At 75.0% G+C, this 56,475-nt stretch carries 50 protein-coding genes (2 of these 50 cut by a window edge); 12 read left to right on the top strand and 38 right to left on the bottom strand.

Annotated elements, in window-relative coordinates; all coding sequences use genetic code 11:
• The 3 genes from thrS to AB0R04_RS20870 all read right to left on the bottom strand — a co-directional run.
• A protein-coding gene (thrS, locus tag AB0R04_RS20880) for a threonine--tRNA ligase (protein ID WP_363373177.1) crosses the window boundary here: on the bottom strand, positions 1–1,051 show its 5' portion. It extends 230 nt beyond the left edge of the window; the window shows 1,051 of its 1,281 coding nt (coding positions 1–1,051); it begins with the start codon at positions 1,049–1,051; the stop codon falls past the left edge of the window.
• A gap of 199 nt (positions 1,052–1,250) precedes the next feature.
• Positions 1,251–1,982: a leucine-rich repeat domain-containing protein gene (locus AB0R04_RS20875; RefSeq protein ID WP_363373176.1), complete on the bottom strand. Its 732-nt coding sequence runs from the start codon at positions 1,980–1,982 to the stop codon at positions 1,251–1,253.
• Between the two features lie 111 nt (positions 1,983–2,093).
• Positions 2,094–2,963 (bottom strand): helix-turn-helix transcriptional regulator, encoded by an 870-nt coding sequence (locus AB0R04_RS20870; protein WP_363373174.1) that lies wholly within the window; start codon positions 2,961–2,963, stop codon positions 2,094–2,096.
• A 114-nt stretch (positions 2,964–3,077) separates the two neighbouring features.
• On the opposite strand from AB0R04_RS20870, the gene AB0R04_RS20865 reads away from it, so the two are divergent.
• Positions 3,078–4,664, top strand: a complete 1,587-nt coding sequence (locus AB0R04_RS20865) for an MFS transporter (RefSeq protein WP_363373171.1) — start codon at positions 3,078–3,080, stop codon at positions 4,662–4,664.
• A 150-nt stretch (positions 4,665–4,814) separates the two neighbouring features.
• Here AB0R04_RS20865 and lpdA read toward each other — a convergent pair whose 3' ends face one another.
• Both lpdA and AB0R04_RS20855 read right to left on the bottom strand, forming a co-directional pair.
• Positions 4,815–6,221, bottom strand: coding sequence for a dihydrolipoyl dehydrogenase (gene lpdA / locus AB0R04_RS20860; protein WP_363373169.1), 1,407 nt, complete (start codon positions 6,219–6,221; stop codon positions 4,815–4,817).
• A gap of 315 nt (positions 6,222–6,536) precedes the next feature.
• On the bottom strand, positions 6,537–8,036 hold the full coding sequence (locus AB0R04_RS20855) for a M28 family peptidase (RefSeq protein ID WP_363373203.1): 1,500 nt from the start codon (positions 8,034–8,036) through the stop codon (positions 6,537–6,539).
• 285 nt (positions 8,037–8,321) lie between these two features.
• Here AB0R04_RS20855 and AB0R04_RS20850 point away from each other — a divergent pair, with 285 nt between their 5' ends.
• Positions 8,322–8,501, top strand: a complete 180-nt coding sequence (locus AB0R04_RS20850; protein ID WP_363373168.1) for an antitoxin — start codon at positions 8,322–8,324, stop codon at positions 8,499–8,501.
• A gap of 132 nt (positions 8,502–8,633) precedes the next feature.
• On the opposite strand, the gene AB0R04_RS20845 is transcribed toward AB0R04_RS20850, so the two are convergent.
• On the bottom strand, positions 8,634–8,819 hold the full coding sequence (locus AB0R04_RS20845) for a hypothetical protein (RefSeq protein WP_363373165.1): 186 nt from the start codon (positions 8,817–8,819) through the stop codon (positions 8,634–8,636).
• A gap of 74 nt (positions 8,820–8,893) precedes the next feature.
• On the opposite strand from AB0R04_RS20845, the gene AB0R04_RS20840 reads away from it, so the two are divergent.
• Positions 8,894–9,514: a TetR/AcrR family transcriptional regulator gene (locus tag AB0R04_RS20840; RefSeq protein ID WP_363373162.1), complete on the top strand. Its 621-nt coding sequence runs from the start codon at positions 8,894–8,896 to the stop codon at positions 9,512–9,514.
• Here the strand turns inward: AB0R04_RS20840 and AB0R04_RS20835 are convergent.
• Positions 9,501–10,028 (bottom strand): DinB family protein, encoded by a 528-nt coding sequence (locus tag AB0R04_RS20835; protein ID WP_363373160.1) that lies wholly within the window; start codon positions 10,026–10,028, stop codon positions 9,501–9,503. The two genes, AB0R04_RS20840 and AB0R04_RS20835, sit on opposite strands and share 14 nt — an antisense overlap.
• Complete coding sequence (locus AB0R04_RS20830; RefSeq protein ID WP_363373157.1) at positions 10,012–10,296, bottom strand: hypothetical protein; 285 nt, start codon at positions 10,294–10,296, stop codon at positions 10,012–10,014. Before AB0R04_RS20830 ends, AB0R04_RS20835 begins: the two co-directional genes overlap by 17 nt.
• An 88-nt stretch (positions 10,297–10,384) precedes the next feature.
• Here AB0R04_RS20830 and AB0R04_RS20825 point away from each other — a divergent pair, with 88 nt between their 5' ends.
• The 5 genes from AB0R04_RS20825 to AB0R04_RS20805 all read left to right on the top strand — a co-directional run bounded on the left by AB0R04_RS20825 (position 10,385) and on the right by AB0R04_RS20805 (position 14,543).
• Positions 10,385–10,921 (top strand): PadR family transcriptional regulator, encoded by a 537-nt coding sequence (locus tag AB0R04_RS20825; protein WP_363373155.1) that lies wholly within the window; start codon positions 10,385–10,387, stop codon positions 10,919–10,921.
• Between the two features lie 187 nt (positions 10,922–11,108).
• A complete protein-coding gene (locus tag AB0R04_RS20820; RefSeq protein WP_363373154.1) occupies positions 11,109–11,978 on the top strand; it encodes a class I SAM-dependent methyltransferase in 870 nt (289 codons plus the stop codon).
• Positions 11,979–12,292: 314 nt separating this feature from the next.
• Entirely contained in the window at positions 12,293–13,177 is an 885-nt protein-coding gene (locus AB0R04_RS20815; protein ID WP_363373151.1) for an isocitrate lyase/PEP mutase family protein, read from the top strand.
• The gene (locus AB0R04_RS20810) at positions 13,177–13,476 is read left to right on the top strand and encodes a hypothetical protein (RefSeq protein ID WP_208869031.1); all 300 of its coding nucleotides are present in this window, start codon (positions 13,177–13,179) and stop codon (positions 13,474–13,476) included. Before AB0R04_RS20815 ends, AB0R04_RS20810 begins: the two co-directional genes overlap by 1 nt.
• The gene (locus AB0R04_RS20805; protein ID WP_363373149.1) at positions 13,473–14,543 is read left to right on the top strand and encodes a bile acid:sodium symporter family protein; all 1,071 of its coding nucleotides are present in this window, start codon (positions 13,473–13,475) and stop codon (positions 14,541–14,543) included. Before AB0R04_RS20810 ends, AB0R04_RS20805 begins: the two co-directional genes overlap by 4 nt.
• Positions 14,544–14,666: 123 nt before the next feature.
• Here AB0R04_RS20805 and AB0R04_RS20800 read toward each other — a convergent pair whose 3' ends face one another.
• From AB0R04_RS20800 to AB0R04_RS20695, 22 genes are all read right to left on the bottom strand, one after another.
• A complete protein-coding gene (locus AB0R04_RS20800; RefSeq protein ID WP_363373202.1) occupies positions 14,667–17,432 on the bottom strand; it encodes a BTAD domain-containing putative transcriptional regulator in 2,766 nt (921 codons plus the stop codon).
• 226 nt (positions 17,433–17,658) lie between these two features.
• Complete coding sequence (locus AB0R04_RS20795; protein WP_363373147.1) at positions 17,659–18,501, bottom strand: hypothetical protein; 843 nt, start codon at positions 18,499–18,501, stop codon at positions 17,659–17,661.
• A complete protein-coding gene (locus AB0R04_RS20790) occupies positions 18,498–20,312 on the bottom strand; it encodes a GMC family oxidoreductase (protein WP_363373145.1) in 1,815 nt (604 codons plus the stop codon). Before AB0R04_RS20790 ends, AB0R04_RS20795 begins: the two co-directional genes overlap by 4 nt.
• Positions 20,309–20,674 (bottom strand): hypothetical protein, encoded by a 366-nt coding sequence (locus tag AB0R04_RS20785; RefSeq protein WP_159398306.1) that lies wholly within the window; start codon positions 20,672–20,674, stop codon positions 20,309–20,311. Before AB0R04_RS20785 ends, AB0R04_RS20790 begins: the two co-directional genes overlap by 4 nt.
• A 256-nt stretch (positions 20,675–20,930) precedes the next feature.
• Entirely contained in the window at positions 20,931–21,977 is a 1,047-nt protein-coding gene (locus AB0R04_RS20780; protein ID WP_363373142.1) for a TIGR03617 family F420-dependent LLM class oxidoreductase, read from the bottom strand.
• Between the two features lie 82 nt (positions 21,978–22,059).
• On the bottom strand, positions 22,060–23,247 hold the full coding sequence (locus AB0R04_RS20775) for a zinc-ribbon domain-containing protein (protein WP_363373141.1): 1,188 nt from the start codon (positions 23,245–23,247) through the stop codon (positions 22,060–22,062).
• Between the two features lie 3 nt (positions 23,248–23,250).
• On the bottom strand, positions 23,251–23,886 hold the full coding sequence (locus AB0R04_RS20770; protein ID WP_363373139.1) for a phage tail protein: 636 nt from the start codon (positions 23,884–23,886) through the stop codon (positions 23,251–23,253).
• Positions 23,883–25,844, bottom strand: coding sequence for a putative baseplate assembly protein (locus AB0R04_RS20765; protein WP_363373137.1), 1,962 nt, complete (start codon positions 25,842–25,844; stop codon positions 23,883–23,885). Before AB0R04_RS20765 ends, AB0R04_RS20770 begins: the two co-directional genes overlap by 4 nt.
• Entirely contained in the window at positions 25,844–26,299 is a 456-nt protein-coding gene (locus tag AB0R04_RS20760) for a GPW/gp25 family protein (protein ID WP_350881814.1), read from the bottom strand. Before AB0R04_RS20760 ends, AB0R04_RS20765 begins: the two co-directional genes overlap by 1 nt.
• Positions 26,296–26,607, bottom strand: a complete 312-nt coding sequence (locus AB0R04_RS20755) for a PAAR domain-containing protein (protein ID WP_363373135.1) — start codon at positions 26,605–26,607, stop codon at positions 26,296–26,298. The genes AB0R04_RS20760 and AB0R04_RS20755 overlap by 4 nt, the downstream gene beginning before the upstream one ends.
• 75 nt (positions 26,608–26,682) lie before the next feature.
• Positions 26,683–28,464: a VgrG-related protein gene (locus AB0R04_RS20750; RefSeq protein WP_363373133.1), complete on the bottom strand. Its 1,782-nt coding sequence runs from the start codon at positions 28,462–28,464 to the stop codon at positions 26,683–26,685.
• Positions 28,461–29,180: a LysM peptidoglycan-binding domain-containing protein gene (locus tag AB0R04_RS20745; RefSeq protein ID WP_063346009.1), complete on the bottom strand. Its 720-nt coding sequence runs from the start codon at positions 29,178–29,180 to the stop codon at positions 28,461–28,463. The genes AB0R04_RS20750 and AB0R04_RS20745 overlap by 4 nt, the downstream gene beginning before the upstream one ends.
• Before the next feature lie 58 nt (positions 29,181–29,238).
• Complete coding sequence (locus tag AB0R04_RS20740; RefSeq protein WP_363373130.1) at positions 29,239–29,667, bottom strand: phage tail protein; 429 nt, start codon at positions 29,665–29,667, stop codon at positions 29,239–29,241.
• Between the two features lie 74 nt (positions 29,668–29,741).
• Positions 29,742–30,302 carry a hypothetical protein gene (locus tag AB0R04_RS20735; protein WP_363373127.1) on the bottom strand — a complete coding sequence of 187 codons (561 nt, stop codon included), beginning with the start codon at positions 30,300–30,302 and terminating at the stop codon, positions 29,742–29,744.
• A gap of 3,205 nt (positions 30,303–33,507) precedes the next feature.
• On the bottom strand, positions 33,508–33,666 hold the full coding sequence (locus tag AB0R04_RS20730; protein ID WP_347878560.1) for a DUF6760 family protein: 159 nt from the start codon (positions 33,664–33,666) through the stop codon (positions 33,508–33,510).
• Positions 33,663–34,157, bottom strand: coding sequence for a hypothetical protein (locus tag AB0R04_RS20725; protein WP_063346011.1), 495 nt, complete (start codon positions 34,155–34,157; stop codon positions 33,663–33,665). The genes AB0R04_RS20730 and AB0R04_RS20725 overlap by 4 nt, the downstream gene beginning before the upstream one ends.
• Positions 34,154–34,594, bottom strand: a complete 441-nt coding sequence (locus tag AB0R04_RS20720; RefSeq protein ID WP_063346012.1) for a phage tail protein — start codon at positions 34,592–34,594, stop codon at positions 34,154–34,156. Before AB0R04_RS20720 ends, AB0R04_RS20725 begins: the two co-directional genes overlap by 4 nt.
• A 38-nt stretch (positions 34,595–34,632) precedes the next feature.
• Complete coding sequence (locus tag AB0R04_RS20715) at positions 34,633–36,180, bottom strand: phage tail sheath family protein (RefSeq protein ID WP_363373124.1); 1,548 nt, start codon at positions 36,178–36,180, stop codon at positions 34,633–34,635.
• A 166-nt stretch (positions 36,181–36,346) separates the two neighbouring features.
• Positions 36,347–38,509 (bottom strand): AAA family ATPase, encoded by a 2,163-nt coding sequence (locus AB0R04_RS20710; protein WP_363373121.1) that lies wholly within the window; start codon positions 38,507–38,509, stop codon positions 36,347–36,349.
• Entirely contained in the window at positions 38,506–39,267 is a 762-nt protein-coding gene (locus AB0R04_RS20705) for a DUF4255 domain-containing protein (RefSeq protein WP_363373119.1), read from the bottom strand. Before AB0R04_RS20705 ends, AB0R04_RS20710 begins: the two co-directional genes overlap by 4 nt.
• Complete coding sequence (locus AB0R04_RS20700) at positions 39,264–42,521, bottom strand: hypothetical protein (RefSeq protein ID WP_363373116.1); 3,258 nt, start codon at positions 42,519–42,521, stop codon at positions 39,264–39,266. Before AB0R04_RS20700 ends, AB0R04_RS20705 begins: the two co-directional genes overlap by 4 nt.
• Positions 42,522–42,664: 143 nt before the next feature.
• A complete protein-coding gene (locus AB0R04_RS20695; protein WP_079135335.1) occupies positions 42,665–43,396 on the bottom strand; it encodes a LuxR C-terminal-related transcriptional regulator in 732 nt (243 codons plus the stop codon).
• A 233-nt stretch (positions 43,397–43,629) separates the two neighbouring features.
• Here AB0R04_RS20695 and AB0R04_RS20690 point away from each other — a divergent pair, with 233 nt between their 5' ends.
• Entirely contained in the window at positions 43,630–44,925 is a 1,296-nt protein-coding gene (locus AB0R04_RS20690; protein WP_363373114.1) for a hydrolytic protein, read from the top strand.
• Between the two features lie 510 nt (positions 44,926–45,435).
• Here AB0R04_RS20690 and AB0R04_RS20685 read toward each other — a convergent pair.
• The 4 genes from AB0R04_RS20685 to AB0R04_RS20670 all read right to left on the bottom strand — a co-directional run bounded on the left by AB0R04_RS20685 (position 45,436) and on the right by AB0R04_RS20670 (position 49,602).
• The gene (locus AB0R04_RS20685) at positions 45,436–46,863 is read right to left on the bottom strand and encodes an RtcB family protein (RefSeq protein ID WP_363373111.1); all 1,428 of its coding nucleotides are present in this window, start codon (positions 46,861–46,863) and stop codon (positions 45,436–45,438) included.
• Between the two features lie 40 nt (positions 46,864–46,903).
• Positions 46,904–47,359 carry an archease gene (locus tag AB0R04_RS20680; RefSeq protein ID WP_363373109.1) on the bottom strand — a complete coding sequence of 152 codons (456 nt, stop codon included), beginning with the start codon at positions 47,357–47,359 and terminating at the stop codon, positions 46,904–46,906.
• 81 nt (positions 47,360–47,440) lie between these two features.
• Positions 47,441–48,745, bottom strand: coding sequence for a styrene monooxygenase/indole monooxygenase family protein (locus AB0R04_RS20675; protein WP_363373107.1), 1,305 nt, complete (start codon positions 48,743–48,745; stop codon positions 47,441–47,443).
• Positions 48,746–48,849: 104 nt separating this feature from the next.
• A complete protein-coding gene (locus AB0R04_RS20670; protein ID WP_363373104.1) occupies positions 48,850–49,602 on the bottom strand; it encodes an alpha/beta fold hydrolase in 753 nt (250 codons plus the stop codon).
• A 229-nt stretch (positions 49,603–49,831) separates the two neighbouring features.
• On the opposite strand from AB0R04_RS20670, the gene AB0R04_RS20665 reads away from it, so the two are divergent.
• Positions 49,832–50,782, top strand: coding sequence for an SDR family NAD(P)-dependent oxidoreductase (locus AB0R04_RS20665; RefSeq protein ID WP_363373102.1), 951 nt, complete (start codon positions 49,832–49,834; stop codon positions 50,780–50,782).
• Positions 50,783–50,828: 46 nt separating this feature from the next.
• Here the strand turns inward: AB0R04_RS20665 and AB0R04_RS20660 are convergent, their stop codons facing one another.
• A complete protein-coding gene (locus tag AB0R04_RS20660; RefSeq protein ID WP_363373099.1) occupies positions 50,829–52,019 on the bottom strand; it encodes a serpin family protein in 1,191 nt (396 codons plus the stop codon).
• A gap of 191 nt (positions 52,020–52,210) precedes the next feature.
• Entirely contained in the window at positions 52,211–52,909 is a 699-nt protein-coding gene (locus tag AB0R04_RS20655) for an AAA family ATPase (protein WP_363373098.1), read from the bottom strand.
• Between the two features lie 174 nt (positions 52,910–53,083).
• Between AB0R04_RS20655 and AB0R04_RS20650 the strand changes: the two genes are divergently transcribed.
• Together AB0R04_RS20650 and AB0R04_RS20645 are read left to right on the top strand one after the other, a co-directional pair.
• Positions 53,084–54,625 carry an AMP-binding protein gene (locus AB0R04_RS20650; protein ID WP_363373095.1) on the top strand — a complete coding sequence of 514 codons (1,542 nt, stop codon included), beginning with the start codon at positions 53,084–53,086 and terminating at the stop codon, positions 54,623–54,625.
• A gap of 151 nt (positions 54,626–54,776) precedes the next feature.
• Complete coding sequence (locus tag AB0R04_RS20645; RefSeq protein ID WP_363373094.1) at positions 54,777–54,956, top strand: hypothetical protein; 180 nt, start codon at positions 54,777–54,779, stop codon at positions 54,954–54,956.
• Between the two features lie 31 nt (positions 54,957–54,987).
• Here the strand turns inward: AB0R04_RS20645 and AB0R04_RS20640 are convergent, their stop codons facing one another.
• Together AB0R04_RS20640 and AB0R04_RS20635 are read right to left on the bottom strand one after the other, a co-directional pair.
• Positions 54,988–55,977: an ABC transporter ATP-binding protein gene (locus tag AB0R04_RS20640; protein WP_208869032.1), complete on the bottom strand. Its 990-nt coding sequence runs from the start codon at positions 55,975–55,977 to the stop codon at positions 54,988–54,990.
• A 151-nt stretch (positions 55,978–56,128) separates the two neighbouring features.
• On the bottom strand, positions 56,129–56,475 hold the final stretch of the coding sequence (locus AB0R04_RS20635; protein WP_363373091.1) for a hypothetical protein. It continues 2,476 nt past the right edge of the window; only the last 347 of its 2,823 coding nucleotides appear in the window; its start codon lies off the right edge, out of view — the gene reads right to left on this strand; the stop codon is at positions 56,129–56,131.

Below are 56,475 nucleotides of genomic sequence, written 5' to 3'. Positions count from 1 at the left end.
CGTGCTCGGGCCCGGCGACCTCGGCGCGCAGCCCGAGGTCGAGGCAGCGCTGCCGGAACCGCTCGGCCTGCGGCAGTTCGCCCTCGGAGACCGGCAGCAGCACCACCTGCGCCGGGGCCAGCCAGGCCGGGAACGCGCCGCCGTACAGCTCGATCAGGTGGGCGACCACCCGCTCCACGCTGCCGATCACGCTGCGGTGGACCATCACCGGCCGGTGCTTCACGCCGTCCGGGCCGATGTAGTGCAAGCCGAAGCGCTCGGGCTGGTGGAAGTCGATCTGCACGGTGGAGAGGGTGAACTCGCGCCCGGCGCCGTCGGCGATCTGCACGTCGATCTTCGGCCCGTAGAAGGCGGCCTCGCCCTCCGCCGCCTCGAACGGCACGCCGGAGCGTTCCAGCACGTCGGTGAGCAGCGCGGTGGCCCGTTCCCAGAGGGCCGGATCCGCCACGTACTTGCCGCCCGCGCCGGGCAGCGAGAGCCGGTAGCGGACCGGTTCGATGCCGAGCGCGCGGTGTGCCGCGCGGATCAGCTCCAGTGCGGCGACGGCTTCGTCGGCGGCCTGCTCCGGGGTGCAGAACACGTGCGCGTCGTTCAGCTGGATCGCCCGGACCCTGGTCAACCCACCCAGCACGCCGGACAGTTCGGAGCGGTACATGCCGCCCAACTCAGCCATGCGCAGAGGGAGTTCCCGGTAGCTGTGGGGCCGGGAGCGGTAGATCAGGGCGTGGTGCGGGCACAGGCTCGGCCGGAGCACCATCTCCTCCGAGCCCAGCTCCATGGGTGGGAACATGTCGTCGCGGTAGTGCGCCCAGTGGCCGGAGATCTCGTACAGCTCGCGCTTGCCGAGCACCGGCGAGTACACGTGGCGGTAGCCGGCCCGCCGCTCGCGCTCGCGGATGAACTCCTCCAGGGTGTACCGGATCGCGGCGCCGTCGGGCAGCCAGTAGGGCAGGCCGGAGCCCATCAGCGGGTCGGTGTCGAACAGGTCGAGTTCGCGGCCGAGCTTGCGGTGGTCGTGCGCGGCGCGGTCGTGCATGGCGCGGTTGTGCATGGGGTGGTCTCCACTCGGGTCGGCGGGCGAGTGGTCCGGAAACGGCGAAGCCCCGGGGCACTCGCCCCGGGGCTTCGGACTAGGTCAGCAGTCAGCGCACCGGGACTCTCTCCGGCGTCGTCGTGGCGAGTGCAGCGCGCTTCATGCGATCCACGATAACAGGGCACCGACCGCCGTGGTGATCTTTATCCGCGGCCGCTCAGAACAGGACGGCGCAGCCGCGCGCGTCGAGCGCGGCGAGCAGCCGCGGCGAGGGGCGCGCCTCGTTCCACCGCAGGTCCAGCTTCTCCAGCGCGGGCAGTTCGGCCAGCCAGTGCGGCAGTTCGGTGATCCGGTTGCCCCGCAGGTCGAGCCGGCGCAGCAGCGGCAGCCCGGCGAGCACCGGCGGGACCTCGGCGAGCGCGTTGTCCCGCAGTTCGAGTTCGCGCAGTGCGGTGAGGCCGCCGAAGGTGTCCGGCAGGGTGGTCAAGTCGTTCCCGCACAGCCAGAGTTCACGCAGGTCGGTCAGTTCGCCGAGGCGGTCGGGCAGCGCGGTGAGCCGGTTGCGCTGGGCGCGCAGCTCGACCAGGGCGGTCATCTCGCCGATGGCGGAGGGGAGTTCGGTGATCCGGTTGTCGCCGAGGTTGAGGTAGCGCAGCGCGGTGAGGTGGCCGAGCGCGGCCGGCAGTTCGGTCAGCGCGTTGTCGTGCAGGTAGAGGAAGTCGGCGAGCCCGGTCAGCTCGCCCAGTTCGGCGGGCACGCCGGTGAGCCGGTTGTGTCCGAGGTCAAGGGTGCGCAGCCGTCGCAACCTGCCCACCTCGGGCGGCAGTTCGGTCAGTCCGGTCTCGGCGAGGATGAGCACGGTCAGGTCGGTCCGGTCCCACACCTCGGCCGGCACCGCGCCGAGGGGCCGGCGCCAGAGGTTCAGCGTCACGTCTGTCACGCCCGCCATTGTCCCGTCCGCGCGCCCGTCCCCGTGCCCCTCGCCCTCCCCGCCCCGCTGGACCACCGGGCAGCGCCGCACCCCGGCCGGGAGGCGCTGCTGGTACCGGGCGGCCCCGGCTCACCTGCCCGGGGCGGCGGCCGTGAAGCCGCCGAGGAAGGCGAGCGCCTCCTCGGCCGGGCTCCCGGGGGCGGCCGTGTAGACGACCAGGAGGTGGCGCGCGGCGCCGGGCGCCTGGAAGGTCTCGTAGTCGAGCGTCACGTCGCCGACCACGGGGTGCCGCAGGCGCTTGGGGCCGTGGGTCTTCTCGTGCACGTGGTGGCCGGCCCACAACCGGCGGAAGTCGGCGCTGCCGAGTGCCAGTTCGCCGATCAGACGCACGAGTTCGGGGTCGTGCGGGTGCCGGCCGGAGGCCATCCGCAGGATGCCGACGGTGGTGCGCGCGGCGTCCTCCCAGTCGAGGTGGACGTCCGGCGCGCCCGGGTCGAGGAAGATCCGTCGGGCCAGGTTGCGTTCGCGCAGCGGGAGTTCGGGGAAGTCGGCGATCAGCGCGGCGGCCAGCCGGTTCCACGCCAGGACGTCGTTGCGGTCGTTCATGATCAGCGCGGGGGTGGTCGGCATCGCCTCCACGACCCGCCGCAGGGCGGGGCGCAGGGCGTCGCCGTCCCGTCCGGCGCCCGCCGTCCTGGCCGCCGAGCGGCGGGGCGGGCGGGCCAGGTCGTACAGGTGGGCGCGCTCGGCGGGGCCGAGCCGCAGGGCGCGGCCGAGCGCGTCGAGCACCTCGTCGGACGGGCGCTCGGCGCGGCCCTGTTCCAGCCGGACGTAGTAGTCGGTGCTGAGGCCGACCAGTTCGGCGACCTCCTCGCGCCGCAGGCCGGGCACCCGGCGGCGTCCGGTCGGCGGCAGCCCCGCCTCCGCGGGTGACACCAGCGCCCGCCGGGTGCGCAGGTAGTCGCCGAGGCTGGCGGCGAGCGTGATCGGTTCGGCCATGCGTTCCAGTATGGGGCGCCCGGCCGGGGGTGCGGGGGCCGGAGGGTGGCCCTGTCACACCCAGGGAACGGGGCTCTCTTCATCCGGCGGCGGCGACCGCGAACGATCGGGGCCATGACTGCTTCTCCCCGCCTCGACGACGCCCGTCCCGAAGGCGCCCGTCCCGAAGGCGCCCGCCGCGCCGCGCCGCCCCGGACCGAGCACCCGGCGGGCACGGCCGCTCCCCCACCGCGTACGGACGGCGGTCCGGGCGGCTACTGGGCGACCGTCACCGCGGTCGGCTGCGCCAGCATGATGCTGCCGTTCTCGGTGACCGGGGCCGCCGTGGCGCTGCCCAGCATGACCGCACAGCTGGGCTCCTCGGTGGGCGCCGCCCAGTGGATGCTGAACGCCTTCAACCTCACCTTCGCCGCGCTGCCGCTGGCGGCCGGCGGCCTCGCGGACCGGATCGGCCGGCGGCGCGTGCTGCTGTCGGGGATCGCGCTGGTCGGCGCGCTGTCCGCGGTGGTGGCGCTCGCGCCGTCGATGGCCGTGGCCGACGCCGCCCGGGCGGTGCAGGGGTGCGGGGCGGCCGCCGTGCTGGCGGCGGGCGCGGCGGTCCTGGCCCAGTCCACCTCCGGGCGGCGCCGACGGCTCGCCTTCGGGATCCTCGGCACCTCCTTCGGCACCGGCCTGGCGATCGGGCCGCCGGCCGCCGGCCTGCTGGTGGAGGCGGCCGGCTGGCGATCGGTCTTCCTGCTCGTCGCCGTCCTGGCCCTGCCCGCGTGGTTGTGCGCCACCCGGGCCCCGGAGTCCCGAAACCCGGACCACCCCGGGATCGACCTGCCCGGGGTGGTCTGCTTCACCGGCGGGCTCGCCGCGCTGTCGTACGCGCTCGTGCAGGCCGGCACCGCCGGCTGGACGGCGCCGGGCACGCTGCTGCCGCTGGCGGGCGCGGTGCTGCTGCTGGTCCTGTTCGCCGGGGTGGAGGTCCGCCGGGCCGGGCGCGCCATGGTCGACGTCCGGCTGTTCCGCAGACCCGAGTTCCTCGCCGTGGTGTGCCAGCCGTTCACCGTCACCCTGGGGTTCGTCGTGCTGCTGGTCTACCTCCCGGCCTACCTCCAGGGTGTGGGCGGCAGGAGCGTCCTGACCAGCGGTCTGCTCCTGCTGCCGATGACGGCGCCCGTCCTCCTGCTGCCGTTGGTGGCCGGGCGCCTCGCCGCCGCCGTCTCCGTCCGGGCGGTGCTGACCGCGGCCTCCGCGCTGATCGCGGCGGGCTCCCTGCTGCTGGTGACGGTGCGCGGCGACGGGTCGTGGCTCGCGCTGGCGGTGCCGCTGCTGCCGTTCGGGGCCGGGGTCGGGCTGGCCTTCGGGGTGATGGACGACGCGGCCGTCGGGACCGTCCCCGCCGAGCACGCCGGGGCCGCCGCGGGCGTCTTCAACACGATGCGGATCACCGGGGAGTCCGTGGCCGTCTCCGGGGCCGCCGCGCTGCTCAGCACGCTGACCGCCGCGCACCTGGTCGGCAGCGGCCTCGCCGCCGACGAGGCGGCGCAGCTCGCGGGGCAGGCCGTCCAGGGCAGGGTGGCCGCGGCGCACCAAGCCGCCCTGGCCGCCGGGTTCACCGACGCCCTGCATGTCCTCGGGCTGGTCCTCGCCGCCCTGTCCGCCCTCGGCGCGATGCTCACCTACCTCGCCCTGGCGCCGGACGGGTCGGCCTGATCCGCCGTCGGAGCCGGGGCGCGGGACAGCCTCCGCCGTCGGAGTCGGGGCCGGGGCCGGGGCCCGGGGCCGCCATCGGGGCCGGGGCCGCCGGAAAGCGGCAGGGCCCGCCCGGGAGGTCGGGCGGGCCCTGCCGTCATGCGGTGCGCGTCACATGTTGATCATGTGGCCGGCGAGGCCGTGGATGGCCTCCTTGACCGCCTCGCCGAGGGTGGGGTGGGCGTGCACGTTGCGGGCGACCTCGTGGACGGTGAGGTCCCACTGCTGGGCCAGGGTCAGCTCGGGCAGCAGCTCGGTGACCTCGGGGCCGATCAGGTGGGCGCCGAGCAGCTCGCCGTACTTGGCGTCGCTGATGACCTTGACGAAGCCGATCGGGTGGCCGAGGCCGTGCGCCTTGCCGTTGGCGGTGAACGGGAACTTGGCGACCTTGACGTCGTGGCTCAGCTCGCGGGCCTGCGCCTCGGTGTAGCCGAAGGAGGCGATCTGCGGCTGGCAGTAGGTGGCGCGCGGGATCATGGCGAAGTCGACCTCCATGGTCTCCGCCCCGCCGATGGTCTCGGCGGCGATCACGGCCATCGTCTCGGCGGCGTGCGCGAGCATCAGCTTGGCCGTCACGTCGCCGATCGCGAAGATGTGCTCGGCGCTGGTGCGGCCGCGGCCGTCCACCGCGATGGCGCCGCGGTCGGTCAGCTTGACGCCGGCGTTCTCCAGGCCGTAGCCGTTGACGCGCGGCGCGAAGCCGATCGCCTGGAGCACCTTGTCGGCCTCCAGCACCTGCTGCTGACCGTCCCTGGTGACGGTGACCTTGACCTTGGCGTTCGGGTCGCTGTCGTCGATCGACTCGACCCGGGTGGAGGTGAGCACCTCGATGCCGAGCTTGCGGTACTGCTTGGCCAGTTCGGTGGAGACCTCGACGTCCTCCAGCGGCACCACGCGGTCCAGGAACTCGACGATGGTGACCTTCACGCCGTAGTTGTGCAGCACGTACGCGAACTCGACGCCGATCGCGCCGGCGCCCGCGATGATGATGCTCTCCGGCAGCTGCTCGGTGAGGATCTGCTCCTCGTAGGTGACCACCCGGTCGCTCAGGCTGGTACCGGGCAGCAGCCGGGTGGTGGCACCGGCGGCGATGACGCAGTGGTCGAAGGTGACGACGTCGAACCCGCCGCCGCTGAGCGCGACCTGGAGGGTGTGGTCGTCGACGAAGGTGCCCCAGCCGTCGTACTCGGTGATGCCGTTCTTCTTCATCAGGTAGTGGACGCCCTTGACCCGGCCGTCGGCCACCGACCGGCTGCGGCGGAAGGCCTCGCCGAAGTCGAAGGTCACCTGGCCCTCGACCTTGATGCCGAAGGTCTTGGCCTCCTTGGTGAAGATGTGGGCGAGCTCGGCGTTGCGCAGCAGGGCCTTGGAGGGGATGCAGCCGACGTTCAGGCAGACGCCGCCCCAGTACTTGGCCTCGATGACGGCGGTCTTCAGGCCGAGCTGAGTGGAGCGGACGGCGGCGGTGTAGCCGCCGGGGCCGGCGCCGAGGACGACGACGTCGTAGTGCGTGCTCATGTTGCTGACTCCTCCGAGGGTGTCACGGTCTCGTGATCTCGGCCCCATGGTGTCAGGACCGGGTTCGACGCACCCACCGGGTCTCGGCGGATGCGCTCCGCGCGGCACCGTACCCGGCCCGGGGCCGAATTGTCAGTGCCCTCGGCTACGGTGCTCGCAACCTCGCCGGACAGGGGCGAGGCCCGGGGTGAGGTCCGGGGTGAGGTCCGGGGGTGCGAGCGGGAGGAGGGGCCGAATGGCGGACGAGCACGGCGGAGCCGGCGGGTGGGGCGGGTGGGCCCGCCGCCCGAGGACGGCAGCGGGCCCACCCGGGCGTCAGGCCGTCACCTCGTGGGCGTGGCCCCCGCTCATACCGCCGCCGCCACCCGCCTGGCCGGCGGGGTGCTGCGGCGGCACGGGCCGGTTCAGCGAGGAGAGGTCCCAGGCGTAGGTGCCGACGGCATGCGCGATCACATCGATGTTGACGTCGAAGGCGTCCATGTCGATGTTCTTCAAGCCGTCGCAGGCCTTGTGGTAGCAGGCGTCGAAGGCCACGCCCGCCGTGCCGCCGTAACGCTCCTCCTGCGCCGGCGACTTGACCACCTCGGCGCCGGTGTCGGTGCCGCCGGCCGGGATGCCCGCGTCGATGAACGGGCCGTAGTCGGAGCGGCCGTTGAAGGCGGTCGGCTCGTGCGGCAGGCCCCGGCCGTCCAGGTAGCCGGTGAGGTCCCGCTCGATCTGCGCCGAGCCCTCGGGGCCGGCGCCGCCGCCGGTGCTGCCCGAGCCGTCGTAGACGAACTGCGCGTAGTTGGGAGAGGCGATCATGTCGAAGTTGAGGTAGAGCCTGACCTTCTTCCGGTCCGCCTCGGAGAGCGACTTCACGTACGCCTCCGAGCCCTTGAGGCCGAACTCCTCGGCGGACCACCAGGCGAACCTGACCTTGTTCTTCACCGGGTGGACGGTCAGGTTGCGCGCGACCTCCAGGATGCCCGCCGCCCCGGAGCCGTTGTCGTTGATGCCGGGCCCGGCCGGGACGGAGTCCAGGTGCGCCCCGACCATCACGGTGTCGGCCGGGTCTCCGCCCCTGGTCTCGGCGATGACGTTCCAGGTCTTGCGCGGCTCCATGAAGGTACGGATGTCGAGGTTCAGCCGCACCTGGCCGGCGGCGGCCTTCGCGGCCAGCGCCTCCCCCGCGGCCCGGGTGATCCCGCCGACGGGGATCCTGCCGGCCGCAGGGTCCCCGAGGGTGCCGTTGAGGTCGCCCTCGGTGTTGTTGTAGATGATCGCGCCCACCGCGCCGGCCGTCGCGGCCGCGGCCTGCTTGACGGCGAAGCCGCAGCCGCCGCGCTGGATCAGCGCGATCCGGCCGGTGAACGCGCCGGCCGGGTAGTCGGTGGGCGCGCAGCCGGTCGCGGCGCTGACCGGGGCGACCGCCAGGTCGGCATTCAGGCCCGCGTCCGGGCCGCCGGGCGAGTACGTCATGGCGATCAGCGGGATGCTCTCGGCCTGCGGGGACAGCACCTGCAGCCGCTCCGAGCGGGCCTCGAAGAAGGTGTACTCGAACTCCTGCCGGGACACCTTCAGCCCGGCCCGGCGGGCCTGCTCGTAGACGTAGCGCGCGGACTCGTCGTGCCCCTTCGAACCGGCCACCCGGGTGCCGCCGTTGCGGTCGGCGATCCGTTGGAGTGCGGCCAGGGTGTCGTGGGCGCTCTCGGCGTCGGCGGCCTCGACCAGGCGCGCGGCGAGCCGCTCGCCTCTGCGCGCCGGGTCCGGGTCGGCGGCCGCGCCGCCGGCCCCGGCCAGCAGCAGCGGGGCGGCCAGGGCGGCGACGATCAGGGCGGCGCCCGCGCTCCGGACGGTGGCGGTGCGCAGGCGCTGGTCCCGGCGCTGCTGGTGCGGTATCGGGGTGGACTGGTCGAGCGGGCTGGTCGGGCGGAGGGGCAGGGAGATCGGGCGGCGGGCTCGTGGCTTCAAGGCGACTCCTTCCGGCGGTCCGTGAACTCCCGATTTGACATGACCGGCATCACGTTGCCAAGGCCGCCGCGCGGCCGCGGGATGCGGACGGCGGCGGAGGCGGTGATCCTGGAGGGGTGGGGCCGTCTCTTCCAGGAGCGTGACCAGATGTCCATGTTGGATAAGCTCAAGGGCCTGTTGAAGGGCCACGAGGACCAGGCCGACAGGGCCGTCGACAAGGCGGGGGACGCCGTCGACGAGCGCACCCAGGGCAAGTACAGCGGCCAGGTGGACGCCGCCCAGGAGCAGGCGAAGAACCAGTTCCGCGACCAGCCGCCGCAGCAGTAGCAGCCCGAACCCGCCGTACGCCTGCGGCCCCGGTCAGGCCCGCCCGGCCGCACCGGGGCCCAGCCGTTCCGGGCCGTTCCGGGCCGGGGTTCAGCCGTTCCGGGCCGGGGCCGAGCCGTCCTGGAGCTGCGGTCAGCCGTCCTGCTCCGGCGCGGCCTCGGCCTCGCCCTCGGCTGCGGGCTGCCGGGCCCCCGCCTCGCCGTCCGCGCTCCCGGCCCCGCAGTTCTCGCACGGTTGCGGCCCGGGCCGCTCGCGCAGGCGCCCGCACTCCGGGCACACCCGGTCCAGCCAGCAGGCCGCCTCTCCGCCTTCGTCCATGCCCCCGATTCTGCCCGGAGCGCCCGCGCCGACGCGAGTAGACACTGTCTACAGCGGCCTGGTAGACAAGGCCCATGACCGATCAGGAGAAGGACCTGCGCGCGCGCCTGGTGGCCGCTGGCGTCGAACTGGTGGCCAGGGAGGGCATCCACGCCCTCGGCCTGCGCGAGATCGCCCGGCAGGCGGGGGTCTCGCACGGAGCCCCCCGCCGCCACTTCCCCACCCACCGCGAACTGCTCGCCGCCATCGCGCGACACGGGTTTGGCAGGCTCACCGACACCCTGGCCGGCGCCGACGCGCTGGCCGCCACCACCGGCGCGGCCCCCCGCACCCGGCTCGACGCGCTCGCCCGCGCCTACCTCGGCTTCGCGGCGGCCAACCCCGGCATGTTCGAGCTGATGTTCCGTCACGACCTGCTGGAGGGCAGCGGAGCCGAGCTGCGGCACACCACCCTGCCGATGTTCCACACCGTCGCCCGCCTGGTCGGCGAGGCCCGCCCGGAGTCCACCGATCCCGGACCGGCGGCCGCCGCACTGTGGGCGAACCTGCACGGCCTGGCCCAACTGCGCGCCTGGGGCAGCCTGCGGCTCATCACCGGCGGCGAGGACGTCGAACCGCTGCTGCGCGCCGCCCTGGACGCCCACCTCGGTCCGGTTCCCGGGGCCCTCCCCCAGGGAGCCGTCACACGCCCGTGAGGCCGTCGATGCTCTCCCGGAGCAGGTCCGCGTGGCCGTTGTGGCGGGCGTACTCCTCGATCAGGTGCACCAGGATCCAGCGCAGCGAGACGGTCTCCGAGCCGAACACGGCCGCCGCCCGCTCGGAGAGGCGTCCGGCGTCCTCCAGCGCCGCTGCGGCGGTCAGTTCGCGGCCCTGCTCGACCTCCGCCCGCCAGTCGGCCAGCGCCTCGGGCATCCCCCGCTCCGGGGTGAGCGCGTAGCCGCCCTCGCCGTCCGCGCCGTACAGCGGCGGCGCCTCCCGGCCGGCCAGCACCCGCTGGTACCAGGTGCGTTCGACCTCGGCGAGGTGCTGGACCAGGCCGAGCAGCGTCATCGTCGACGGCGGGACGGCCGCCAGCCGGACCTGCTGGTCGTCGAGCCCGGCGACCTTCTGCACAAGAGTCGCCCGGTGGAACTCCAACCAGCCTTCCAGCATGGCGCGTTCGTCTGCGTGCGGGGACGGCAGCGGCCGCCCGTCAAGTGTCGGTCCCATGGCCTCCACTGTTCCACAGCCGGGCGAGCGGAGTCGAACATTCGACCGATTCCAGGGCCCGGCCGCCCTGCTCCGCCGGCGGCGCGGGCCACCGGGGCCCGCGCCGGGCCAGGAGCGGCAGCAGACCGAGCTGCACGGCCGCGCCCACCGCCGGCCCCGCCCACACCCCGGTCGCCCCGAGCGGCCCCGACAGGGCTGCGGAGGTGGCGAGTTGGGCGCCCAGGCCGAGCAGCACGGAGAGCACCAGCGGCCAGCCGGCGGGATACATCGAGTAGAGATACCTCTTATCGAGGCACCTCGACAAGAGGTAACATGGGGCGCGCCACAGGGCGCACTCCGACGAAAGGGCTTCGACCGTGCTGACCCTCGCGATCCTCGGATTCCTGTACGACCAGCCCCTGCACGGCTACCAGCTCAAGTCCCGGATCACCGGCCTCACCGGCCACGTCCGGCCGGTCAGCGACGGCGCGCTCTACCCCGCCATCGCCAGGCTGGAGAAGGCCGGGCTGCTGCGCCGCCGCGCCGAGCCGGGCAGCGGGGCCGCGCCGCGCCAGACGCTGGAGCTCACCGAGGAGGGCCGGACCGAACTGCGGCGCCGGCTGGCCGACCCGGAGCAGGCCGAGATCACGGACCAGATCCGCTTCTTCGCGCACGCCGCCTTCCTGCACCACCTCGCCGACCCGCCCGCGCAGGCGGCCGTACTTCGGCGCCGGCTGGCGTTCCTGGACGAGTCGAGCAGCTTCTTCCACGACGGCGAGGGCCGCGCGGTCACCGCCGAGCTGGAGCCGAACCCCTTCCGGCGCGGCATGCTGCTGGTCGCCCGGGCCTCCACGGCGGCCGAGCGGGCCTGGCTGATGGAGACCATCACCGAGCTGGACGGCCACGCGCACTGACCCGTGAGGCCGGGGATGCGACCCGGCGCGCGTCTTCGCACAGCAGCGCGAACGCGCGAAATCGTGCCGTTGCGAACCGGCTCCCAGTCGGCCTCCGCGTCGCTATGATGATCGGCCTCACGTCCACGGCATCCCCTCCGCGGCGTGAACCCGCCACCGCGCCCCGCCCGCCCTCCTGGAGGCCGCCGTGCCCACCGCCGAGACCACAGCCACCCGCCCCGCGCCACTGACCCGGGACGACATCCCCGGCTGGTTCTTCCGTCTCGACCGGGCGGCCTTCGGCCACCTGCTGGCGGCCCAGACCACGGCGGGCGCCACCGGCGACATCCTCGAACTCGGCAGCTACCTCGGCCGCAGCGCCGTCCTGCTCGGCGACCACCTCCAGACCGGCGAACGGCTGACCGTCTGCGACCTGTTCGACTCCGAGGCGGGCGACGCGGACAACGCCGCCGAGATGGCGATGTCCTACCGCAAGACCCTCACCCGGAGCGCCTTCGAGGCCAACTACCTCGCCTTCCACGGCGAGTTGCCGGAGATCGTGCAGGCGCCCACCTCGGTGCTGGCCGACGGCCGGATCCCGGCCGGGAGCTGCCGGTTCGTCCACGTCGACGCCTCCCACCTGTACGAGCACGTCGCCGGGGACATCGCGGTGACCAGGGCGGCGCTCGCCGACAACGGCGTCGTGGCGCTGGACGACTACCGCTCGGAGCACACCCCCGGTGTGTCGGCGGCGGTCTGGGAGGCGGTCTTCACCGGCGGCCTGCGGCCGGTGCTGCTCACCCCGATGAAGTTCTACGGCACCTGGGGCGACGCCGCGGCCGTCCGGCAGGTCCTGCTCGCCCGCGACTGGCAGGCCGAGGGCTACACGGTCGACGACGACACCATCGCCGGAGAGCCGGTGCTGCGGCTCAACTACCAGGTCAAGGCCCCCGTCCAGCAGTCCACCTCGCGCCGGCTGGCGCTGGACCTGCTGCCGCCGGTCGCCACCCGGGCGACCCGCCGGGTGCTCCGGACGCTGCGCGAGCGCCGCGCCGTCCGCCCCGTTCCGGCGTCCTGACGCACCGGCGCACCGGCGCGCCGACGCGCGCCCGCAACTCCCCCCGCCACGGCTACGGCTACGCGCCGCCCATCGCCGAGGGCGGGGGATTCTCCGGCGACCGGGCCGATCGGATCAGGGCGGTGGCGTGGATCTTCCACGCCACCGCCCTTTTCATATGTCTGACATATATTCAATTCCACGCCTCACTCGAATGAGTGAATCTCTCTTAAAGATTTGCCCACGGAATGTTAAAGGCCACATAGTGATGGCACCTCAGTTTGGTCTAGGGAAGACCAAGTTCGGGCAAAGCCACCGCGAGTGAGGAGAAGGTCATGTTCCACGGAACCACGGCGTCGGGCCACGGGCAGCGGCTCCGCGAGGAGATCGCGAGCCCGGGAGCCACGCCCCTCATCGGCGTCTACGACATGTACTCGGCCTCCATCGCGGCCGAGCACTACAACGGCATGTTCGTCTCCGGATTCGGCTTCGCCGCCTCCTACTACGGCCTGCCCGACATCGGATTCATCGCCTGGCCGGACATGGTCGGCTTCGTCGAACGGTTGCGCGGCGCCTTCCCCCGGCACCATCTCCTGGTCGACATCGACGACGGCTACGTCGATCCCGAGGTCGCCTGCCACGTCGTGCGCAGGCTCGAACGCATCGGCGCGTCCGGCGTCATCCTGGAGGACCAGAAACGGCCGCGCCGCTGCGGCCACGCCGACGGCAAACAGGTCCTCCCGCTGGAGGAGTACCTGGAGAAGCTGGACCTCGTCCTCGCCAACCGGACGGACCTCCTGGTGGTCGCCCGCACCGACGCCACCGAGGAGGAGGACATCCTGCGCCGCGCCCGGGCCCTCGCCGCCACCGACGCCGACGTGGTGCTGGTCGACGGGGTGCGCAGCGAGGACTGGATCCGGCGGATCCGGGGGGTCGTCGGCGACAAGCCGCTGCTGTTCAACCAGATCGCCGGCGGCAAGTCCCCCCGGCTGTCGCTCTCCGAGCTGACCGAGCTGGGGGTGGACGTCGCCATCTACAGCACGCCCTGCCTGTTCGCGGCCCACCGGGCGATGGACGAGGCGCTGGCCGGGCTGAAGGTGGCCGACGGGCGGCTGCCGGCCGGCGCCGGGGAGAGCCGGCAGATCGGCGTGCGGGAGTCCACCGAACTGCTGGAGCGGAACATCGCGCGCTCCCGCCCGTTCGCGGGGGTGACGGCGTGATGGCCGGGCTGCGCGGTCCCGCCCCGCCCCCGGCGGCCGCCGTCCTGCGGGCCACCGCGCTGGGGCTGGCCGGGGCGTGCGGCCTGCTCGCCGGCGCGGCGGCGCCCGCGGCGGCGGGCGGGGGGCTGATCACGCTCGTCGACAACTCCAACGCCGACTCCTGGGTGGAGATCGATCGCACCGCCAACGTCCAGAACGGCAGCGGCTCGGCGGGCAGCGACCACGACGGCGCCGGGTCCCTGGTGGGCGGCCTGCTCGGGTCCGGCCCGGGCGGGGCGGCGATCGGGGGTGGCCGATGACCGACGACACCACCCGCCGGGGCCGGTGGCGCGGGCTGTGGCCGCGCCGGCTCGACCCGTACCTGGCCGCGCTCGCCGGGGCGGTCGGCCTGGCCGCCCTGTTTCCGGCCACCGGGGGCTCGGCGCGGGCGGCGGCAGTGGCCTGCAACCTGGCGGTGGCGCTGCTGTTCTTCCTCTACGGCGCCCGGCTCTCCGCCCGCGAGACGCTGGCCGGGCTGCGCCACCTGCGGCTGCACGGGCTGGTGCTCGCCGCCACCTTCGGCCTCTTCCCACTGCTCGGGGCGGCCACCGCGCTGCTCACACCCGTCCCGCTCAGCGGACAGTTGCAGACCGGGGTGCTGTTCCTCTGCCTGCTCCCGTCGACGGTGCAGTCCTCGGTGGCACTGACCGGCGCCGCCGGGGGCGACGTCCCGGCGGCGATCTGCGCCGGGACGTACTCCAGCCTGGCCGGGCTGCTGCTGACCCCGCTGCTGGCGGCCTGGCTCCTGGACGTGCACACCGCGCTGTCGGCCGAGGGGCTGCTGCGGATCGGGGCCCAGTTGCTCGCGCCGTTCCTGCTCGGGCAGGTGCTGCGGCCGTGGATCGGCGCCTTCCTCACCCGGCACAGACGGGTGCTGACGCCGGTGGACCGGGGCTCGATCCTGCTCGTCGTCTACACCGCGTTCAGCGCGGCGACGGCCCAGGGCAGCTGGGGCCTGGCCACCCCGGGCGCCCTGCTCGGCCTGCTCGCGGTGCTGCTCGCCCTGCTGGCCACCTCGCTCGCGGTCACCGGGCTCGGTGCACGGCTGCTGGGGCTCGACCGGCCAGCCACCATCGCGGCGGTGCTGTGCGGCTCGCAGAAGAGCCTGGCGAGCGGCCTGCCGATGGCCACCGTGCTCTTCGGGCCCCAGGCCGGGCTGCTGGTCCTGCCGTTGATGGCGTATCACCAGCTCCAGCTGGTGGTCGGCACCGTGCTCGCCGGACGCTGGGCCCGCGCGCCGGATGCCACGCCCGCCGGGCAGGCCCCGCCCACCGATCGGGTACCGGCCGCGCTCACGGGGCCGGGCGGGCCGCCCGTTCCCGGGTGAGCCGGCGTCTGGGGCCCGGTGCCTGCGGCCCGGGCACCTGGGGCCGCCGTCTGGCCCCGGCATCTGGGGCCGGACGGCGGCACCCGGCCGCGGTGTCCAGCCGGGCACCGCGGCCGGCAGCCGCTACCCGTTCCCGCAGGTCCGTACCGCTGCGGCGCGCGCGTAGTAGTCGGCGGCGTCGGCGGTGAAGCCGTCCTGTTCCGCGAGGCGGCCCGCGCGGTCGAAGTGGTGCCACGCCTCGCCGTTGCGGTCCAGGGTGGACAGGGCCCTCCCGCAGATGTCCAGGAGCATCGCGCGGCGCGCCGCGACCTGGTCCTCCGGGGCGAGGTCGAGCGCGCACCGCGCGAGGGTGAGCGCCTTCGCCGGGCGCTCGTTCAGCAGGTGGTACCGGGCCAGGTAGTAGGTCGTGAGCATCTCGGTCTGCGGGCTGCCGGCCCTGCGGGCGAGCTGTGCGGCCCGCTCGTAGCCGAGGCCGGCCAGGTTCGTGTCGCCGAGTGCCTCCCGGGCCTGGGCCAGGTTGGCGGTGGCGATCGCCTCACCCTCGGTGTCGTCGGCGCGCCGGGCCAGGTCGGGTGCGCGCAGCAGGTGCGGCAAGGCCTCCTCGTACCGGCCGTTCTGCCCGAGGACCCAGCCGAGCAGGCTCCTGACGCGGGATTCCGCGTCGGCCTCGGCCAGTTCGACGGCGGAGCCGAGGGCGTGGCCGAGCGGAGCCTCCCAGTCGGCTCCGGGCTGCTGGACGACCAGGGGCCACAGCAGCAGGGCGAGTCGCCACGCCCGGTGGTGGTGCCGGCCGGCGGCGGCCGCCGCGGTGGCGGCGACGAGGTTGCGCCGTTCCCTGGCGTACCAGGCCATGGCCTCCTCCCGGTCGGCGAAGACGGGCGTCGACACCGGCGTCCGGAAGTCCTCCGGGAGCCGGCAGCAGGGTTGGCTGCCCGCCACCGCCGCGCTCGCGGCGGCCAGGGCGGCGTACAGGTAGTGGTCGAGGAGCGGAAGGAGGCGGTCGCCCCCGGGGGCGGGGCCGAGCGAGCGGGCGAACAGCCGGATGAGTCCGTGCAGGGCGTAGCGGTCGTGCCCCCGCTCCTCCACCAGGTTGGCGGCGACGAGGCGTTCCAGCACCGCGCGGCTGCCGGCCGGGCTGTCGTCCGCCAGCGCGGCGACCGCCGCCACGTCGATGTCGGGGCCGAAATGGTGGGCCAGCAGCCGGAGGACGGCGACCGCGTCCGGCGGGAGGTGGTCCACGCTGACGCGCAGGACGGAGGCGAAGTCGATGCCGTCCACCGCGAGGAAGGAGATCCGCCGCTGCCCGTCGCGGAGTTCCTCGACCGCGTCGCCGAGCGAGCGCTCGGGTCGCACCGCCAGCCGGGCCGCCGCCAGTCGCAGGGCCAGCGGCAGCCCGTCGCACAGCCGCACCAGGCGCCCGGCGGCGTCCGGTTCCGCTCCGACCCGGTCCGGGCCGAGGATGCGGGCGAACAGTGCCTCGCCCTCCCCCGGCCCGAGCCGGTCCAGCAGCAGGGGGCGGGCGCAGTCACCGGCGACCAGGCTCTCCAGCCGGTTGCGGCTGGTGACGACGGTGGCGCAGCCGTGGGCTCCGGGGAGCAGCGGGCGGACCTGGTCGTAGCTCAGCGCGTCGTCGAGGATGACCAGGAGGCGGCGGTTCCGGAGCAGCGAGCGGTAGAGCGCCTCGGCTGCGGCGGTGTTCTGCGGGATGTCGTCGGGCTGGATGCCGAGCGCGCCGAGGAAGTCCCGGATGACGAAGGCGGGGTCGGCGATCGGCGCGGTGTCGATGAAGCCGCCGAGCCGGGCGAAGAGCACGCCGTCCGGGAAGTCCGCCGCGGCCTGTTGGGCCCAGTGGGCCACCAGCGCGCTCTTGCCGATCCCGGCCGGCCCGGTGACCAGACAGATGGGCGAGTCGTGTGCGGTGTGCCGCACGGCCGCGTCGAGGGCGGCGAGTTCACGCTTGCGCCCGGTGAAGCCGGCCGGTCGGCGGGGCAGCAGGAGCGGTCGCCGCAGGTCGTTCGAGCCCGGCTGTCCCGCGTGTCCCGCGCCGCGGTGCGCGTCGGCCTGGCGGTGCGCATCCTCCTCTCGGTGCGCGCCCGCTTGGCTGCGGGTGTCGGCCTGGCGGTGCGCGGCCTCCTGCCCGTGGGGGTCCCCGGGCCGGTACGTGTCCTCCCGTCGGCGTGCGGCGCGTGGCGGGCTGAGGATCCGGTCGTAGGCCTCGACCATCGCGGGGCCCGGGTCGACGCCCAGTTCGTCACCGAGCAGTCGGGCCGTCCGGTGGTAGAGCTCGATGGCCTCGGCCTGCCGGTTCGTCGCCAGCAGGGCGTCGAGCAGGAGCGCCACCAGGGATTCGCGCAGCGGATGCCTGTCCGCCGGGCCCCGCAGCACCGTGACGGCCTCTTCGGCGCGCCGGCCCGCGGTCAGCGCCTGGCCGAGCTCCTCCACCGCGCCGAGCCGCGCCTCCTCCAGTTCCGCTGCTGCGGCGACGACCGGGGGTGTGCCGCAGAGTCCGGCGAGCGCCGGGCCGCGCCAGAGCGCGAGGGCCTTGCGCAGCGCCGGGATCCCGGCCGGTGCGCCGTCGCCGGTGCGCGCTTCGGCGACGGCGGCGCGGAACCGCTCGCCGTCGATGTGGTCGGACGGCGCCTGGAGGAGGTAGCCGTCACAGGCGGTGGCGATGGTGACCGTGCCCACGGGGTGCAGCAGCCGGCGGAGTTGGGAGACGTGCCCCTGGATCACGGTCTTGGCGTGTCTGGGCGGCTGCTCGCCCCACAGGGCGTCGGTGAGGCGGTCGTTCGTGACCAACGCGTCGTTGGCGAGGAGGAGCATCGCCAGCAAGGTCCGGCGTTTCGGTGGCCCGATCTCGACAGACTGCCCGTCGCACCGGACTTCCACTGGTCCGAGCAGCCGGAATTCCAACAAGGGTCCCTCCCCACTGCCGATCACCTGCGCAATGGGTAAGGCTACCCTTGTCAGTGGACACTCACGCGCACACCCCCAGCTGCGGAGGAGCGGTCAGGGGTGCACACGAGAACGGCGTCCACGGCGCCCGCGGTCCGCCGCCCGCCCACTCAGGTGGTGTCGTCGACCCTGACCGTAACCCGCCCTCGGCGGGCGGGCGTCACCGGACGTAGTAGGCGCGGTTGTGGGCGGCGACCGGCGGGGACTGGTAGGTCCAGACCCCGGCGGCCGGGGCGTCGGCGATCAGGTGGGCGAGGTCGCGGGCGGACTCCTCCGCGGGGTTGCCGAGGTCGAGCCGGACGCGGTCGGCGGTGCGGTCGTCCAGGGCGTAGTAGCGGTAGGGGTGGTAGACGTTGAGCGGGCCGGCGAGCAGCTTGCCCTCGTCGTCGGTGCCGTAGCCGGTGATCGGGGTGTTGTTGACGGATTCGGCGGTGAGGCCGATCAGGTTCACGTCGAGGGCGAGGAGTTGCTCGTCGTGGCGGCGCAGCCCGTCCTCCCCGAGGGTGGCCCGGCGGCAGGAGACGGACCAGCGCTCGCGCACGGCGGGGGCGTTGAGCGAGGGCAGCGCGGTCTCGAACCAGCCGGGGTGTTTGGGCTCGGCGTACAGGCGGCGCCCGGCGTCGATGGCGAGCGGGTTGTCGCACAGGACGTGCAGGCGGGCGATCCCGAGCAGCTTGGTCTGGTCGTAACCCCGGGCGTACTGGCCGTAGTTGAGGACCGGGAGGCGGTCCCCGGCGAACACCGGGTGGGCGACCAGGTTGATCTCCAGCTCCTCGGTGATGCCACCGCCGTTCGGGTACTGGGCGAAGTACAGCTGGTAGTTGAGGGACACGCAGGCCCCGCCGTCGAACACGGCGGCCGTCAGGCCGGGGTGGCGCTTGCCGAGCAGTTCACGCGCCCGCTCGGGCTCGACCAGGAAGTCGACGCCGATGTTGTGCAGCGCGCCGTAGTGGAAGGGCAGGTGGTACGGCTCCGGTACGGGCGGGAGCGGCAGGCCGGTCATGGTGTCTCCGGAGGGGCGGGCGAACGGGTGGCGGGCGAAGGAGCGACGGACGAAGGGGTACCGGCGACGGACACCGGGTGGTGCAGGGCCAGCAGGTCCTGGTGGATCCGGTCGGCGCTGCGCAGGGCGAGGGCGGCCATGGTGAGCGAGGGGTTGGAGGTGCCGAGCGAGGGCATCGAGCCGCACCCGACGGCGTACAGGTTGGGGTGGTCCCAGCAGCGCTGCCAGTGGTCGACGACGGAGGTGGCGGGCGAGTCGCCCATGACGTGGGTGCCGCCGGCGTGGCCCGCGCCCCGGTACCCGTAGGCGGTTCCCCGGTGTTCGAGGCGGCCCGGCCACTGCGGACCGGCCGGGTAGGCGGTGTGGTCCTCGGCGCCGAGCAGGGCGAACAGCTGGTCGGAGACGGCCCGGGCCGAGACCATGCCCGCGCGGACGTACTCGTCGAGGTCGTAGCGGACGGCCGGGCCGGGGAGGCCGAGCGGATCGCGCCGGTCCGGGTCGAGGGTGACCCGGTTGGCCGGGTCGGCGGGCTGCTCCAGCTCGAACTGGAGCGAGAACTGACGGCCGAGCCGGTCGCCGAGGCGTGCCCGCAGCTCCTTGCCGCGCAGTCCGGCGGCCAGCAGTGCGGCCGTCTCCGCCTCGGGGGAGCCACCGGCCCAGGACCAGCCCCAGTTGCCGATCTCGATCCGGAACGGGGCCCGGCGGGCGCGGGCCGGGCCGAAGCGGAAGGCCTCCAGGCCGCTGGTGGAGCCGGGCCCCCGGTAGGGGCCGACCTGGCCGGGCATGAGCCCCCAGGTGAGCAGCGCCGGGTGGTCCATCAGGTTGCGGCCCACCTGGTCGCTGCGGTTGGCCAGGCCGGACAGGAGCAGCAGCCGGGCGTTCTCGACGGCGTGCGCGGCGAGGACGACCAGGTCCGCGTCCACCCGGTGGGCCGCGCCGCCGGCCAGGTACTCCACCCCGGTGGCGCGCCCGGTCACCGGGTCGGCGAGCACCTTGGCCACCACGGCCCCGGTGCGCAGTTCGACGCAGGGCGCCCAGCGGGCCTGGGTGCGCAGCGGCGTGTACTTGGCGCCGGTCGGGCAGACCGGGACGCAGCTGGCGCTGCCCGCGCAGGGCGGGCCGAAGCTGTCGCCGGGCCGGGTGGGCAGGCCGTTGCGGGCGTGCGGGGTGCCGGTGACGGCGAGCCGGGCGGGGCCGGGCATGGCGGGGTCGCGGACGGTCCGGCCGTCGAGGGCGTGGGCGAGCCGGCGGTCGAGGTGGCTGGCCGGGATGGCCCGCATGGGGAAGGCGTAGTCGTCCGGGATCGGCAGTCCGACGGCGCGGCGCTGCTCCCCGGCGTCGGCGGCGACGCCGAGTTCGTGTTCGGCGGCGCGGTAGTACGGCTCCAGGTCGTCGTAACCGATCGGCCAGTTGCGGCCGCGGCCGAGGTCGCCGGTGCGGAAGTCCTCGGGGTGCATGCGCGGGGTGAGGCCGGTCCAGAGCAGTCCGGTGCCGCCGTTGGCGCGCAGGTAGCCGCTGGCGTAGGGCAGCGGGCCGTCCTGCCGGAGGTGTCCGGTGGCGGTGAAGCCGCCGCCGGGGAGCCCGGTGAGGTCGGTGACGTCGAGGGACGGGGCGTCGGGGTCGTGCGGGTAGGGCGAGGTGGGCGGGCCGCCGCCGGCCGCGCGGAAGGCGGCGGCGGTCTCGGGCCCGGAGGGCGCGGCCCGGCCGGCTTCGAGGACGAGGACCCGCCGGCCCTGCGCGCCGAGGCGGTGGGCGACCAGCGTTCCGGCGAAGCCGGCGCCGACCACGACGACGTCCCAGCGGGCGGTCACCGTTCCTCGCCCCCTCGGGGTGCCTCGGCCCAGCTGCCGTGGCCGGGGGCGGCGGCGCCGGGCGGGTCGGCGCGGAAGGTCCGCCAGGCCAGGCCCTGGTCGTAGGCGCGGGCGGAGCTGGGGGTCTCGCCCGGCCAGGCGCCGACGTACCAGAGGTGGACCAGGGCGTGGTCGTCGCGGACCCGGTGGGCCAGGGCGGTGCGGTGGTGCTCGTGCGCCATGCCGGTGGCGCGCAGCTCGGGCTCGTCGAAGCCGGTCAGTTCGGCGCAGACGCGCAGGAACTCGTCGAAGTCGGCGAGGTCGTCGGACGCCCCGAACTCGGCGAGGCAGTCAACGGCAGGACGGTCGTCTGGCACGGACAAGCGGGCACCCCCACGGTCGTCGACGGTGGCCAAGACATGACAGACCGTGGGGTGGGTGAAGTCGGCGGCCCGTCACGGTCTGCCAGCGCGATCCTGCCGCCCGCCGTCGCCACCGGGAACCCGTTGCCCGAATGTGCCCGGTCTTGGCCGTCTCCTGCCCGATCGGCCGCCCACCGCGTTCGGTCGGCGGCTGTTTCCGGTCGGGGAACGGGGGCGGGCGAGGGTACGGCGGGGGCGGGCGAAGGTCCGGCGGAGGTCAGCCGAGGGCGCGGACGGCCGCCAGGACGTCGAGGCCCAGCTCCGGGTCCGCCTCCTCCGGCAGGCTGACGGACAGCCGGTCGACCAGGCCCGCGTACCGGCGGGTCAGCTCGCGGGCGACGTCCTCGACCGGACCGGACACCGCGAAGGTGTCGAACACCTCGTCGTCGATCAGCGCGGCCATCTCCGCCCAGCGGCCGCGCACCGAGTGGGTGTGCAGTTCCTCCTGGAGCCCCTCCCACCCGTGCTGGGCCAGCACCGGGCGGTAGGCCGGGGTGGAGGCGTAGAACGCCAACCGCTCCCGCACCCCGGCCCGGTTGGCCGCCAGCTCCTCCTCCGTCCGGCCGGTGGCGGTCAACACGCTGCCGGCGACCTCGAACGGCCGCGCCGTCCACGGGGCGCCCTCGGCCTCGGCCTGCGCCCGGGCCCCGGTCAGACCGGGCAGCACCTGCTCGGCCAGGTAGGCGGGCGACGAGAACGGGTGGCTGAGGAACCCGTCGGCCACCGCCCCGGCCGTACGGGTCATCAGCGGCCCGACGCCGGCCAGCAGGATCCTCGGCACCCCGGCGGGGACGGGGTCGGGCGAGAAGACCGGCGTCATCATCGTGTGGGTGTAGAACTCGCCCCGGAAGCGCAGCCGTTCGCCGGTCTGCCAGCTGTGCCAGATCGCCCGCACCGCGTGCACGTACTCGCGCATCCGCGCGGCCGGCCGGTCCCAGGGCATCCCGAAACGCTTCTCGATGTGCGGCTTGACCTGCGAGCCCAGCCCGATGACGGCCCGTCCGCCGGAGGCCGCGTGCAGCCCCCAGGCCTGGTAGGCGAGCGTCATCGGGGTGCGGGCGAAGGCCACCGCGATGCCGGTGGCCAGCTCGATCCGCTCGGTCCGGTCGGCGGCGCGGGCCAGCTGGAGGAACGGGTCGTACGCGGTCTCGGCGACCACCAGGCGGTCCATGCCCCGGCGTTCGGCCCGCTCGGCGGCGTCGAGGATCCCCGCCGGGTGCCCGGAGGCGGTGGCGTCGAGACGGAAGGCGGGGGGTCGGTGCATGGCGGTGCTCCTGGGCGCGGGCTGCGGCGGTACCCGGGTAGCCTCCCACGCCCGCGCCCGGGCCCACCTCCGCAGCCTGCCCTCAGCGTTTGAAGAACTCCACCTCGGCCAGCGCGATGGGGATTCCGGGCCCCGTCCCGGCGGCGGCGCGGACGACCATCGTCACCTTCACGACGTCGCTGACGCCGGTCAGCACCGTCTGCGGGCCCGGCTTGTCGTTCAGCGTCACCTTCTGCTCGTGCACCTTGCCGTCCGAGGTCGTCATCCGCAGGTCCAGGGCGGTGGGCCGGGCCTGCTGCTGGAACTGCTGCGGCTCGGTGGAGGAGCCGGTGTGGATGATGACGTCCACCAGCCGGAACGGGCGGGCGAAGGGGAAGCTGATCGAGTCCCCGACGTTCGGCGCCCCCCAGTAGGTGTTGCTCAGCCCGTCGACGGTCAGTTTCGCGGGGTGGCCCTCGACCTCCGCGCTCGCCGCCGCCCCCGTGGGGGAGATCGCCGAGGCGTCGCGGAGCTTGTCCAGCACGTCCTCGTAGATGTTCCGCCCCGCCGGGTAGAACAGCACCCCCGCGACCACCAGCGCCGCCAGCACGAGCAGCGCGATCATCCGGCGCAGGGTGCGGCCGGAGCCACCTATGCGCACGCGGCGCCGGAACGGCCAGCGGGTGCGCCACCACGGCAGGGCCGCCACGAGTTCGGTGGGGGTCAGCGGCTCCGCGCACCGCCGGCAGAACTTCCGGTCGGGCCGGTTGGGCGTGCCGCACCGGGGGCAGGGTGGGCCGACCTGGGCCTCGTCGGCCGCGGCCGGGCGGACGGTCGGGCGGGGCGCCACGGGCTTGGCGGGCTGCACCGCCACCGGGTCCGCCGCCGCCGGCTGCCGGGCGGACGTGGGCTGCGGCGGCACCGCGCCGGGGCGGACCGGCGGCACCTCGGCGGCGGGTGCGGGCTTGGGCGTGGCTGCGGGCGCAGCAGCGGGCGCGGCGGCGGACGGCCTCGCCGGCTCGACGGGCCGGGCGGCAGGCGGTTCGGCGGGCGCCGCGGACGGCCGCACGGGCGGTTCCTCGCGGGCCGCGCCGGCGGGCGGAGCAGCGGGCGGGGCGGCAGCAGGCGGGGCGGCGGCGGGCGGAGCGGCGGCAGCAGGCGGCGCGGCGGCAGAGCCGGGAGCCGCCGAGGTGGCGGCAGCCGCCCCCGACCAGCCGAGGTAGGCACCGCAGTTGCCGCAGAAATCGTCCCCGTCCTCGTTGGCCACTCCGCACTCGGGACACGTACGCATTGCTCAGCTCTCTTCCCCACCGAGTGGACCGAGTGGACCGGATGAACCAGGTGAACCAGGTGGACCAGGTGGACCAGGTGGACCGGACGGACCAGGAGGCCCGGGCAGGACCTCCACCCGGCAGGTCAGGTGCACCGGGCAGGACGCCCGGACGACCGCCAGCACCTGCTCCTCGTCCACCGCCGGGGTGCGCTCGGGCCAGACCCGCACCAGCAGTTCCCCGGAGGGCGCGGGCGGCAACTCCGCGCCCGCGGTGGTGGACCAGGCCACGCCGCCGCCGTCCACGATCTGCGCGCCGACGCCGAGGATCAGCCGCAGCCGTTCCCGGAGCCCGCGCCGGGTGCCCCGCCACCGGTGCAGTTCGACCGCGCGGCCGACCACGGCCCGGCGGACCTCCTCCGGCCAGGCCGGGTCGGTCTCGACGGCGACCCAGTCCGCCAGCCACTCGACGAAGTCGGCCGGGGCCAGGCGCGGTTGGAAGTAGGCGGGCAGGTTGTCCAGGGTGGCGAAGACCGGGGCGAGGACGGTGTCCAGGCCTGCGGTGAACCGCTGGGCGAAGTCGTCCTCGGCGTAGAGCGCGGGCAGGAGCTCACCGATCGGATGCGGGCTGGGCAGCCCGGGGACGGCCGCTCTGCTCATCGCTGACCGTCCGCCGGGAGCGCGGCGACCACGACCTGGTGCTGGTGCGAGAAGACCAGCGCGTCCGGGGCGACGTCGACCCGTTCGGCGGGCGCGCCCCGGCGCCCGGTGATCGGATCCGCCGGGAAGAGCCGCAGTTCCTCGACCGCCGTGACCCCGGCCACCTGCTGGAGCACCGCGAACACCTCCCCGTACTGCACGGCCCGGCCGAACGGCCAGCCCCTTCCGTCGGCGCCGCCGCGCAGCGGGTTGAGGTGCCGGAACAGGGCCGCGAGCGCCGCCTCCCGGACCCGGTCGCCGTCCGGGGAGCGGGTCCCGAGCCGGGCGACCACCGTCACCCCCTGGTAGTCGGGCGGTTGGACGACGAGCCGGGTGCCGACGAGCCGCCGCTCGTCCAGGGCCGTCGCGATGGCCGACAGCACCTGCTCGCCGGGGATCAGCTGCTCGAACCGCAGGCGGTCGCCCTCGTCCGCGACCGCGTCGGGGACCACCAGCACCCGCACCGCGCCCGCCTCCCCGGCGACGGCCGGCGCGCAGCGCACCCGGGCCGCCGAGGGGGCGGCCTGCCGGGCGATCAGCTCGAAGTCCCCGGCGGTGACGGCCCGTTCCTGGAGCCGCAGCAGGTGGGGGGCGCGCACCTTGGCGTTCTCCACCGTCTCGCCGTCGACCCCGCCCCTGGCCGCCTCGCGGTTGTCGACCCTGGCCACGTACGGGACGGAGCTGCGCAGCACCGTGATCGTCGCCCGGGCGACGTTCCCGGCGGTGCCGCCGCCCGTGCGGTAGTGCGGTACCCGCAGGTGCGCGCCCTTGGGCGGCACCGCGCCGAAGGCGTGCAGGCCGCCGTCGGGTTCCCGGACGGCGGGCGGGAACGCGAACTCGCCCGTGGTCGCGTCGATCACCACGTGCCGGTCGGTCGGCGCCGAGTCACCGAAGTGCTCGACGGCCGTCCACCGCTCCCAGCCGTCGCCGGCCGCGACCTCGACCACCGGGGGCCCGCCGTCGAGCAGGACGGGCGGCCTGGCGAGCCGGAAGCGCTGGCCCGCGACGCCCTCCGAGGTGCCGAGCGGCGCGTCGGTCACGGTCTGGGCGTGCACGACGGTCGCGGTGCCGCCGACCGTGAACACCTCCGCGCGGCGGATCGTCGGGGACTCCGCGTAGAACGGCTGGCCCGGCTCCGGCGCGGACACCCGGCAGCGCAGCCAGCCCGCCCGGCGCCCGGCGACCACCGAGGCGACCTGCCCTGCGGGCACGAACACCACCACCTCACCGGGCCGGTTGAGGCCGCCGGTGGTGTCGGAGCCGGTCTCGCAGGCGATCCACCGCGCGCCGTCCCACACCTCCCACGCCAGCGGGGGCTGGCGCGGGTCGACACCGACGCCCTCGACCCGGCTGTCCAGCCGGACGACGAGGATGCAGCGCGGCACGACGGCCGGCAGCGCGAACAGCATGGCGTCCCCGACCTGGGGGCGCGGCTGGAAGCACGGCACGTCCACGCCGTCGGCCAGCCGCGCCGTGGCGTCGGTCTGCTCCCCCGCGGCGGAGACGGTGACCAGCCGGTCGAGGGAGCTGGGGACGACGGGCAGGTCCTCGGCGGTGGAGAACACCACCGCCTCCTCGGTCTCGGTCCGCAGCGTGGACACCTCGGTGCCCGCCCGCAGCAGCACCGTCTCGGGCTGCGGGGCCGACAGCCAGAAGTCGACCTCCGCGGTCGCCGCGGCCGGCGGGAAGAGCCGGACGCCCAGCAGGTCGAGGAAGGCCGAGTAGTTCTTCTCCGGCACCCGGTTCAGCCGGTAGAGCAGCTGGTCCACCATGTACGCGAAGGTCTCGATCAGGGTGACCCCGGGGTCGGACACGTTGTGGTCGGTCCACTCCGGGGCCCGCTGCTGGACGAACCGCTTGGCCTCGTCGACGAGTTGCTGGAACCGGCGGTCGTCCAGGTTCGGGGAGGGCAGCGCCATCAGCTCACTCCCCCGGTCACGGCGCCCAGGGCACCCGGGACGTCCTGGACGTCCGGGGCGTCCGGCGAGCTCGGGATGGTGTAGAAGGGAAAGACCAGGTTGCGGCGGTCGTTGGTGGACCGCACGGTGTAGTGGACGTCGATGTAGAGCGTGCCGTCGTCGACGGTGTCGAAGGCGATCACGACGTCGTCCACCTCGATCCGCGGCTCCCAGCGTTCCAGCGCGGTGCGCACCTCGCGCGCGATCCGGCCCGCCGTGCCGCCGTCGCTCGGCGCGAACACGTACTCGTGGATGCCGCAGCCGAACTCCGGGCGCATCGGCCGCTCCCCGGGGGCGGTGCCGAGGATCAGCCGGATGGCCTCCTCGATCTCCCGGTCCCGGTCCACCATGCCGATGCCGCCGGTGGCGTTCACCCGCAGCGGGAAGGCCCAGCCTCGCCCGATGAAGCCGCTCACGCGACGCCCCCGATCAGCACGTTGAGGGCGCCGGTGACGATCTTCGCGCCGCAGGCCGTCTGGTCGCCCATCCGCGCCGCGGGCAGCCCACCGATCAGGACCAGGCCCCCGGCCGCCGCCGTGGGGCTGGGCATGACGACGTTGCCGGGCCCGAGTTCCACGTGCGGCACGCACACGTGCAGGCTGCCGGTGACGGCAGCCGGGCGGCCGCCGATCAGCACGGTCGCCGCCGCGAGGGCGCCTGGTGGCGGGGTGGTGATGGCACCGCCGTCGCTGGTGGTGTCACCCATCCGGGCTGCGGGGGGCATCTGCGTTCTCCAATCGGGTGGTTCAAGGGGGCCGGAGGGTCGAGCTGTACTGACGGTGGCTCAGCTGACGGTGACTCAGTTGATGCGCACGAGAGCCGCCTTGAGCACCGCCAGTGCGCCGCCGTCCACGGTGACCCCCGTACGGCCGGTGACGTTCACCGATCCCCCGCGCAGGTTCACCGCCCCGGCGCCGGCGTCGATGGTGATGCCGGTGGAGGACAGCCGCACCGAACTCGCCGCCGCCGCACCGGCCGCGCCGAAGACGGTCAGGACGATCTCGCCGCGCTGCTCGTCCAGCCGCACCTCCAGCTTCCGGTCCCCGCTGGCCAGCCGGACGCCGGACTGGCCGCCCGGCACGTCCAGCAGTTCCAGGCGGTGGCCCGAACGGGAGACCAGCGAGCGGCGGTTGACCTTCCCGCCGGCCGGGTCGACCAGCGGCACCTCGTGCGGCGAGGGTTTGTCGACGCCGTTGTAGAGGCCGCCCAGCACGTACGGGCTGTCCAGGCTGCCCTGCTCGAAGCCGACCAGCACCTCGTCGTTCACCTCGGGGCTGAACACTCCGCCGCCGCCCTGCCCGCCCCACTGGACGGTGCGCACCCAGTCGGAGACGTAGGTGTCGTCCAGCCACGGGAACTTCAGCCGCACCCAACCGCGTTGCGCGCCCCCCGGCTCCCGGACGTCGGTGACCACGGCGACGGCCAGGCCGGGCATCCGCGGCCCGCGCGGCACCGCACCGCCCCCGGCGACGAGCCCCGCGAGGGAGCGGTCCGGCGCCGCGCTGACCACGACGGTCGTCCGGTAGCCGCGGAAGGGCTCCAGCAGGTGGCGCACCGCGGTGGCCGTGTAGCGGCCCGAGAAGGCGGCACCGACGTTGCCCAGGGCGACCGGAACGCCCGCCCGCAGCTTCGGATTGCCCTCGACGACCACCTCCAGCTCGCCGAACCCGGCGGCCACCGAGGCGGCGACCGACCCGGCCGCGGCCGCCGTCTCCGCCTGCGTGCGGTACGGGGTGTCGGTGACGGTCATCCGCGCCTGCCCCGAGAAGGCGGCGGCCGCCGTCGACGGGCTCATCCCGGGCCGCACCGTCTCGCTGGCCACCGACGGCTCCGTGGCGACCAGGGCCTTCTTGGTGAGGACGTTCCAGCCGCGCACCTCGACGGTGTCCGCCCCGCCGCCGCCCGTCAGCACGCCGCGCAGCTCCAGCAGGTTGCGACCGTACTCCAGGACCAGCGGGTTCTGCGGAGCGGGAGTCGAGGGGGCCGGGGCCGAGGAGGCCTGCTCGGGCTTGACGAACTCCAGCAGCCCCTCGTCGTCCGCCCGCACCTGCGCACCGCTCTCCTGCGCCAGGTACTGGAGGAACTCCCAGTCCGAGACGTTGGCCTGCGACAGCTGCTCGTGGACGACGGGGAACGCGTCGACCCGGCCGCAACCGAGCCCGGCGCCCGCGGCGACCTGACGGACGATGTCCGCCGTCGACATGTTGCGGAACGCCTTCACCCGGCGCCCGCGCATCAACCGGTGGGTGATGGCGGACGCCCGCACCACGGTGAACGAGCCGGTGGTGTCCACGTCCAGCTCCAGCGCCGTCACCTCGCCCGTGAACAGCCGCACCTGCGCGTTGCCCTGCACCGTCATCACGGAGACCCGCAGCCGGGTGCCGATGGTGACCCCGGTCGCGGAGAGGAAGGTGTGGTCCGCGTCGCGGAACATCAGCACGGCCGTGTCGGGCAGGCCCGTGCTCTCCTCGATGTCGCAGGAGACCAGCTGGGCCGCCCAGACCGGCGGCAGCGGGCCGGGCGCCTCGACGATCGGATCCGCGGCGAAGGAGCGGCCGCCGCGCGCCTCGGGAGTGGTCATGACCGCCCTCCTCGGGTGGGCTCGTCGATCCCCGGCACGATCAGTTCCACCCCGGGGACGAGCACCATCGGGTCGTCGATGTCGTTGGCCTCGGCGATGGTGCGCCACGCCGTCGCGTCGCCGTACTCGCGCCAGGCGAGCAGCGGCAGGCTGTCGCCCGCGATCACCCGGTGGGTGCTGCGCGCCTCCATCGAGCCGGAGGTCGGGTTCTGGCCCGGCGTGTCGACACTGGCCTCGTCGATGGTGAACGAGCAGGTGGCCCGCAGCGGCTTGCCGTCGACGTCGAACAGCGAGTAGGTGACCTGAAGGCCGGTCAGCACGCCGTTGAACGACGTCGTCGACGACGTGCCCCAGTCCAGCCGGATCCACGGGCTCGCCGGCTTCTTGCGCGCCAGGCTGGCCGGAGTCGGCACACAGGCCGTCATCAGCTGCTCCACCGCCTTTTCCACCGAGTCGTCATGGGTCGCCGTCGCATCGAGGAACACCTCCATGGACAGCGAGCGGGGCCCGCTGCCGACGAACTCGGGCAGCGCGGACTCGGCGGCCATCCGGGACGGGGTGCGGCGCCACTCCGAGGACTTCCGCAGTACCAGGCTCGACGGGTTGAACTGAAGCGGGAGCCGCGCGATCACCCCGCCGGGCTGGGCGCCGACCGTCGCCGGCGGCTCCATGATGGCCAGTTGGGCCCGGGTGACACTCGCTGGGACATCTGACATCCCGCACCTCCTTCCGTTCGTCGTCCGATGGGTTGCCTGCGCCGGGTGCGGCGCGCCGTCACGATGACGGGCGCAGCCCGGCGTGGGCGATCTCCAGGGACTCCGTCGCCGCCTGCGAGTTCGCCGGGTCGAACGACGGGCCCTGCCAGCGGACCGGCACGATGCCGAGCACCTGCCAGCTGACGATGGGGCTCAAGTCTGGCCGCAGGGCCACGATTTCACCGTTCTTGGGCTGGACCCGCCGCACGGTCTCGTCCAGCCAGCGGGCGATCTTGACGGTGTCCGCGGTGACCGCGCGGGTGAGCGTGATGTTCGACCAGGTGATCCGGCCCGGCAACTGCCAGGAGAAGCCGTTGTTGCCGCCCTCGGCATACTGGTGGATCTCGACCTCGGCGCCCAGCCCCGAGCACGTCGTGAACTCGCCCAGATCATTGCCGCCGATCGTGAGCTTGAAGAACACGCTCGTCGCGAAGATGTTGTCGGTCATTCCTGCCTCCGTCGCCCTGCCCGCCTACCACCTGCCACCTGCCACTGCCCGTCTGCCCGCCGCGCCCCGAGCGCTCAGCGACGGCCGTCGTACGGCCGCCCGGCGCGCTCCCTCCCCCTGCGCAACTCCGCGCGCAGCAGCCGTCCGACGGGCTCGATCAGGCGCCGGGCCAGTTCGTCGAGGTCGGCCCCCGACGTGGGCCCGGTCGACGATCCGCCGCCCGGCTGAGCGGGCGGGGCCGCGGTCGGCGGCGGGGACGAGGCGGTGGTCTGGACGGTCACCGGAGTGCGGGCCGGTACCGCGGTCAACGGCACCCCGTGCAACCCCGCCTGCTCCGCCACCCGTTGCAGCACCCGGGCGGTATCCGTCGAAGGCCGCGCCGGCCCGGACGGCCCTGAAGACGAGCCCGCGCCGTCCCGGGACGGCGCGGTCCACGACCACGACCCGGTGCGCAGCGGCGACTCCCCGCCCGCCCCCGGTCCGCCGAAGCCGCCACCCGCCCAGGCGCCACCGCTCGGCAGCGGAGGCGCCGCGGACGCGGGCACGGGAGGGCCGGCGGGCCCGGCGACCGGCAGCCGCTGGACCATCGCGGGGACCGCCGGGGACACCGGGGCGCTCGGCGGGGCGAGTCGCACCAACGGCACGCTCGGAACACGGCCACCGGAGGAGGCAACGGACGCGGACGCAGGACGCCCCCCGCGACCGGCGGGGACGGCGGGGACGGCGGGGACGGCGGCAGGCGTCGACGCATCGGCGGAGAACGCCGGTCGCACGGTCGGCTCGACCGGGCCGGGGGCAGAGCTGGCAGCAGCAGCAGCGGCGGCAGGGCCATTAACAACAGGGCCGGCGGACACCGAACGCTGCACGCTCGCAGCGCGCCCGGCACGGGAGGCGCCCACGGCCGCCGGGCCGGCATCGGCCACGACGACCGGGGGTGCTGGACGCTCCCCGCGCCGCACCCGACCGGCGGGAACCACGACAGGCACCGCAGCACCTCGCGGCTCCGCCGACCGGACACCCGGTTCGACGGGGCTCGGACCGCCGGAGACCGACCGCTGCACCGCCGGACCACGGCCGCCACGCTCCACAGCCACCGGCGGCACGGGAGTCTCCCCGCGCCGCGCCCGCCCGGCCGGGGCGGTATCGGGCGCTACGGGCTGCCCCTCCGACCCCTCCGGGCGAGGTCCCCCGGCCGTCGTCGAACGCTGCACACCCGCCCGCCCCGCAGGAGGACCGCCGCGCTCCGACAGGCGCGCATCCGCCTGCACCGGGCCAGTTCCGGGGCCGGCAGCCACCGGACCAGAGCCACCAATCGCCGGACCCCGCACACCTGCCCGCCCCGAGGGGGCACCACCGCGCCCTGACGGCCGCGGCCCCTGCGCCGCCGAGCCGGCCGACGCCGACGAACGCGCATCCGCCTTCACCGGGCCGGCGCCGCCAGCCACCGAACGCTGCACGCTCGGACGCCTCACGGCAGCAGAACGCCCCACCGCGCCCGAGCCGGCAGAGTCCGCAGAGCTGCCGGACGCCGATCCCCGCGCACCCGCACGCGCCACCACGGCACCCCGCGCACCCGGCACCGCCGGGGCGGTGCCTTCCGGGTCCGACGGGGATTCCGGGGACGCCGGGCGCGCAGCGTCAGGTCGGCTCGCCTGTGCCCGTCGGGGCAGGCGCAGGACGGCGGCGGCCCGGTGCCGCCAGCTCGCGGGTGCCGCCGGTTCCGGGGCCGGCGGCACTTCGGTGCGCACGGGCGGCTCCTGCGGCCAGGCGGCCCTGACGACGGGTGGGGCGGGCGCGGGCGCGGGCACGCGGCCTGGCCCCGGTGCGGGCGCCGTCGCCGGTGCGGCGAGCGTGGACGCCATGCGGCGCTCGCCGAGCAGGCCGAGCGTGCGGTGGCCCGGCCCGGCCGCCGGACGTGCGGCGGTGCCGCCGATCGGCGAGCGGGCCACGACCAGCGGGCTGGGCCCGCCCGGCGAAGCGGTCGGCCGCACATCCCGGGCGCCACCGGTACCACCGGCACCACCGGCGCCACCGCTGCGCCGGACCCGGCGGGCCGCGTCCTGCGGTGCCGTCCCGGGGGGAGACTGCGGCCCGGCAGCAGGGCCGGGCTCGGTGGAGCCGCCCTGCCCGCTCGTGTCAGCGCTTCGCGTGCCGGGCGCAGCCGCACGCTGGACTGCCGTGGCGCCCGGCGCGGCGGCGGCCGTGCCCGTGGCGCGAGGAGCGCCTTCCGGGCTCGGGGGCGCCACGCTTCGGCCGGCCGGCTGCGGCGGTGCGGGAGTCGCTGGGGTGTCGGGAGTCGCTGGGGCGCCGTGGCCCGGGGCCGTGGTCCGCCGGACGGGGCCGCGCCGGCCGTCGGCCGTACCGGCGGCCCGCGCTCCGGGTGCCGCGCCCGCCGTCGGCGGCAGCGCGGTCAGCGGCGCACCCAGGCCGCCGTGCGTGCGGGCGTTGGACGATTCGGTGCGCGCCTGTTCGGTGCGCGGCTGTTCGGTACGCGGCTGTGTGGCGCGCTGCGCGGCGGTCGGACCGCCGCCGGTCTGGACGGCGCGCTGTACGGGGGCGTCCCCGCGCCGTCCGGGCTCGGGGCGGGCAGGGCGAGCCGAGCGCGCCGGGTTGCCCGGTGCCGACGGCTCCGAGCCGACTGACCCGCTCCCCGCCGGAGCAGTCGGCTGCGCGGGCGGGGAGACGATCGGCATAGGCCCGTGCCCTGCCCCGGGACCGGGCACGGGCCCCAGGCCTGCCGCGCCGTCGGTGTTGAGCCGTGGCGAGGCGCTGGCGGGCAGCGAGGTCAGCGGGGCACCGAGCACGGGTCGGCCCGGTGCGGCGCCTCCCCTCGCGCTGTCTCCCCTAGCGGCGCGCTGAACGGCATTGCCGGTGCTCGGGGTCGGGGCACCGGTCGGCCGCACCGGGTCCGGCTCGGAGGTCTCGGCCGGCCGCGCAGTGGCACCCGGCTCCACCACGGGCGGCGCGACAGCGGCGGAACGCTCCACCGTCGTCGCGCGCGCGGGCCGTTCCACCGGTGCCGCGCCCTCGGGCCGCTCCACCGGCTTCGCACTCTCGGCAGGCTCCACCGACGCGACGGCGGCGGAACGTTCCACCGTCGTCGCGCTCGCGGAACGCTGCACCGGCCGGGGCGGGATCACGGCCACCGCACGCGGCGGCAGGGACCGGGGGCGGGGTGCGGTGGTCAGGGGCTTCCCGACGCGGCGCGACGGGACCGGCCTGGTCGGCTTGGTAGGCCCGGAAGTCGGCGCCTCTGAGCCGTGAGCGGGGGCGGGCGCGGGGGCAGCCGGCGCGGCGCCACCCTCGGCGGCCACCGCCCGTACGGGGAGCCGTCGCACCACGGCGCCGGACCTCTGCACCTGCCGTACCTGACCGAGCCCGCCCGGCCCGTCCCCCACCGAAGCCGAGGCCGGATCCGAACCCTCCGACGGCGCCACCGCCGGTGCGGCGTACGGCAGCACGGGCCCGTCCGCCCCGGCGGAGACCGCCGGGCCGAGGGGCCGTGCCACCGCCCGCAGGATGCCCGCCGGGGCGGACGGCAGGACCGCGTGTCCGAGTGCACCGGTCAGCGAGGGGTTCTGCCAGGAGGCGAGCCGGGACCGGAACCGCAGGCCGTCGCTGACCCCGCCCGCCGCCCCCGCGAGGGTCGGGGTCAGGGGCGCGACCGCGCGCCAACCACCGTCCGGGGCGGGCACGTCGGCCCGGGGCGCGGGAGCCGCGTCACCCGTGCCGCCCGTAGCACCTGAGACACCCGAGGTACCCGGGGCACCCGAAACGCCCGCCTCGCCCGGGCCGCCGGCCTTCCGCCGCCCGAGCCGGTCCCGAATCCCCATCCCGCGCTCACCCGCCTTCGTTGACGCGGGTGTTGATCCGCGCGATCTCCCGCACCCACGCGCGGCGTTCCTGGTGGGACAGGTCGAGGATGTCCTCCCGCTGCCAGTGGAAGTGGTAGGCGATGTACGCGACCTCCTCGTACAGCCGGGTGGTCGCGTACGTCACCATTCCCCCAGGCGCCCACCAGCGAGGTCGACTTCGAAGGCACCGTCGCAGTGCGGGCAGGTCACCGCGGCGCGGGTGTGGCCCTCGCTGTTGATCCGCTGGTAGAAGTCCTGGAGGAACGCGACGTCGGTGGCGTACATCTGCTCGACGACGCCGGCGTGCACGTCGGTGACGGTGCCGAGCCGGGTGATCACGTGGCTGAGCAGCACGACGCTCAGGTACGCCGGGTTCTCCTTGACCCGCAGGTCGATCTGGGGCATGAGTTCGTCCCGCGCGGTGGCCAGGCGCATGGCGCCGTGCCGGTGCAGGGTGCCCTCGTCGTCCAGGTATCCGCGCGGGAGCTCGAACTCGAACTCCGTGTGCAGTCCGTGCCCCTGGGGGCCCCGCCCCCGCTGCGGCGCGGCGGCCTGCGGGGCCGGGGCCGCGGCGGGAGCGGGGGCGGCTGCCGGAGCCTGCTCCAGGAGTTCGTCGAGGCTGATCCGTCGTCTCATTCGACGGTGATCTCCTCGAACACGATGGTCACCGTCTCGGTCGCGGCGCTGGACTCACCGGCGGTGAGGGTGGGGCCCTCCCACCGGCTGGCCCAGGCGTTCATCAGCTGGATCCGCCGGAGTGTGGCACCGGTGGTGTCCTTGACCTCGATGGTGAGGTTCTGGCGCGCGGTGTTGATCGCGCCGTTGTTGAGGGTCTCGTTGATCCACTTGGTGAACGCCCCGCTCTTGTCGAGCCCGCGGGTGATCGTCACCTCGCCCGGGAGCCGCGCGCCGGGCTGTTTGCGGACGATCAGCTTGCCCTGCTGGGTCACCTGCTTGTACTCGACGACGTCCTGGTCGACGGTCAGGTTGCTGATCTCCTTGACCGACTCGACGTTGTAGCCGCCGAGTTGGACGCCGAATATGTGTGTGGAGAGCGGATCGCCTTCAGCCATGACTTCCTGTCACCTTCCGGTCTGTGCTGGCCTGCTGGTCACTCGTTGACGAGGCTCGTGCTGTCCGAGAACTGGGACAGCCGGAACACCACGAACTCGGCGGGCTTCACCGGAGCGACCCCGATCTCGCACACCACCTGCCCGAGGTCGATGGACTCCTGCGGGTTGTTCTCACGGTCGCACTTGACGTAGAAGGCCTCCGCGGCCGTCGCGCCGAACAGCGCGCCGCGCCGCCACTCCTCGGTCAGGAACGCCGTGATGTTGCGGCGGATGCTCGACCACAGCCGGTCGTCGTTGGGCTCGAACACCACCCACTGGGTCCCCAGGAGGATGGACTCCTCCAGGTAGTTGAAGAGCCGCCGCACGTTGAGGTAGCGCCACGCCGGGTCCGAGGAGAGGGTCCGGGCGCCCCAGATCCGGATGCCGCGCCCGGGGAAGGCCCGCACGCAGTTGACGCCGATCGGGTTCAGCAGGTCCTGCTCGCCCTTGCTGAGGCGGATCTCCAGGTCCACCGCGCCGCGGATGACCTCGTTGGCCGGCGCCTTGTGCACGCCGCGTTCGGCGTCGCTGCGTGCCCACACGCCGGCGGCGTGCCCGCTCGGGGGGACCATCGTGTTGCGGCCGGTCGCCGGGTCGAACACCTTGATCCACGGGTAGTACAGGGCCGCGTAGCGGGAGTCGAAGCCCGCCTCGTTGTTGCGCCAGTTGCGCATCTGCTGGGCGCTCAGCCCGGGCGGGGAGTCCAGGACGGCGATCCGGTCGCCCATCTGCTCGCAGTGCGACATCACCGCGAGCTGGACGGTCCGCACGCCCTCGGCGTCGATGTCGCCGCGCTGGTAGGCGCTCATCAGGTCGGGCACCGCGACCATGGTGATCTCGTCGATCGCCTCCAGGCCGGAGAACCCGGTGCGGGCCGAGGCGTCGCCGATGTACTCGGCGGGGCTGAGCCGGGTCGTGGCGGCGGGGGCGACCGGCCCGGGCGCGGGGGCGGCGGCGAGGGCGAGCGTCTGGCGCTCCGGGCGGCTCGGCGCGGTGCCCGGCTGCTCGCTGACCGCGACGAGCTTGGACTCGCGCAGCTGGGTGACGACGTAGCCCTTGGTGTTCTTGCGGGTCGAGACGTCGTACGTCTCGGCGACCTCGGCGCCCTTGCGGACCACCAGCCGGAACCGGTCGTCGGGGACGTTCTCGCCCTCGACGTCGGCGATCTCGACGGTCAGGTCGGCGCCCGCACCGGGCAGGGCCGTGAACAGGAAGCCGGCGTGGGCGGTGGGCGCGGGCGCCGATCGGGCGACCGGCGGCCAGCCGCCGGCCGTCTCGCCGGCGGGCTCGCCGATCCGCACGACGTAGACGGCGCCGCCGCCGTTGGCGAAGAAGCCGTAGACGGCGTGGGGCAGGTAGGTGCCTTCGGAGAAGCCGCCGAACTGCTGGACGTACTGGTCCCAGTTGGTCACCAGGGTGGGCTCGTGGAAGGGGCCGGTCTGGGCGAAGCCGACGAGGGCGGCGACGGCAGTGCCGACACCCTCGATCGGCCGGGCACCGGACTGGACCTCCTCCACGTACACGCCCGGGGTGAGGTACGACGGCATGCTCGCTCCTTCGGGGTGGCCGATCATTCGCCACCGAGTCTGCTGCCGGGCCGCCGCCCGCGACATGTCCGCAGGTCCCGGACCAGGGGCAGAGCCGCTGCCCCGGCGGGCACCCCGGCAGGGCCTCACCGGTCGTCAGTCGGCCGGTGGTCTCCCGCCCGCGCGCTCAGGCTCGCCCGGTGCCCCCGGAGGCACGCGACCACGGCCCGAACTCGCTCTCCAGGACCAGCCGGCCGAGCTTGCGGTACTCCCGCTCGACCGCGAACACCAGCTCCGCCATGCCCAGCGGGCGGCCCGTCTCGGCGGCCAGGTAGGCCGCGGTCACCGCGCAGGCCCGGATGGAGCCGCCGGCGAGCTCGAAGTGCCGTGCGCAGAACGCCAGGTCGAGGTCGTCGCCGCGGGGGATCCGCGGGCCCAGGCAGCGCTCCCACAGGGCGTGCCGCTGTTCCTCGTCCGGCACCGGGAACTCCGCGATGACGTCCAGCCGCCGGGTGAACGCCTCGTCGAGGTTGGCGCGCAGGTTGGTCGTCAGCACGGCGATCCCGTCGAAGGACTCCATCCGCTGCAACAGGTACGCCGACTCCACGTTGGCGTGGCGGTCGTGGGCGTCCTTGACCTGCGACCGCTTGCCGAAGATCGCGTCGGCCTCGTCGAACAGCAGGACGGCGTTCACGTGCGAGGCCTCGGTGAAGATCCGCTCCAGGTTCTTCTCCGTCTCGCCGATGTACTTGTCCACGACGGTGGACAGGTCCACGACGTACAGCTCCATGCCGAGTTCGGCGGCGACCACCTCGGCCGACATGGTCTTCCCGGTGCCGGACTCCCCCGCGAACAGTGCGATCACCCCGCGTCCGCGCCCTCCGCCCGGCCGCATCCGCCACTGGCCGAGCACCTGGTCGCGGTGCCTGGCGCGCAGCGCGAGTTCGTGCAGCTGGCGCGCGGTGGGCTCGGGCAGCACCAGGTCGTCCCACCCGACGGCGGGCTCGATCCGGCGGGCGAGGCGGGCGAGCCCCGCCCCGTTCTGCGCCCGTACGGCGGCCCGCAGGTCGTCGGCGGTCACCGGGCGGTGTTCGGCGGCGGCCGTCCTGGTGGCGACCCCGGCGGCCCTGGCCACCTGGTCCTCGTCCAGCTGGTACGGGGCGACGGCCTCGGCCAACTCGGCTCTCAGCACGCCCTCGTACGGCCCTTCTGCAGGGCTTTCCGCAGCGCCTTCCCCGGGTTCGCCCGAAGGCTCACCCGCAGGCTCGTGCGAAGCCCCGCCCAGCGCGTGCGCCCAGCGTTCGGCGCGCTGCGCCGGGTCCAGCGGCGGGGCCACGAGCACCACCGGGCTCTCCTGCGCCCACGTCGGATCCCACGGGCGCGACCCGTGCACGAGCAGCGGCACCTCGGCGAGTTCCGCGCACAGCTCGCGCAACAGCCCGGCCCGCTCCGGGCGTTCGGGTTCGAGCCGCTCCAGCGGGCCCAGCACCACACCGCTGCCGCTCAGCCGCGCCTCCCGGGCGAGCGCCCGGACCACGGCCTCCGGGGGGCGGGCGGCGAGCGCGGTGACGTCGACGACCAGGGCCCGACGGCCGAGGCCCGCGAGGGCGTCGACCGCGAGCCGCCCGGCGTTGCCGCCCCGGTCCAGCAGGTGCACCAGTCCGCCGCCGTTGGCCACGGTGGCGCGCAGCCGGCGCGCGGCCTGCGGCGGGGTGCCGGCGCCGGCCCGGCCGACGCGGACGAGCCCGCGCAGCGCGCCGTCGGGTTCGTCCGAGCCGAGCAGATGGGCCGTCACCCGGTCGGGCAGGCGCAGGCCCCGGGAGAGCAGCGGGCGCTCCGGTTCGGTGATCTCCAGCAGGCCGCCGGCGATCATCGGGGCCTGGGCGGTGAAACGGAACCGGCCGGCGCCCGCCCCGGACCGCCCGCACAGTTCGAGCGCGAGCCCGATGGTCGGCCGGCGCAGGGTCAGGTCGTCGTTGAGGTACCCGTAGAGCCGTTCGAAGCGGGTGTCGAGGTCGGGGGCGAGTGCCACCAGCAGGAGTTCGAGGTCCAGCGGGAGCAGTCCGAAGCCGTCGACGAGCCGTTCGGTCCTCGATCCGGGTGGTGGCGGCGGCGGTTCTCCGAGGTCGGCGCCGGCCCGGCCGGTCGCGGCGGGCGCCGCGAGGATCCGTTCCGCCGCCTCCGGGGTGAGGTACTGGCCCCGGTAGGGGTCGTCCGGGTCCGGGTCGTCGGCCCTGCGCTCGCGGACGGCGGCCCGGATCCGCTGTTCGAGGCGGCTCAGCCGCTCCCACAGGTCGTCCAGGTCGGCGGCGGGCCCGCTGGTGGCCGCCGGTTCCAGGTCGAGGGTCATCGCGGCGCACCGCCGCGCCGTCTGCGGCCGGGCGGGAGCTGGCGTTCCCGGGGCGCGGCGAAGCCGTCCGCGCCGGGGTCCGTGCCGCCTTCGTAGCGCAGCCGGCGGCCCGGATCGGCCGGGTCGACCGAGTCGGCTGTGGCCTCCGGGGCGTCCTCGTCGCTCTCGCCGCCCTCGCCGTCCTTGCCGCTCTTGTCGACGGCGCGCAGCACGAGCCCGTCGGTGACCGGGGGCCCCGCCGGGGCACGCTGGCCGGACAGCGGGGCGAGCACCCTGAGGTCGATCGAGGGTTTCAGCTCGCCGCCGAGGGCCGACCACACGTCGGACACCGACGGCATGCCCTCGCCGCGCCCGGCGGTCTCCAGCCCGACGGTGAGCCCGAGTTCGGCGAGCGTGCCGGTGAGCAGGCGGGCGGGCAGCGCGTCGGTGGCCGTCAGGCAGCGGAGCACCTCCGACAGCAGCCGGTGCTCGTCCTGGGCCCGGTTGGTCCACGCCGTCACCAGGTAGGCCAGTTCGAACCAGCGGGGCGCGCTGCGCCAGGCCACGACCACGCCGTCGGCGTCGTGCTGCTCGGCGGAGCCGGCCTGGCGGCGGGCCACGTCCTCGCGGATGCCGTAGAGGAAGACGCTGACGGTGGGGGCGTTGCGCCGGGCGGCCCAGTCCCGGGTGGGCGAGTCGAAGACCAGCTCGATCCCGCGTTCCTGGAGGCCGCTCTCGACGAGCAGGAGCCGCAGCGCCTCGTCGACTTCGTGGATCACCGCCGCTGCACCTCCCCCGGCGGGCCGACGCTGCCGACCACCACGAGGAAGGGCGTGGTCACCGGGGAGAAGCCGGGGCCGCTCGCGGTGATGGTCCGGGGGCCGGTCTCGTCCTTGGCGAGGATGAGCAGCTGGCCCGCGAAGGTGCCGTCGGTCTTGGGGACGGTGGGCGCCGCGGCGGCGGTGATGCCGGGCGTCCAGGTGAGGGTCACCGGGGTGCCGGGCGGGAAGTCCACGCCGCGGACGGAGGTCACGAAGCCGGGCTTGCCGATCGGCGGCACCGCGACGATGCGGGGCTGGAGGATGCGCAGCGGGGTCCGCGCGACGTGGTCGCCCGGGGCGGCGTCCGTGCCGGTGGTGGTCAGGACGGAGGTGATGGTGGTGTCCAGGGTCGCCTCGGGGGCGAGCACCACCTGCACGACGGCGCTGCCGCCCGGGGGCAGGTCGGCCACGTCGCAGACGCCACCGGTGCAGCCGGGGGGCATCGGCCCGGTGGGGACGCCGGCGGGCAGGCCGAGCGAGACGCGCAGTCCGGTGGCAAGGGCCTGGCCGTCGTTGCGCACGGTGTAGGTGACGGTGACCCGGCCGCCGACGTATCCGGGGTTCGGCTGAGCGCCGACCGTCACGGCCGGTCCGGCCTTCGGCGCGGGCGGCGCCGGCTGCGGCGCGGGGGCCGGGGCCGGGGCGGGCGGCGGTGGCGGGGCCGGCGGTGAGGAGATGGGCGGTGTCGGGGTCGAGGTCGAGGTCTGGGTCGGGGTCGGCGAGGCAGTCGGGGTCTGGGTCGGAGACGGGCTCGGGGACGGCGACGCGGCCTGGACGGGTACGACCGTCTGCGCGATGTTGTCCTCGGGCTTCGGGTCGACCACCGCCCCGGTGACCCACCAGCCGAACCGCTGGTCGCCGGCCACGGTGCCGACGACGGTGGCGGTCACCTGGACGACCGCGCCCGGGGCCAGGGTGCCGAGTTCGCACCGGAGGGCGTCGGCGGCGCAGGTGCCGGCCGTGGCCTTGAGCCCGGTGAGCCGGGCGCCCGTCGGCACCGACGCGGTGAGCGCGGTGCCGGGCGAGGGCGCCGGGCCGTGGTTGGTGACGGTGATGGCCACGGTGGTGGAGTCCCCGATCTGCATCGGGATGGTGGCGGCCGGCGCGCTCAGCGACAGGTCGACGGACTGCTGGACGCTCGGCTCCTTCTGCCGCCCCGGCAGCCTGGAGTTGATGGAGGTGAGCCGGCCGGTCGCGAAGTCGTAGCTCTGCAGTGCCTCCGGCGAGTTCGCCGGCAGGGCCCGGCGGGAGGTCAGCACCAGCTGCCCGCCGTCCGCCGTCCAGGCGACGTCGCGGGGCTGGAACGGGCCGGTGGCGGAGGTGTCCGGCAGCGGGCGGCGGCAGGCGTTCCGGTCCTGGCTCAGCCCGGCGGGCAGGATCACCGTGCAGCCGTCGCCGGTCGCCGAGCTGACGAGGACTCCGTTCTGCTGGTTGAGCCCGCCGTCGCCGGTCTTGCGGTTGAAGGCGACGCTCCGGCCGTCGGGCGAGAACGCGGGGCTGTCGTCGATGACGTCGCAGGCGCCCGGGCAGGCCCTGCGGCTGAGGTCGGTGGGCCGGTCGAGGGCGTTGGCGGGCACGGTCCACACGTGCTTGTTGCCGCCGTTGCCGTTGATGACCTCGGTCCTGGTGTAGGCGATCAGTTTGCCGTCGGGGGACCACGAGGGCTGGGCCAGGGAGGCGGCCGGCTGGTTGTTGGTCGGTTCGACGGTGCCGACGATCGCGCCGGTCGACACGTCCGCGATCAGCACCCGTCCGGGGCCGGAGGCCGTCCCGACGCCGCCGGGCGAGGTCCTGGTGAAGGCCATCAGGCGGCCGTCGGGCGAGAGCTCAGGGTCGGTGTCCCAGTCCTTCGGCCCGCGCCCGGCGAGGTTCATCGGCTTCGGGTCGGAGCCGTCGGCGCCGGTCTGCCAGATCCGTTCGATCCGGCCGGCGGGCGAGTCCTCGAAGCGGGTCAGCACGATCCGCCGGCCGTCCGGCGTGTAGGTCTGCCGCTCGAACCACGGGTCGTAGCCGGGGCGGGGGTTGAACAGCGGGTCGGCCGCGGGGTCGGTGTTGGTGTCGGCGGCCGGGTCCTCCCGGAGCACGCTGACGCCCAGGTCGCGCGGATCCGCTCCGTCGGGGCGGATGTCCGACAGGTCGGCCACGTCGGGGGTGTCGGCGCTGTTGCGGTCCACGACGGGCCCGCCGCCCTTCTGGGGGCCGAGCCAGACCGGTGTGCGGACGGCGCGGTCCTCGCTCGCCACCAGTTCGGCCCCGCCGCAGAAGCAGGTCAGGGCGCGGTACACGTTCTCGTACGGCGTCGGGTCGGCGTTGAGCCGGTTGGGGCTGAGGAAGAGCACGCCGCTGCCGTCGGGCAGCCAACCGGCGGACCTGGTCCGCCAGTCGCCGCCGATGCCGGGGAAGAACGCCCGGTCGTTGGTGCCCTCGGGCGAGATCACCCGCAGCTGCGGCCCGGTCTGGCCGGCCTGGTCCCAGGTGTAGACGATCTGGTCGCGCAGGTCGGGCGCGTCCACCGGGTTCCACGCCGGTTCGACGGCGTTGCCGGCGGTCACCGCGGTGATCCGCCGCGCCGCGCCACCGGCCAGCGGCATGACGTAGACCTGGGTGTGCGCCGGGTCCACGTCGCAGGTGTACGCGACCCACTTGCCGTCGGGCGAGACCGTCGGGTGCGCCTCGGAGTCCGCGGTGTCGGTCAGCCTGCGCAGGCCGGTGCCGTCGGTGTTGACCACCCAGAGGTCCCGCTGGGTCTGCCCGTTGCGTCCGCCGGGCTCCACCGCGTCGAACACGACGGTCCTGCCGTCCGGGGCGAGCGTCGGCTCCGCGGTGTCCATGCCGGTGGTGAGCCGGCGCACCGCGCCCGACGCCTCGCGCAGGTAGACCTGGGGCAGCGGGCCGTCCCGCAGGCTGGTGAACACCAACTGGTCGCCGCGCGTGGAGGGTTCGGTGTCGAAGTGGACGGGGCCGGGCCCGAACAGCGACGCGCTCGACGTCGGCCCGGTCAGCCGCGCCAGGCTGCGGTGGCCGGTGCCGGCGTAGACGATCCGTCCGCTCTCCTCCGCGGCCCCGGCGGCCACCGGGGCGGCGCCTCTTCCGTCGCCGTCGGAGTTCGCGGTGCCCAGCGTCACCACGGCCACGGCCAGGGACAGCAACATCGCGACGGCGGCTCGCGCCGAGCGCCGCAGGGGGCGGGGAGTGCCGGTGGCGCCGATCACGCTCAACCTCACAGACCGAGAAGGCGGTACGTCCGGCAGTCTCCCCGGCCCGGGCGCGCGGGCGACAGGCCCCGGGCACCCGAGCCGGGGGTAGCGACCGGTGCCCCTGAGGGCAATCCGGCGCCGACGCTCCGGCGGCGTCCTCAGATGAGGCCGTGGCGCATCGCATACCCGACGGCGTGGGCGCGGTTGCGCAGTCCCAGCCGGGTGGTGATCTCGTGCAGCACGTTCTTGACCGTGCGTTCGGAGTACGAGGTCTCGGCCGCTATCTCACTGGTGTCGAGGCCGTCGGCGACCAGCCGGAGCATCTCCGCCTCGCGCGCGGTCAGGGTCGACAGGGTCAGGCCGCGCGGGTCGAGCATGGTGCGCTGGAGGCTGCCGACCCGGTCGAGCAGCTTGCCGAGGAGGTCCCCGGGCATGACGCCCTCGCCGTTGGCCAGGGCGGTGATGAGGTGGACGAGCCGGTCCTGGTCGGCGTCCGAGCGGCGCAGCACGGCGCCGACGCCGCACTCGATGATGGTCTGCAGGCCGCCGGCCTCGAAGTGGCCCACGACCAGCCCGGTCCGGCTCTGCGTGTTGAGGCGGAGCCGGCGCAGCCGGTCGGTCACGGCGTCGTTCAGCCCGTCGACCACCATCAGGGAGACCTGGGCACGCGCGACGTCGCCTTCGGCGAGCAGTTCCACCTCCGGCCGCTGCCTCAGCTGCTGGACGACGCCCGTGTGCAGGATGATGTCCTCCGCGTACACCGCCACCTGGACCCGGCCGGGCTTCACGTTCACGCGCACCGTGGCGGGTTCGGCCGATCCACGCGGTCGGGCCTGGACGGACCTGGTCGCCCCGACGGCCTCATGGGTGGTGGTTTCGATCATCGTCATCGAACTGTTCCGTTCTGCTTCGTCTGCGTCACCGGACGCATGGTGAGGACGGCCGGGCGCCATGTCATGGGGCCGGCCGCGGGTGTTGCCGGGGGGGCGGGGTGGGGAGCGTTGGCTGGGGGCGGGGCATCGGCCCCGGGCAGGGCCCGGTTGTTCCCGCGGGCAAGGGGTGTGCCCGCGGCTTGCCCGCGGGGCTCTCTCCTGGGGGTGTCCTCCGGTCCTACCGTCACGGCATGACCGCATCCGCCGAACTCGGCCTTCCCGCGCTGACGGTGTCGCCCGGAGACGTGGCCACGACGACCCTGACGGTACGCAACGACACCGATATCGTTGAGGCGTACTCGCTGGAGGTGGTCGGGGCCTGCGCTTCGTGGACGACGGTCGAGCCGGCCCGTCTCTCGCTCTTCCCGGGGACGTCCGAGACGGTGACGATTCGGCTCGCCCCGGCCCGCTCGCACGAGGTGCGGGCGGGTGAGTTCCCGCTCGGCATCCGGGTGTTGCCCGCCGAGCGCCCCGAACTGGTGACCGTGCCGGAGACGACCGTCACCGTGACGCCGTTCCGGGAGCTGCGCGCCGCGCTGGCTCCCCGGCGCCGCCGGGGCTGGCTCCGCGCCCGCTACCGGACGTCGGTGCGCAACCTCGGGAACACCGCGGCCGTCGTGACGTTCGCCCCGGCCCAGCCCGGCGAGGACGTGCGCTTCGGGTTCGCCCCGGAGCGGCTGCGACTCGCACCGGGCGAGTCCGCCGAGACCCGGCTGCGGGTGCGCGCGCGCAAGTTGATCTGGTTCGGCAAGCCGGCCACCTGGCCCTTCGAGGTCACCGTCGGCCAGGAGGGCGAGGCCGCCAAGCCGGACGGCCCGCAGCCGGCCGAGCGGCAGCACGTACTGGAGGGCGAGTTCGTCCAGCACGCGCTGCTGCCCAAGTGGCTGCTCGCGCTCATCGCGGCGCTGATCGCGCTGGTGCTGGCCTGGCTCACGCTGGTCCGGCCGGCGGTGCGCAGTTCCGCGAAGCAGGCCGCCGACAAGGCCGTCGAGCAGAAGGCCGCCTCGTTCACCCCGGCCCCCGTCGCGGCCCCGCCGGCTCCGGCCCCCGGGGCGACTCCGAGCGGTCAGGGGCAGCAACAGGGCGGCGGTTCGGGCGGCGGCTCCGGCCGCTCGGTCCCGGGGACGGAGCAGCAGTTCTCCACGACGGTCGACGTGACCACCAACACCGGCGGCTCCGCGGTGGGCGCCTACCGGGTGGGCCACGGCAAGGTCTTCCGCATCACCGACATCGTCGCCGCCAACTTCCAGGGCGACCAGGGGCTGTTGACCATCAAGTTCGGCGAGCAGACGATCACGACCATCGCCTTGGAGACCTTCCGTAACCAGGACTATCACTGGGTGACTCCCATCGAGGTCCCCGAGGACCAGACGGTGACGGCGAGCGTGGTCTGCCAGCAGCCGGGCACGCCCGCCTCGGGGAAGCAGGCCACCCAGTGCCACGAACTGCTGAACGTCAGTGGGCAGTTGAGCGATATCAAGCGCTGAAGCCGCACCTCTCCCTCACTTCTCGTTCACACCATGCACCTGTCAATGGAGTGCGACCTTACTGGCGGGTTCAGTAGTCGTTTCTAACACCAACCCGGCCTTGATGGGACAGAGAGTGACGTGAGTGACACCCGCCCGGAAGCCCGGCGGACGCCATAGGGCCCGCCAGGACCGGGCATCCGCCCGAACGGGCAAGCGGAGCGGCCCGTTCGTACAGTGGATCCTGCCCTTTCGCCCATGCCTGACACCTCGTCAATCATGGTGCCCGGACGCCGGATCACCGACCGGCCGGTCGGTCGGAAACGGGCGAACAGCCCGTCCAGGTGCCGGTCGACGGCCGTCGGCCCAGCCGGGGGCACCGACTGGCTGTAGCGCTCGGTGAGCGACCGCAGTTCGATCACCGGCCGGTCGCCGTCCCGGTCCCGGCCCCGTCCGTCGGCATCGCCCACGTCCGGTGTGCCCGGGTCCGGTGTGCCCGAGTCCGGTGGGCCCGAGTCCGGTGGGCCCGAGTCAGCCCTTGACCACGCCCAGCGGCACCAGGCGGGCGACCGGCCGGGCCAGCCCGGCGGCCTCGGTGGCCGCGGCCACCGCATCGACGTCCTTGTACGCCTGGGGAGTCTCCTCCGCCAGCGCCCGCCAGGAGGCCGGCCGCACCGCGATGCCGCGCGCCTCCAGTTCGCCGCGCAACTGCTCGCCGCGCACCGTCCGCAGCGCCTGGTGGCGGCTCCACACCCGCCCGGCCCCGTGGCAGGCGGAGCCGAAGGCCTCGTTGCCGGGCAGCCCGACCATGACGTACGAGGCGGTGCCCATCGTCCCCGGCACCAGCACCGGCTGGCCGGCCCGCAGGAGGTCGGCGGGCAGGCCTGGGTCGCCGGGCGGCAGCGCCCTGGTGGCGCCCTTGCGGTGGACGCACAGCCGTCGCGGCACACCGTCCACGTCGTGGGTCTCCAGCTTGGCGAGGTTGTGCGACACGTCGTACACCAGCTCCAGGCCGACCCCGAGGGCGGTGGCGAAGGCGCGGCGGGCCGCCTCGGAGAGCAGCTGCCGGTTGGCCCGCCCGTAGTTCGCTGCGGCGACCATGGCGCCCAGGTAGGCGCGGCCGCGCGGCGAGTCGACCGGGGTGCAGGCGAGCTGGCGGTCGGGGAGCTCGATCCGGTGGCGCTGCAGGTCGCGGTCCATGGCGTGGACGTGGTCGGTGCAGATCTGGTGGCCGAGGCCGCGCGAGCCGCAGTGGATCATGACGCACACCTGGCCGGGCCGCAGTCCGAACGCCGCCGCCGTCTCCGGGTCGTGCACCCGGTCGACGGCCTGGACCTCCAGGAAGTGGTTGGCCGAGCCGAGGCTGCCGACCTGCTGCAGGCCGCGCTCGACGGCCCGGGTGCTGACCTCGCCCGGGGCCGCGCCGGCCAGGACGCCGCCGTCCTCGCAGCGCTCCAGGTCGCGCGGCACCCCGTGGCCGTGCTCGACGGCGTAGCGGGCGCCGCCGAGCAGCAGGTCGTCCAGTTCCTCCGGTCCGGACAGCCGCCACAGGCCGCCCCGGCCGAGGCCGCGCGGCACGGTGCGGTCGAGCAGGTCCATCAGGCGGGTGATCCGCTCGGGGTCGAGTTCGTCGCGGTCGACGCCCGCACCCAGCAGTCGGACCCCGCAGGAGATGTCGAAGCCGACCCCGCCGGGCGAGATCACCCCGCCCTGGTCGACGTCGGTCGCGGCCACCCCGCCGATCGGGAAGCCGTAGCCCCAGTGCACGTCGGGCATCGCGAAGGAGGCGCGGACGATGCCGGGCAGGGTCGCCACGTTGGCCACCTGCTCCAGCGCCTTGTCCCCGGCGGCCTGCGGCAGCAGCGCGCGGCTGGCGAAGACCACGCCCGGCACGCGCATCGGCGGGCGCGGTTCGATCCGCCAGCGGCAGCGGCCCGCCTCGACCAGTGCGATCTCCACTTCGCTCACCCCGTTCCGCTCGGTGTCGCCCCCGGCCCGCTCAGACGTCCACCGTCACCCGGCAGGTCCAGCCGTCCGGGCCGGCACGCAGGTCCAGGTCGTGCAGCGAGACGGCCTTCGGCACGGCGCCGACCAGGGCCGCGGTGGCGGCGTCCGCCATCCGGAAGCGGACCTCGACCGTCCGGACGCCGTCCAGACCGCGGATCGGGCCGAGCGCCAGCCCGGCGGGGAGTTCGCCGTCGGCGTCCATCCGGTAGACGACCTCCTCCAGGACGCCCGCGAGCAGGTCCGCGTCGCTCACCGCGAGGACGGTGCAGCCGCGCTCGCCGACGATCCGCGCGCCGGAGAGGTCCGCGAAGCCGCCCACGACGGCGTGCACCAGCTCGCCGATGCAGCCCTCGGCCGTCGGCGCCCAGGCCTCCACCCGCAGGTCCGCCGTGTGCGGCACGGTCCGGTGGCCGCTGCCGGCACGCCCCGCGGGTCCGCGACCGTCCACGAACGACGCCTCCCGCCCCCGTTGACGTTTCCCCCTCCAGCCTCGTCCCGCGGGGCACCCGGAGGCAACCCGGGCCGGACCCTAATCGCGGACCGAGGCGAGGTAGGCGGCGGTCAGGTCGGGGGTGGCCAGCCAGGCGGCGTGGTCGCTCGGCTCCGCGTAGGTGTTGGCGAGCCGGCGGGCGACCGTCTCGTGCTCGGCGGCGGCCGCGAACACGCCCTGCACGTGGTCCGGCACGGTGAGCATCGCGGCGGTGAACTCGACCGCGTGTCGGGCGTGTTGCCGCCAGAAGCGCTCTGCGGTGCGGCACATCCAGTCCGCGGTGTAGGGGGCCTCGCCGTGCTCGACGATCGCCCGCAGGTACGCCTGTGCCGCCCGCGCGGCGCTGTTGGCGCCCTGGCCGGCGATCGGGTCGTTCACCACCACCGCGTCGCCGAGGCCGAGCACGTGGACGGCGTCGACGCCGGTGCCCAGCTCCGCCACCGGCCGCCGCACCACCGGGGTGACGGCGCCGGACAGTCCGGCCCCGGCATCGGTCGGCTCGGCGTCCGCCCACAGCTCCGCCTCCCACGGCAGGTGCTCGCACAACAGGGCGCGGATCCGGGCGAGTTGGGCGTCGGGCGCCGGGGTGTCGCGGAACGCGTCCAGCGGCCCGCCGGGCAGCGCCTCCCACAGCAGGATCGCGCACGGGCCGGAGAGGGTCAGGGCCGGTTGCAGGTACAGCTCGCCCAGGCCGGGCAGCGCGTGCATCCGCGCCCGCGGCTCGGTGGCCGGATCCGGCGAGCCCACCCCGTGGACGTACAGGCAGGACAGCGCCCGCTGCGGCCGGTCGAACGGCGAGCGGGCGGCGTCGCGTTCGAAGATCCCGGCCAGTTCGCCGCGCCCGGCCGCGACCACCGTCAGCTCGTGCCGGCGGGCGAGCTCGCGCAGGCCGTCCCGGTCCAGCGAGCGGTACTCGACCCGGCCGCCGCGCTCCTCCAGCAGTTCCAGCCAGCGCGCCAGTTTCAGCCGCTGGTCCACCGACTGGGCGGGCTCGTCGAGCGTCATGGTGAACTCCAGCGCCCGCACCCCGGGCGGCACGGCGAGTACCGACCGCACGGCGCGGACCGCCGGCGCCTCGCCCGCCCACAGGTCCAGCCCGGCCGCCGCCTCGGTCCGCAGCGCCGGTCCGAACATCGCCTGGGTGGACAGCACCCGCCCGCCGCACACCTGCTCGGGGGTGCGCTCGGCGACCAGTGTCACCTGGTAGCCGGCCGCCACCAGCCCCAGCGCGAGTTGCAGGCCGGCCTGGCCCGCTCCGACGACGGCGATCCGGCGCATGGCGGCCTCCAGGGTGGGTGGTCTCGGCTGGCGGTGCCGCCGGCGGCTCGGCTGACGGCCCGTCACGCAGGCACAGTAGCCGAGCCGCCGGGGCACGTCACCGGGGCCGGGCGGGCACAGCCGGTCAGTCCCGGCCTCACCGGCACCGGCCACGCCCCGGCGCGGCCGGCTCAGCCGCGCAGGTGCGCGGTGAGCACCTCGACCACGGCCGCGGCCTGGTCCGCCACGTAGAAGTGCCCGCCGGGGAAGACCCGCAGGTCGAAACCGCCGGTGGTGTGCCGGTCCCACTGGGCGGCCTGGTCGACGGTGGCGTTCTGGTCGGTCTCCCCCACCAGCGCGGTGATCGGCTGCGGCACGGTCGCCTCCGGCGCGCAGCGGTACGTCTCGATGGCGGTGTAGTCGGCCCGCAGCGCCGGCAGGATCAGCTCGCGCAGCGCCGGGATGGTGAGGATCCGCTCGTCCGTCCCGCCGAGGCGCACGATCGTGTCGAGCAGCCCGTCGTCCGGCAGCCGGTAGACGGCGGTCTCCCGGGGCAGCGAGGGCGCGCGGCCCGCCGAGACGAACAGCCGCTCGGGCCCCGGGAGGCCGTCGCGGGCGAAGCAGCGGGCGGTCTCGAAGGCGACGGCCGCGCCCATGCTGTGCCCGAAGAAGGTCAGCGGCCGGTCCGTCCAGTCGCGCAGCTCCCGGTAGAGCTGCTCGGCGAGCTCCAGCACCGAGTCGATCGCCGGTTCGGCGAAGCGGTTCTGACGGCCCGGGTACTGGACGGTGAGCACGTCGGCGTAGGGCGCGAGCGCGTTGGCGTACTCCATGTAGTAGCTGGCGGAGCCGCCCGCGTGGGGGAAGATCACGATCCGGGCGGGGGCGGAGTCGGACGGACTGAAGCGGCGGAACCACGGGTTGTCGACGGCGGCACTGCTGGACATGCGGATGCTGACCTCTCTCCGTGACGGACTCTGCTGCGCCCAGTCTCGCAGGACGCCGACCGACGCGGGTCCGAAACCCGGCGGTTCGACGATCTTGAGGCCTGACAGCGGTGACGGCGATCTGTCAGCGATCTGCCGGTCAGGCCTGTGATCGTGGGGCTGTCGGCGGCGCCGCGGTCTCGAATCACGGGTGGCCCGGCAGCCCCGAATACGCCAGGAGGCCATCAGCATGTCGTCCACAACCCGTAACCGGCCGTGGGACGTTCACCGGCCGCCGACCGCCGCCGGCAGGAGCGTCCTGGTCACCGGGGGCAACGCCGGTATCGGCTACTTCGTCGCCGAGCAGCTCGCCGGGGCCGGTGCCGTGGTCGTGCTCGGCAGCCGGGACGCCGGTCGGGCCGGGGCCGCCATGGCGTCGATCCGCTCCCGCGTCCCCGGCGCCGTGGTGCGCCACCTCCCGCTGGACCTCGCCGACCTGCCCTCCCTGCGGGCCGCCGTGGACGGACTCGCCCTCGACCACCTCGACGCGGTCGTCCACAACGCCGGGGTCGCGCTGGACGATCCGCCGCGCCGGGAGACCGGGGCCGGGCACGAGCTGATGTTCGCGACCAACCACCTCGGGCACGTCGCGCTCACCCGTTGGCTGGCCCCCCTGCTCGCGGCCGCACCGGCGGGCCGCATCGTGACGGTCGGCAGCTTCGCGGCCCGCTCGGAGCGACTGGACCTCGCCGACCTCCAGTCGGCCGTGGACTACCGGCCCAAACGCGCCTACGGCCGCTCGAAACTGGCGCAGATGACCTTCGGCCTCGAACTCGACCGGCGCCTCCGCGCCGCCGGCAGCACCGTGCTCAGCCTGCTGGCGCACCCGGGCGGCGCACTCGACTCGCTCACCCCGCCCCGCCCGCCGGTCCACACGCGGACCGTCGGCGAAGGACTGCGCGGCCTGCCGGCCGGGCTCCTCCTCCAGGGCAAGGACCACGGCGCGTGGCCGATCGTCCGGGCCGTCCTCGACCCGCAGGCGCAGGGAGGCCAGCTCTGGGGGCCCCGGGTCTTCGGCCTGCGCGGCGCCCCCCGCCTCGAACCCGCCCAGCCCCACCTGACCGACCACACCGTCGCCGGCCACCTCTGGGACGCCACCTGCCGACTCGCCGCCGTGGACCCCAGCCTCGGCCTCCTCTGACCACCATTTCGGCCGGCCGCCGCTCCGGCCTCACCCGTCGGGGAGGTCAGTCCACCCGGGGGTCCGGTTCGGTCACCCAGCCGGCGGCGAGGACCAGCCCGGTGTCGCGGTGGGCGGCGAGGAAGCCGAAGGGCCGGGCGAAGCAGACCTCGACGTACCGGATCCGGTACGGGGGCGGTGGCGGAGCGCCTGTTGCGGCGGCCGAGACGGCGGTCACCGAGGCCGCCCGGAAGCCGCGCGGGCCGAAGGTCGCGGTGGCGGTCTGGGCGGCGCCCTGGACGAACAGCGGCTCGCCGTCCGAGAGCCCGGGCAGTCGGTGCTCGACCGGCGAGAGGGTGCTCGCCGTCGCCAGGCCGAACAGTTCGGGGCGCGCCAGCAGGTCGTGCTCGGCCTTGACCGTGAACCGGGGGACGTGCACACACAGTTCCGGCTGCGGCTCGTGGCTGCGTCGCCAGCCCAGCGTGAGTCCGGGCCCCGCGGATCCGGTGGGCAGGCGGTCCGCGGTGATCCGGCGGCGCGGGTGGGACAGCGCCCCGATCCCCGCGGCCAACACCCGGCCCGCCGGGGCGTCCGGCTCGCCGAGCAGCAGCCGGACGTCGATGTCGCCGTGCCCGAGGACACGCAGCTCGGTGACCGGTCCGGTCGGCGTCTCCAGGACGGCGGCCCGGTCCAGCAGGGAGGTCCACCGCGACAGGTAGGTGACCGGTCCACCCCACTCGTCCCCGAGCTCCGGGCCTGCACCCTCATCGAACGGCCGGATCCAGTCGGTCCGGACGGTGAGCGCGGCGGCCAGCACCAGGCGGGTGTCCGGATCCAGGCCCACCGGCATCGCGTCGATCAGGCCGTCCGTGCACCGCGCGGCCCAGGCGTCGAGCGCCCGCCGGTCCTCCACCGTGTCCCCGCTCAGCCGCCCGTGGACGTCCGTCGGCAGCGCGGCCGACCACTCCGGCCGAAGCCGGAGCCGATCCGCCGACCAGAGCCCGAGCGCCGCACCGACTCCCGGCAACCCCCGCAACAGGCCGAGGAGTTCACCCGCGCACACGGCGGCGGCCTCGGCCCGCATCCCGAGGGCCTCCTCCAACTCCCCTCGGACGGCAGGGCTCCCCGCCGGAGCCAGCAGCCCGAGCAGCGGCCACACCCCGGCCGGCATCAGCACCGTCCCGTGGGCCGCTGGTGCCTGCTCGACCCATCGTGCGCCCAGCCCGTTGACCGCCCGTACCGCTTCGGCCCGGCCCATCCGCCCCCCTCGCGATCGACGTTTCGCGCGCCGAGCGTAGGGCCTGGGCGATGCGGGGTGCGAGGGGATTTCACCGCGCCCGGCGCAGGGTCAGGTGCTCGTCGGGCGCGGGCTCGTGGACGCGGACGACGCGGGCGTCGGCGCCACGCCGCGCTCCTGCCGCCACCACGGCAGGAGCGACGCCGGGGGCCTCACCGGGCCGGGCCGAAGTGGACGGTTGTGGCGCGGGAGCGGGAGGCGGTGTCGAGGAGCAGGACGGACGCCGCTTCCGGGGCCGGGGTCGGCGTGCCGGAGCGCGTGTGGCGGGTGAAGGCGGCGAGCAGCTGGTCCAGGCCCCGGCGGTGGCGGGCGAAGACCCGGGTGGAGGCGTGGCGGCCCCGGGCGCGCTGGCCGTCCAGCGCGGTGGCGGCACCGACGTCGAGCAGCACCAGGTGCAGTTGCCGGCCCTGCCGGGCGGCCTCGCGGGCGAGCCAGCGGCGCATCCAGGCGCGGCTGCCGCAGTCGTGCACCAGCAGTGGCCCGCCGCGCCGCACGGAGGAGCGCAGCAGCCGGACGTGCTCCAGCCGGGCCCAGGGCCGGTAGACCGCGTACGGCAGGCGCGCGGGCATGACCGCCTCGCAGGCCTCGTGCACGGCGCGCGGGTCGACGGTCGGCACCGCCCCCGCCCCGGACCAGCGCCGCAGCAGCGTGCTCTTGCCCGCGCCCGGCAGGCCCGACACGACCACGACGGCGTCGGGCGGGTAGCCCACGGTGAACGCCGCCCCCGCGACGCCCCGCAGGTCGAGGACGCCGTGCGGGCGCTCCTCGGCCCCCGGCCCGCCCGGCGCCTCGGCCGTGCCCGTGCCCGTGCTGGTACTGGTGCTGGTGCTGGTGCCCGTGCTGGTGCCCACGTGTCCCCCGTCCCTGTCCGACGGGGAACCCTAACAACTCCCGGCCGCGGATACGGCACTCCGGTCCGGTCGCGGCGGGACGCCCCGGCAGCGGCCCCTGCACCCGGGATCCCCGCACCACTGCGCCACCGCACCCGCCCTAAGCTGACGTCCCATCAGACAGGAGGCCGCAGCATGGCGGAGTCGGGGCCGACGTACACCGGGCTGGTGTTGGCGGGGCTGGAGCGGGATCCGGGGCGGGTGGCGATCCGCTGGGGGGAGGAGGCGCTGACCGCCCGGGAGTGTCTGGACGGGGTGTACCGGACGGCGCGGGCGCTGGCGGGTGCCGGGCTCGGGCGCGGGGACGGGGTGACGGTGCTGGCCGGGAACCGGCCGGAGGCGGTGCTGGTGCGGTTGGCCGCGAACCTGCTGGGCTGCCGGGTCGCGATGCCGCATCCGGACGGCCCGGTCGGGGAGTCGGTGGCGCTGGCCGGGTTCGCCGGGACGTCGGCGCTGGTCTTCGATCCGGACCGCTGCCGGGCCGCCGCCGAGGGGATTGCGCGGGCGCTGCCCTCGGCCGGCCTGTTCGCGCTGGGGCCGTCGGCGCTCGGGGTGGACCTGCCGGCGTCGGCCGCGTCCTGCTCGCCGGAGCCGCTGGCCCCGCGGTTCCGCCCGGAGGACGTGATGGCGGTGCGGTTCACCGGCGGGACGACGGGCCGGCCGAAGGGGGTGCTGCGCCGGTTCGCCCGGCCGCCGCGGCCGGCGCTGCTGTCCGGTTCGACGTTCCTACTCTGTACGGAGCTGTGCCACGGCGGCGGTACGACCGCGGATCTGGCGCTGGCGGCGGGCGGCACGGTGGTGTTGCAGGAGGCCTTCGCCGCCGAGGCGGTGCTGGCGGCGATCGAGCGGTTCCGGGTCTCCCGGGTGTACCTGCCGCCGCACCTGCTCTACCGCGTGCTGGACCATCCGCTGCTGCGCGCGGCCGACACCGGCAGCCTGCGCCGCGTCACGTACACCGGCTGTCCGCCGTCGCCGCGCCGGTTGGCGGAGGCTACGCGGCGGCTGGGCCGGGTGCTGCACCAGACGTACAGCCTGACGGAGTGCGGGCCGGTGACCAGGCTGGGCCCGGACGAGCACCTGGACCCGCGACTGCTGGCGACGGCCGGGCGCCCGTTCCCGGACACCGAGGTGCGGATCGTGGACGAGGACGGGACGGTGCTGCCGGCGGGCCGGACCGGGGAGATCTGCGTCCGCACCCCGACGGCGATGGTCGGCTACTGGCGCGACCCCGAGCTGACCGCCCGGGTGCTGCGGGACGGCTGGCTGCACACCGGCGATCTGGGCAGCCTGGACGCGGCCGGCTATCTGACGGTGGCCGGGCGCCGCCCGATGGCGATCGTGGACGGGCACAACGTCTTCCCCCGGGACGTCGAGGAGCCGCTGCGCGCGCACCCGGAGGTGCGGGAGGCGGTGATGTTCGCGACGGCCGGTCCGGACCGGCTGGAACGGGTGCACGCGGCCGTGGTCACCGGGCCGGGATCGCGGGCGACGGCGGAGGAACTGCGCCGCTGGGCCCGGGAGCGGGTCGGGCCGCGGTGCGCGCCGGACTCCGTCCTGGTGCTGCCGGGGATCCCGCTGACCGGGGCGGGGAAGCCGGACCTCGACGCGCTGCGGGCGTTGGCCACGTCCTCGGAGGGCCGGGCCGTCACCCCCGCAGGGGCGCGCGAGGGAGTGTGACGCGCCCTACCGATGCTTCGAGCGCCCGCGCGGGCGACCTCTCGCGCGGCGGACGACGGGAAGAACCGCCTGTGGACACTCGACCGTGCGGACCGAACTGCCGATACAACCCCGGCGGCGTTCCTCCGCACCGTCCCCAGGAGGCACTTCCTTGACCTGGCTTCGCGTCCTGACCGCACTCGGAATCCTCGCCGTCGCGGCCAGTGCAGTGCTCGTCTTCGCCCTCTGCACCGCCACCGCCCGGGGCGAGCGCGCCGGTGAGGACGCACCCGACCTGCGCACGGACGCCGAAGGCAGCGGGCTCTTCCAGCGGATGGGCGGCGACAGCTGACGGACCCGCCGGCCGCCGCCCCTCCCCCACGTCAGTGCCCGGCGATGTCGTCCGGACGGACCTCGATGTGGTCGGCCGCGAGGTCGACCGCCACCCGGTGCTCCATCCCGAGCGCCTCCAGGAACTTGACCGGCAGCTGCACCCGCCCGGTGCGGTCCAGCATCACGTACTCGCGCTCGTTGACCGACTCCTCGCCGTGCTCGTCCGTGACGGTGCGGCGCAGCACCTCGCTGCTGGTCCGGCCGTCCCGGATGGCGACCGTGCGGCGCACCTCGCCCGCGACCATCGGGTCGTGGGTGACGATGACGACGGTGGCGCCGAGTTCGCGGTTGACGGTGCGGAAGGACTCGAAGATCACCCCCGCGGTCTCGGAGTCCAGTTCGCCGGTGGGCTCGTCGGCGAGCAGCACCGGCGGGTTGTTGGCCATCGCCACCGCGATCGCGACCCGCTGCTGCTGGCCGCCGGAGAGCTCGTTGGGGCGGCGGTGGGCGAGGTCGCCGATCTCCAGCGCCTCCATCAGCTCGGCCACCCGGTCGGCCTGCTGCTTGGCCCGCCCGGCCCCGGCCCGGCGCCCGCGCAGCTGCATCGGCAGGGCGATGTTCTCGGCGGCGGTGAGGAAGGGCAGCAGGTTGCGGGCGGTCTGCTGCCAGATGAAGCCGACCACCTCGCGCCGGTAGCGCAGCCGCTCCCGGGCGGACATCTCCAGCAGGTCGCAGCCGGCGACGGTGGCGCTTCCGGCGGTCGGCACGTCGAGCCCGGCCAGGATGGTCAGCAGGGTGGACTTGCCGCTGCCGGAGGCCCCGACCAGGGCGACCAGGTCGCCCTGCTGGATGGTCAGCTCCAATCCCTGCAACGCCTGGACCTCGACGCCCTCGGCGCTGAAGATCCGCACCAGCCGGTCGCAGACGATGGCCGCGCCCTCGCCGTACGCCTTGGGCGAGGCGGCGGCGAGGGCCCGCTGCCGGAGCTCCTGCAAGCTGGGGGCCTCGGCGACCGGCTGCTCCTGGGGAGTGGTCTTCACCGCTCGTCTCCTGTCTCGACTGTCCTAGAGGTCCTGGCGGTCCTGAAGGTCCTGACGGTCCTGACGGTCCTGAATATCTCGACGACCTTGACGGTCCCCACTGTTCCGGCGGCCGGCGCCGGTGTCACGGCCCGTACCGCTCCTCCCGCCCTCACCGCTGGTCCCCCGCCCGCAGTTCGGTGGCGATCTGGCGCCGGCCGGAGACGGCCGTCTCCAGGACCACCCCGAGGCAGACCACCAGCGCCAGGCCCGCCGTGGGCAGCAGCACCGGCAGCAGGACGGGGGCCAGCGCGTCGCCGACGTTGGCGCCGACCAGCGCCGACAGGTCGAAGGCCGGGCCGAGCAGTCCGACCGCCGCCAGCGCGACCAGCCCGCCGCCGACGGCCGCCACCAGGGTCTGCGGCAGCGTCTCGGCGATGATCAGCGCCAGCCCCTGCCGGGGCCGCAGGCCCATGGTGCGCAGTCGGGCCAGCAGGGCCGTGCGCTCGGGGGCGGCCC

The sequence above is a fragment of the Kitasatospora sp. NPDC056731 genome, from assembly GCF_040687675.1.
In the GTDB taxonomy this organism is placed as follows: domain Bacteria; phylum Actinomycetota; class Actinomycetes; order Streptomycetales; family Streptomycetaceae; genus Kitasatospora.
Note: the sequence above shows the minus strand (reverse complement) of the source record. Positions and strands in the feature narration are given on the sequence as shown.

What these genes read in the sequence shown, in the direction of transcription:
- AB0R04_RS20780 (WP_363373142.1), bottom strand. Translation starts at nt 21,977, where the DNA reads ATGCACCGACCCCCCGCCTTCCGTCTCGACGCCACCGCCTCCGGGCAC.
- AB0R04_RS20795 (WP_363373147.1), bottom strand. Translation starts at nt 18,501, where the DNA reads ATGACCGGCCTGCCGCTCCCGCCCGTACCGGAGCCGTACCACCTGCCC.
- AB0R04_RS20670 (WP_363373104.1), bottom strand. Translation starts at nt 49,602, where the DNA reads ATGTCCAGCAGTGCCGCCGTCGACAACCCGTGGTTCCGCCGCTTCAGT.
- AB0R04_RS20650 (WP_363373095.1), top strand. Translation starts at nt 53,084, where the DNA reads ATGGCGGAGTCGGGGCCGACGTACACCGGGCTGGTGTTGGCGGGGCTG.
- AB0R04_RS20755 (WP_363373135.1), bottom strand. Translation starts at nt 26,607, where the DNA reads ATGCCCCCCGCAGCCCGGATGGGTGACACCACCAGCGACGGCGGTGCC.
- AB0R04_RS20830 (WP_363373157.1), bottom strand. Translation starts at nt 10,296, where the DNA reads ATGTATCCCGCCGGCTGGCCGCTGGTGCTCTCCGTGCTGCTCGGCCTG.
- AB0R04_RS20835 (WP_363373160.1), bottom strand. Translation starts at nt 10,028, where the DNA reads ATGGGACCGACACTTGACGGGCGGCCGCTGCCGTCCCCGCACGCAGAC.
- AB0R04_RS20850 (WP_363373168.1), top strand. Translation starts at nt 8,322, where the DNA reads ATGTCCATGTTGGATAAGCTCAAGGGCCTGTTGAAGGGCCACGAGGAC.
- AB0R04_RS20870 (WP_363373174.1), bottom strand. Translation starts at nt 2,963, where the DNA reads ATGGCCGAACCGATCACGCTCGCCGCCAGCCTCGGCGACTACCTGCGC.
- lpdA (WP_363373169.1), bottom strand. Translation starts at nt 6,221, where the DNA reads ATGAGCACGCACTACGACGTCGTCGTCCTCGGCGCCGGCCCCGGCGGC.
- AB0R04_RS20845 (WP_363373165.1), bottom strand. Translation starts at nt 8,819, where the DNA reads ATGGACGAAGGCGGAGAGGCGGCCTGCTGGCTGGACCGGGTGTGCCCG.
- AB0R04_RS20695 (WP_079135335.1), bottom strand. Translation starts at nt 43,396, where the DNA reads ATGACGATGATCGAAACCACCACCCATGAGGCCGTCGGGGCGACCAGG.
- AB0R04_RS20775 (WP_363373141.1), bottom strand. Translation starts at nt 23,247, where the DNA reads ATGCGTACGTGTCCCGAGTGCGGAGTGGCCAACGAGGACGGGGACGAT.
- AB0R04_RS20750 (WP_363373133.1), bottom strand. Translation starts at nt 28,464, where the DNA reads ATGACCACTCCCGAGGCGCGCGGCGGCCGCTCCTTCGCCGCGGATCCG.
- AB0R04_RS20810 (WP_208869031.1), top strand. Translation starts at nt 13,177, where the DNA reads ATGGCCGGGCTGCGCGGTCCCGCCCCGCCCCCGGCGGCCGCCGTCCTG.
- AB0R04_RS20745 (WP_063346009.1), bottom strand. Translation starts at nt 29,180, where the DNA reads ATGTCAGATGTCCCAGCGAGTGTCACCCGGGCCCAACTGGCCATCATG.
- AB0R04_RS20710 (WP_363373121.1), bottom strand. Translation starts at nt 38,509, where the DNA reads ATGACCCTCGACCTGGAACCGGCGGCCACCAGCGGGCCCGCCGCCGAC.
- AB0R04_RS20740 (WP_363373130.1), bottom strand. Translation starts at nt 29,667, where the DNA reads ATGACCGACAACATCTTCGCGACGAGCGTGTTCTTCAAGCTCACGATC.
- AB0R04_RS20665 (WP_363373102.1), top strand. Translation starts at nt 49,832, where the DNA reads ATGTCGTCCACAACCCGTAACCGGCCGTGGGACGTTCACCGGCCGCCG.
- AB0R04_RS20690 (WP_363373114.1), top strand. Translation starts at nt 43,630, where the DNA reads ATGACCGCATCCGCCGAACTCGGCCTTCCCGCGCTGACGGTGTCGCCC.
- AB0R04_RS20875 (WP_363373176.1), bottom strand. Translation starts at nt 1,982, where the DNA reads ATGGCGGGCGTGACAGACGTGACGCTGAACCTCTGGCGCCGGCCCCTC.
- AB0R04_RS20725 (WP_063346011.1), bottom strand. Translation starts at nt 34,157, where the DNA reads ATGAGACGACGGATCAGCCTCGACGAACTCCTGGAGCAGGCTCCGGCA.
- AB0R04_RS20815 (WP_363373151.1), top strand. Translation starts at nt 12,293, where the DNA reads ATGTTCCACGGAACCACGGCGTCGGGCCACGGGCAGCGGCTCCGCGAG.
- AB0R04_RS20765 (WP_363373137.1), bottom strand. Translation starts at nt 25,844, where the DNA reads ATGGCGCTGCCCTCCCCGAACCTGGACGACCGCCGGTTCCAGCAACTC.
- AB0R04_RS20715 (WP_363373124.1), bottom strand. Translation starts at nt 36,180, where the DNA reads ATGCCGTCGTACCTCACCCCGGGCGTGTACGTGGAGGAGGTCCAGTCC.
- AB0R04_RS20865 (WP_363373171.1), top strand. Translation starts at nt 3,078, where the DNA reads ATGACTGCTTCTCCCCGCCTCGACGACGCCCGTCCCGAAGGCGCCCGT.
- AB0R04_RS20720 (WP_063346012.1), bottom strand. Translation starts at nt 34,594, where the DNA reads ATGGCTGAAGGCGATCCGCTCTCCACACACATATTCGGCGTCCAACTC.
- AB0R04_RS20840 (WP_363373162.1), top strand. Translation starts at nt 8,894, where the DNA reads ATGACCGATCAGGAGAAGGACCTGCGCGCGCGCCTGGTGGCCGCTGGC.
- AB0R04_RS20660 (WP_363373099.1), bottom strand. Translation starts at nt 52,019, where the DNA reads ATGGGCCGGGCCGAAGCGGTACGGGCGGTCAACGGGCTGGGCGCACGA.
- AB0R04_RS20805 (WP_363373149.1), top strand. Translation starts at nt 13,473, where the DNA reads ATGACCGACGACACCACCCGCCGGGGCCGGTGGCGCGGGCTGTGGCCG.
- AB0R04_RS20770 (WP_363373139.1), bottom strand. Translation starts at nt 23,886, where the DNA reads ATGAGCAGAGCGGCCGTCCCCGGGCTGCCCAGCCCGCATCCGATCGGT.